General features: G+C 68.3%; 46 protein-coding genes and 2 tRNA genes. 21 read left to right on the top strand and 27 right to left on the bottom strand.

What is annotated here, in order from left to right:
- From DTS01S_RS24905 to DTS01S_RS24900, 3 genes are all read right to left on the bottom strand, one after another.
- Positions 1-1,325, bottom strand: a 1,325-nt coding sequence (locus DTS01S_RS24905) for a PAS domain-containing protein (protein ID WP_156493788.1), incomplete at its 3' end; no start/stop codon positions are given.
- A 15-nt stretch (positions 1,326-1,340) separates the two neighbouring features.
- A complete protein-coding gene (locus tag DTS01S_RS30960; RefSeq protein WP_016454269.1) occupies positions 1,341-1,511 on the bottom strand; it encodes a hypothetical protein in 171 nt (56 codons plus the stop codon).
- Positions 1,511-1,882 carry a response regulator transcription factor gene (locus DTS01S_RS24900; RefSeq protein ID WP_017407052.1) on the bottom strand — a complete coding sequence of 124 codons (372 nt, stop codon included), beginning with the start codon at positions 1,880-1,882 and terminating at the stop codon, positions 1,511-1,513. Before DTS01S_RS24900 ends, DTS01S_RS30960 begins: the two co-directional genes overlap by 1 nt.
- Before the next feature lie 113 nt (positions 1,883-1,995).
- Here DTS01S_RS24900 and DTS01S_RS24895 point away from each other — a divergent pair, with 113 nt between their 5' ends.
- Both DTS01S_RS24895 and DTS01S_RS24890 read left to right on the top strand, forming a co-directional pair.
- Positions 1,996-2,646: a response regulator gene (locus tag DTS01S_RS24895; RefSeq protein ID WP_016450119.1), complete on the top strand. Its 651-nt coding sequence runs from the start codon at positions 1,996-1,998 to the stop codon at positions 2,644-2,646.
- A complete protein-coding gene (locus DTS01S_RS24890; RefSeq protein WP_061289387.1) occupies positions 2,643-3,455 on the top strand; it encodes an Hpt domain-containing response regulator in 813 nt (270 codons plus the stop codon). The genes DTS01S_RS24895 and DTS01S_RS24890 overlap by 4 nt, the downstream gene beginning before the upstream one ends.
- A gap of 24 nt (positions 3,456-3,479) precedes the next feature.
- Here DTS01S_RS24890 and DTS01S_RS24885 read toward each other — a convergent pair whose 3' ends face one another.
- The 5 genes from DTS01S_RS24885 to DTS01S_RS24865 form a co-directional block, all read right to left on the bottom strand.
- Positions 3,480-3,677 carry a hypothetical protein gene (locus DTS01S_RS24885; protein WP_016450117.1) on the bottom strand — a complete coding sequence of 66 codons (198 nt, stop codon included), beginning with the start codon at positions 3,675-3,677 and terminating at the stop codon, positions 3,480-3,482.
- Complete coding sequence (locus DTS01S_RS24880) at positions 3,674-4,816, bottom strand: PepSY-associated TM helix domain-containing protein (protein WP_017407054.1); 1,143 nt, start codon at positions 4,814-4,816, stop codon at positions 3,674-3,676. The genes DTS01S_RS24885 and DTS01S_RS24880 overlap by 4 nt, the downstream gene beginning before the upstream one ends.
- 99 nt (positions 4,817-4,915) lie before the next feature.
- Positions 4,916-7,084, bottom strand: a complete 2,169-nt coding sequence (locus DTS01S_RS24875) for a TonB-dependent receptor (protein WP_017407055.1) — start codon at positions 7,082-7,084, stop codon at positions 4,916-4,918.
- 62 nt (positions 7,085-7,146) lie between these two features.
- Positions 7,147-9,657, bottom strand: coding sequence for a TonB-dependent siderophore receptor (locus DTS01S_RS24870; RefSeq protein ID WP_026062806.1), 2,511 nt, complete (start codon positions 9,655-9,657; stop codon positions 7,147-7,149).
- Between the two features lie 171 nt (positions 9,658-9,828).
- On the bottom strand, positions 9,829-11,025 hold the full coding sequence (locus DTS01S_RS24865; protein WP_061289384.1) for an MFS transporter: 1,197 nt from the start codon (positions 11,023-11,025) through the stop codon (positions 9,829-9,831).
- A gap of 95 nt (positions 11,026-11,120) precedes the next feature.
- Between DTS01S_RS24865 and DTS01S_RS24860 the strand changes: the two genes are divergently transcribed.
- On the top strand, positions 11,121-11,708 hold the full coding sequence (locus DTS01S_RS24860) for a TetR/AcrR family transcriptional regulator (RefSeq protein WP_017407539.1): 588 nt from the start codon (positions 11,121-11,123) through the stop codon (positions 11,706-11,708).
- On the opposite strand, the gene DTS01S_RS24855 is transcribed toward DTS01S_RS24860, so the two are convergent.
- On the bottom strand, positions 11,705-13,084 hold the full coding sequence (locus DTS01S_RS24855; protein ID WP_017407538.1) for an aminotransferase-like domain-containing protein: 1,380 nt from the start codon (positions 13,082-13,084) through the stop codon (positions 11,705-11,707). The genes DTS01S_RS24860 and DTS01S_RS24855 overlap by 4 nt on opposite strands.
- 123 nt (positions 13,085-13,207) lie before the next feature.
- Between DTS01S_RS24855 and DTS01S_RS24850 the strand changes: the two genes are divergently transcribed.
- Positions 13,208-14,071, top strand: a complete 864-nt coding sequence (locus DTS01S_RS24850; protein ID WP_012203816.1) for a DMT family transporter — start codon at positions 13,208-13,210, stop codon at positions 14,069-14,071.
- A 64-nt stretch (positions 14,072-14,135) separates the two neighbouring features.
- On the opposite strand, the gene DTS01S_RS24845 is transcribed toward DTS01S_RS24850, so the two are convergent.
- Together DTS01S_RS24845 and DTS01S_RS24840 are read right to left on the bottom strand one after the other, a co-directional pair.
- Positions 14,136-15,065 (bottom strand): tripartite tricarboxylate transporter substrate binding protein, encoded by a 930-nt coding sequence (locus DTS01S_RS24845; RefSeq protein ID WP_061289381.1) that lies wholly within the window; start codon positions 15,063-15,065, stop codon positions 14,136-14,138.
- A gap of 3 nt (positions 15,066-15,068) precedes the next feature.
- Positions 15,069-15,998, bottom strand: coding sequence for a LysR family transcriptional regulator (locus DTS01S_RS24840; protein ID WP_012203818.1), 930 nt, complete (start codon positions 15,996-15,998; stop codon positions 15,069-15,071).
- A gap of 145 nt (positions 15,999-16,143) precedes the next feature.
- Here DTS01S_RS24840 and DTS01S_RS24835 point away from each other — a divergent pair, with 145 nt between their 5' ends.
- A complete protein-coding gene (locus tag DTS01S_RS24835; RefSeq protein ID WP_061289379.1) occupies positions 16,144-17,532 on the top strand; it encodes a hypothetical protein in 1,389 nt (462 codons plus the stop codon).
- Positions 17,533-17,890: 358 nt separating this feature from the next.
- Here the strand turns inward: DTS01S_RS24835 and DTS01S_RS24830 are convergent, their stop codons facing one another.
- Together DTS01S_RS24830 and DTS01S_RS24825 are read right to left on the bottom strand one after the other, a co-directional pair.
- Positions 17,891-18,781, bottom strand: coding sequence for a LysR substrate-binding domain-containing protein (locus tag DTS01S_RS24830; protein ID WP_016450106.1), 891 nt, complete (start codon positions 18,779-18,781; stop codon positions 17,891-17,893).
- Positions 18,782-18,845: 64 nt separating this feature from the next.
- A complete protein-coding gene (locus tag DTS01S_RS24825; RefSeq protein ID WP_061289376.1) occupies positions 18,846-19,244 on the bottom strand; it encodes a hypothetical protein in 399 nt (132 codons plus the stop codon).
- Positions 19,245-19,977: 733 nt separating this feature from the next.
- Between DTS01S_RS24825 and DTS01S_RS24820 the strand changes: the two genes are divergently transcribed.
- Positions 19,978-22,056: a bifunctional 2',3'-cyclic-nucleotide 2'-phosphodiesterase/3'-nucleotidase gene (locus DTS01S_RS24820; RefSeq protein ID WP_061289373.1), complete on the top strand. Its 2,079-nt coding sequence runs from the start codon at positions 19,978-19,980 to the stop codon at positions 22,054-22,056.
- A gap of 72 nt (positions 22,057-22,128) precedes the next feature.
- On the opposite strand, the gene DTS01S_RS24815 is transcribed toward DTS01S_RS24820, so the two are convergent.
- Positions 22,129-22,737, bottom strand: a complete 609-nt coding sequence (locus DTS01S_RS24815) for a PaaI family thioesterase (protein WP_016450103.1) — start codon at positions 22,735-22,737, stop codon at positions 22,129-22,131.
- 105 nt (positions 22,738-22,842) lie between these two features.
- On the opposite strand from DTS01S_RS24815, the gene DTS01S_RS24810 reads away from it, so the two are divergent.
- A complete protein-coding gene (locus DTS01S_RS24810) occupies positions 22,843-23,316 on the top strand; it encodes a MarR family winged helix-turn-helix transcriptional regulator (RefSeq protein ID WP_061289369.1) in 474 nt (157 codons plus the stop codon).
- A 35-nt stretch (positions 23,317-23,351) separates the two neighbouring features.
- Positions 23,352-24,635, top strand: a complete 1,284-nt coding sequence (locus DTS01S_RS24805) for an MFS transporter (RefSeq protein WP_034367777.1) — start codon at positions 23,352-23,354, stop codon at positions 24,633-24,635.
- Positions 24,636-24,665: 30 nt separating this feature from the next.
- Here DTS01S_RS24805 and DTS01S_RS24800 read toward each other — a convergent pair whose 3' ends face one another.
- Both DTS01S_RS24800 and radC read right to left on the bottom strand, forming a co-directional pair.
- Positions 24,666-25,325, bottom strand: coding sequence for a Smr/MutS family protein (locus DTS01S_RS24800; RefSeq protein ID WP_012203828.1), 660 nt, complete (start codon positions 25,323-25,325; stop codon positions 24,666-24,668).
- A gap of 62 nt (positions 25,326-25,387) precedes the next feature.
- Complete coding sequence (gene radC / locus DTS01S_RS24795; RefSeq protein ID WP_061289366.1) at positions 25,388-26,068, bottom strand: RadC family protein; 681 nt, start codon at positions 26,066-26,068, stop codon at positions 25,388-25,390.
- A 97-nt stretch (positions 26,069-26,165) separates the two neighbouring features.
- On the opposite strand from radC, the gene DTS01S_RS24790 reads away from it, so the two are divergent.
- Positions 26,166-26,636 carry an FKBP-type peptidyl-prolyl cis-trans isomerase gene (locus tag DTS01S_RS24790; protein WP_016450099.1) on the top strand — a complete coding sequence of 157 codons (471 nt, stop codon included), beginning with the start codon at positions 26,166-26,168 and terminating at the stop codon, positions 26,634-26,636.
- Between the two features lies 1 nt (position 26,637).
- On the top strand, positions 26,638-27,636 hold the full coding sequence (ispH, locus tag DTS01S_RS24785) for a 4-hydroxy-3-methylbut-2-enyl diphosphate reductase (RefSeq protein ID WP_016454293.1): 999 nt from the start codon (positions 26,638-26,640) through the stop codon (positions 27,634-27,636).
- A 76-nt stretch (positions 27,637-27,712) separates the two neighbouring features.
- Here ispH and DTS01S_RS24780 read toward each other — a convergent pair whose 3' ends face one another.
- A complete protein-coding gene (locus tag DTS01S_RS24780) occupies positions 27,713-28,411 on the bottom strand; it encodes a CBS domain-containing protein (protein ID WP_017406743.1) in 699 nt (232 codons plus the stop codon).
- A 137-nt stretch (positions 28,412-28,548) separates the two neighbouring features.
- Between DTS01S_RS24780 and serS the strand changes: the two genes are divergently transcribed.
- A complete protein-coding gene (serS, locus tag DTS01S_RS24775; protein WP_016450096.1) occupies positions 28,549-29,865 on the top strand; it encodes a serine--tRNA ligase in 1,317 nt (438 codons plus the stop codon).
- 33 nt (positions 29,866-29,898) lie between these two features.
- Positions 29,899-29,988, top strand: a tRNA-Ser gene (locus DTS01S_RS24770).
- Between the two features lie 118 nt (positions 29,989-30,106).
- Here DTS01S_RS24770 and DTS01S_RS24765 read toward each other — a convergent pair.
- The 4 genes from DTS01S_RS24765 to DTS01S_RS24750 all read right to left on the bottom strand — a co-directional run bounded on the left by DTS01S_RS24765 (position 30,107) and on the right by DTS01S_RS24750 (position 31,867).
- A complete protein-coding gene (locus tag DTS01S_RS24765; RefSeq protein ID WP_016450095.1) occupies positions 30,107-30,388 on the bottom strand; it encodes an H-NS histone family protein in 282 nt (93 codons plus the stop codon).
- Between the two features lie 140 nt (positions 30,389-30,528).
- Positions 30,529-30,888: a hypothetical protein gene (locus DTS01S_RS24760; protein WP_061289363.1), complete on the bottom strand. Its 360-nt coding sequence runs from the start codon at positions 30,886-30,888 to the stop codon at positions 30,529-30,531.
- A gap of 152 nt (positions 30,889-31,040) precedes the next feature.
- Positions 31,041-31,391 carry a four-helix bundle copper-binding protein gene (locus DTS01S_RS24755; RefSeq protein ID WP_016450093.1) on the bottom strand — a complete coding sequence of 117 codons (351 nt, stop codon included), beginning with the start codon at positions 31,389-31,391 and terminating at the stop codon, positions 31,041-31,043.
- Positions 31,392-31,510: 119 nt separating this feature from the next.
- On the bottom strand, positions 31,511-31,867 hold the full coding sequence (locus tag DTS01S_RS24750; protein ID WP_016450092.1) for a PRC-barrel domain-containing protein: 357 nt from the start codon (positions 31,865-31,867) through the stop codon (positions 31,511-31,513).
- A 402-nt stretch (positions 31,868-32,269) separates the two neighbouring features.
- Between DTS01S_RS24750 and DTS01S_RS24745 the strand changes: the two genes are divergently transcribed.
- Complete coding sequence (locus DTS01S_RS24745; protein ID WP_016450091.1) at positions 32,270-32,650, top strand: hypothetical protein; 381 nt, start codon at positions 32,270-32,272, stop codon at positions 32,648-32,650.
- A gap of 99 nt (positions 32,651-32,749) precedes the next feature.
- Positions 32,750-33,100: a DUF1304 domain-containing protein gene (locus tag DTS01S_RS24740; protein ID WP_017407778.1), complete on the top strand. Its 351-nt coding sequence runs from the start codon at positions 32,750-32,752 to the stop codon at positions 33,098-33,100.
- 97 nt (positions 33,101-33,197) lie between these two features.
- Here the strand turns inward: DTS01S_RS24740 and pdxA are convergent, their stop codons facing one another.
- Complete coding sequence (gene pdxA / locus DTS01S_RS24735; RefSeq protein ID WP_061289360.1) at positions 33,198-34,931, bottom strand: 4-hydroxythreonine-4-phosphate dehydrogenase PdxA; 1,734 nt, start codon at positions 34,929-34,931, stop codon at positions 33,198-33,200.
- A 138-nt stretch (positions 34,932-35,069) separates the two neighbouring features.
- Here pdxA and DTS01S_RS24730 point away from each other — a divergent pair, with 138 nt between their 5' ends.
- A complete protein-coding gene (locus DTS01S_RS24730) occupies positions 35,070-35,972 on the top strand; it encodes a LysR family transcriptional regulator (RefSeq protein WP_061289357.1) in 903 nt (300 codons plus the stop codon).
- Positions 35,973-35,989: 17 nt separating this feature from the next.
- Here DTS01S_RS24730 and DTS01S_RS24725 read toward each other — a convergent pair whose 3' ends face one another.
- On the bottom strand, positions 35,990-36,901 hold the full coding sequence (locus tag DTS01S_RS24725) for a LysR family transcriptional regulator (protein WP_047325983.1): 912 nt from the start codon (positions 36,899-36,901) through the stop codon (positions 35,990-35,992).
- Between the two features lie 142 nt (positions 36,902-37,043).
- Here DTS01S_RS24725 and DTS01S_RS24720 point away from each other — a divergent pair, with 142 nt between their 5' ends.
- The 5 genes from DTS01S_RS24720 (at position 37,044) to DTS01S_RS24700 (ending at position 41,456) form a co-directional block, all read left to right on the top strand.
- The gene (locus DTS01S_RS24720) at positions 37,044-37,250 is read left to right on the top strand and encodes a DUF3311 domain-containing protein (protein WP_046240982.1); all 207 of its coding nucleotides are present in this window, start codon (positions 37,044-37,046) and stop codon (positions 37,248-37,250) included.
- 13 nt (positions 37,251-37,263) lie between these two features.
- Positions 37,264-38,646, top strand: a complete 1,383-nt coding sequence (locus DTS01S_RS24715) for a sodium:solute symporter family protein (protein ID WP_047325982.1) — start codon at positions 37,264-37,266, stop codon at positions 38,644-38,646.
- Positions 38,647-38,660: 14 nt separating this feature from the next.
- The gene (locus DTS01S_RS24710; RefSeq protein ID WP_061289354.1) at positions 38,661-40,325 is read left to right on the top strand and encodes an amidohydrolase; all 1,665 of its coding nucleotides are present in this window, start codon (positions 38,661-38,663) and stop codon (positions 40,323-40,325) included.
- Positions 40,322-41,302: a CobW family GTP-binding protein gene (locus tag DTS01S_RS24705; protein WP_061289351.1), complete on the top strand. Its 981-nt coding sequence runs from the start codon at positions 40,322-40,324 to the stop codon at positions 41,300-41,302. The genes DTS01S_RS24710 and DTS01S_RS24705 overlap by 4 nt, the downstream gene beginning before the upstream one ends.
- Positions 41,303-41,379: 77 nt before the next feature.
- A tRNA-Gln gene (locus DTS01S_RS24700) sits at positions 41,380-41,456 on the top strand.
- A 64-nt stretch (positions 41,457-41,520) separates the two neighbouring features.
- Here the strand turns inward: DTS01S_RS24700 and DTS01S_RS24695 are convergent.
- On the bottom strand, positions 41,521-42,489 hold the full coding sequence (locus DTS01S_RS24695; RefSeq protein ID WP_061289348.1) for an NAD-dependent epimerase/dehydratase family protein: 969 nt from the start codon (positions 42,487-42,489) through the stop codon (positions 41,521-41,523).
- Between the two features lie 101 nt (positions 42,490-42,590).
- Here DTS01S_RS24695 and DTS01S_RS24690 point away from each other — a divergent pair, with 101 nt between their 5' ends.
- The gene (locus tag DTS01S_RS24690; protein ID WP_016450081.1) at positions 42,591-43,484 is read left to right on the top strand and encodes a LysR family transcriptional regulator; all 894 of its coding nucleotides are present in this window, start codon (positions 42,591-42,593) and stop codon (positions 43,482-43,484) included.
- Positions 43,485-43,511: 27 nt separating this feature from the next.
- On the opposite strand, the gene DTS01S_RS24685 is transcribed toward DTS01S_RS24690, so the two are convergent.
- From DTS01S_RS24685 to DTS01S_RS24675, 3 genes are all read right to left on the bottom strand, one after another.
- Positions 43,512-43,817, bottom strand: a complete 306-nt coding sequence (locus DTS01S_RS24685) for a hypothetical protein (protein ID WP_061289345.1) — start codon at positions 43,815-43,817, stop codon at positions 43,512-43,514.
- 137 nt (positions 43,818-43,954) lie between these two features.
- Positions 43,955-45,001 carry a YeiH family protein gene (locus DTS01S_RS24680; RefSeq protein WP_016450079.1) on the bottom strand — a complete coding sequence of 349 codons (1,047 nt, stop codon included), beginning with the start codon at positions 44,999-45,001 and terminating at the stop codon, positions 43,955-43,957.
- On the bottom strand, positions 44,998-45,972 hold the full coding sequence (locus tag DTS01S_RS24675) for a bifunctional enoyl-CoA hydratase/phosphate acetyltransferase (protein ID WP_061289343.1): 975 nt from the start codon (positions 45,970-45,972) through the stop codon (positions 44,998-45,000). Before DTS01S_RS24675 ends, DTS01S_RS24680 begins: the two co-directional genes overlap by 4 nt.
- Positions 45,973-46,102 lie beyond the last annotated feature (130 nt).

Genomic DNA, 46,102 nt, shown 5'->3' with positions numbered 1-46,102 from the left:
AAGGGGACGACGGCGATGTCGCAGAGTATTTCCCGGTGGCCCGGCAGCTGGAACATGGCCTGGCAGTTGCGCGGCGCCAGCCGGGCCAGGGGATCGAGCAGGGCCTGGATCTGCGCGCGGTACGGGCCGTCCACGATGTTCTCCAGCGGCTGCCCTACGGCCTCGGAGCTGGGCTGGCCGGTCAGCTGTTCCCAGCGTGCGTTCACGAAGGTCAGCAGACCCTCGCTGTCGGTGCGAAAGATCAGCTCCTGCACGCTGCGCATGAGCACGGCCATCTCATGCTCGCTGCGCGCCAGGCGTGCCTGGGCCTGCTCCATGGCCTGCTGTGCCGTCTTCTGCTCCCTGCGCGTCTTGAGCACCGACCAGCTCAGGCCCAGCACCAGGGCCAGCAGGGCCACGCCGGCCACGAAGAAGGCGAAGGCGTCATCCCTCCAGCGCGCCACCAGGGCTGCGTAGGGCTCCTCCACCACCAGCAGCAGGGGCCAGTTGCGCACGGTGCGAAACGACACGATCTCATGGGAGCCGAGCATGCCCGCGCCGATGTAGGAGCCGAATTCGCTGTGCGGCAGCCATTGCCGGAACAGCGGTGTCTGCAGCACGGCGGTCGCCTGCACGCCGGTGCCCGCATTCGTGCTGGCCAGCGGCCGGCCGTCGTAGGTCAGCAGCACGGCCTCGTAGCTGAGGATCTCCAGCGTGGCCTGGTAGAAGTTGGCCACGGCGTCGGGGTTGATCAGGGCCACCAGCACGGCGGGCATCCCGTTGTCCTGGTGAAAGCCCAGCAGCTGCGGCAGAAACGACACGCCGCGCGGCGACGGGTGCGCGCGGGGCGCCAGGGCCGACAGGCCACGGCCGGGCACCAGCCGGCCCAGCAGGGGCTTGCCGGGCACGACGACGGCGCTCTTGTCGTGCAGCAGCTCCTGCATGTCGATCTGCTGGCCGGCCTCGCCCGCCTGGGTGCTGGCCAGTATGAGTCCCTTGTCGTCGAGCAGGGCCATGCTGCGCAGGTAGGGCAGCTGGGCGATCAGCTGGGCCATGGCGGCCTCGCGCGTGCTGCGCGTGTTGCCGGCGGCCAGGATGGCGGGGTGGTGCGCCAGGCTGGACAGGGCCATTTCTGTGTTCTCGAAGGTCTTGGCCGTCTGGTCCTCCAGCACGCGCGCCAGCAGTGCGGCCTGGGACTTGCTCTGGTCGGCCTCGGCGTGCAGCTGGCTCCAGACGAAGAGCACCAGCCCGGCAAGCACGCACAGGGCAAAGGTCAGCACCAGTGCCTTGATGTGGGCGCTGCGTCCGGCACCCAGGAAATGATGCGCGGTAGCTCGATCAGACATGATGAAGATGCTCCATCAGAAATTCCGGGGCGCGACGATGGCGGTCAACCCGTCGTGCGGCACAGGAACGGGCCGGGCCGGCGCGAACGCCTGCGTCCAGTGCCAGCCGCCCGCCAGCCTGCGGCTGGACGGGCCGTCTGCCATGGATAGGTCCACGCGGCCGGTCTCCCGTGCGCGCATCATCATCAGTCGCTCCTTTCAAGGCTGGCCAGGATCTGCAGCAGCCGGGTCGGGCTGAAGGGCTTGACCAGGTATTCGTCGGCGCCCGCATTGAAGCCCGCCTCGCGGTCCTCTGCGCTGTCCCGGGCGGTGAGCAGCACCACCAGGGTATGCCGCAGATCGTAGGAGGTCTTGATGCGACAGCACACCTCCAGGCCGTCCAGCGTGCCGGGCATCATCATGTCCAGCAGCACGATATCGGGCTTGTTGCGCTGGGCCACGGCCCAGGCTTCGTCGGCGGTGGGCACCTCCATGACCTCGTAGGCGCCGGACTCCAGCGTCATGCGCAGCAGTTTGCGGATGTCGGCCTGGTCTTCGACGATCAGTATCTTCTTCATGGCGGACCTTTCACAACGCAGTTGAAGGGGGCTGCGCGAGGTTAAATCATAAATATCAAATTCATCAAATTTATATTGAATTTTTCAATCGTATTTGATGCAAAATTGCTGCCATGTCCGAGAACAGCACCCCATCAGGCCAAATTCCGCACTACACGACTGCCGAGGTGGCAAAGCTGCTGGGCATGGCCGTGCGATCGGTCCAGCTCATGGTCGATCGCGGCGAGCTGGAGGCCTGGAAGACGCCCGGAGGCCATCGCCGCATTACGCGCGCTTCCGTGGAGCGCTGGCGCAGCAGGCAGGGCGAGCGCGCAGCGCCCGGGGTGCCCGGCGCACCAGCGGTGGCACAGGCGCCGGCCCCTGCCCAGGCGGGATCGGGCACCGGGCAGCGGGTGCTGCTGATCGAGGACTCCGTGCACTTCCAGAATCTGGTGCGCATGCTGGTGCAGCGTCACTTTCCCGACGTCCAGCTGCATGTGGCGAACGACGGGATCACGGGCATGGCGCTGTACGGCCAGATCCAGCCCGATGTGCTGCTGGTGGACATCCTGCTGCCCGACATCGACGGCGCCGCCCTGATCACCACCTTGCGCACCCATGAGCAGTTCGCGCGCTGCAAGCTGCTGGTGGTCACCTCGCTGGAGGCGTCAGAGCGCGAGGCCTATGCCTTCGCATTGGGCGGCGTGCGCGTGATCCACAAGCCCCAGCTGGTGCAGGAACTGCCCGAAGCGCTGGGCGGGCTGCTGGGCGGGCCGGCGGCGTGAACGCGCCCCTTCCTGCGGTCCTGCTGGTCGAGGACGATGCCTCGATTGCGCGGTTCGTTGCGCTGGCGCTGGAGGGCCTGCCCCTCACGCTGGTGTCCTGCACGAGTGCGGAGCAGGCCCAGCAACTGCTGCAAACCCAGTCCTTTGCCCTGCTGATCACCGATCTGATGCTGCCCGGCGCCTCCGGCGTGGAGCTGATCGAGTGGCTGCGCCGCTCGCCGCAGGCGGGCTGCTGCGCCGTGGTCTTCAGTGCGGGCGTGCGGGCCGATGTTGCGCTGCAGCTGGAGCAGTTGAAGGTGTGGCGCGTGCTGCTCAAGCCGGTGTCGGTGGCGCAACTGGTGGACTGCGTGGAGTCGGTGCTCCAGCAGCATGCGCCGCCTCCCCCTCCCAGGCAGGAGGCCGGGACGGGCGAGGGCGCCGATGCGCAGCCGGATGTGCGACCGGATGTGCAACCGGATGTGCAACCGGAGGCGCCGTCGGACGCGCTCGCCATCGCCAATTTCTTTGGTGGCGACGCAGGCCTGTTCCACAGCTACCGTGACATCTGCCTTGCACACTTGCCCGACGATATCGCCCGGATGGAGGTCCTTATCGCGGAGCAGAACGCCATGGCCCTGCGCAGGCAGGCGCACAGCCTGCAGAGCGTGTTGCGCCTGCTGGGACAGGAGCGGGCCAGCGGACTGACCAGGAGCCTGGAGCAGGCCTGCCTGGCCGGCGACTGGGCCGGTGTCACCGATGTCTGGCGGCCACTGGGCGCAGCCTTGCAGCAGCTGCTGGAAAGCGCAGGCCAGCGCGACCCGCGCGACTGAGCGCCGTGCCGGCCTGCCCCGGCTTCAGCCCGGCGGCCTGCGCCGCAGCCATCCATGCCAGATCCCTGCCGCCGTGGGAACGGCCAGGCAGACGCCGGCCAGCATGTCGCCAAGGCCGCCGTCGCTGAACAGGGCCGAGACCAGGCCGATGGCCGTCAGCACGCCCAGCGCGATGGGCCAGCCCCAGAGTGCGAGAAAGCCCCGGTGTCGCGCGCCGCTCATGCCGAGACCTCCTTGCCGCGCGGCGCGGGCTGCGGGGCCGGCACGCTCTTGCCCTTGTTGACCCACAAGTACAGGCCGGTGCCCAGCACGATGATGCTGGCGATGTCCAGCAGCGCCCAGAGGATCTGCATGGCCCGCCCGCCGTAGTCGCCGAAGTGCAGCGGCTGGGACACCAGCAGCGCCGTCAGATACCAGGGCAGGGCGGGCGCGGCCGTGACCTGGGCGGTCCTGGCGTCCACCAGCACGGGCAGGAACAGGCGCGAGGTCAGGGGCTCGTTGCCGCGCAGGAAGAAGGTGTGGTGGTGGGGGCTGGAGAACGTGGTGCCGGGGAAGGCGATGAAGTACAGCCTGGTGCCCGGCACCTGCTGCTGGGCGGCCTGCAGCGATTGCTGCAGCGAGGCGCGCTCCGCCACCGGCACCGTGTCCTGGCCCTGGTAGGGCGCCAGCACGCTGCTGAGCTGGTCATGCTGCCAGTACTTGATCAGCAGGTCGGCCCAGGTATTGATCATGCCGGTGGCGCCCACCACGAACAGCCATACCAGGGTGACGATGCCCAGCAGGTTGTGCAGGTCCAGCCACTTCAGGCGCGGCTGGCGCGTGCGGCGCACGGTGCCGAAATCGAGCTTGCGCATGAAGGGCGCGTACAGCACCACGCCGCTGACGATGGCGATCAGCAGCAGCAGCCCCATGAAGCCCAGGAACAGCTTGCCCGGCAGCCCCGCGAACAGGTCCACGTGCAGCTTGAACATGACCCACATGAAGCCCTGGTCGAAGCGCGGCTGGGCCAGCAGCTCGGCCGTGCGCGCATCGATGACCACGGAGCGGAAATCGTCCGTGGGCGCCGGCGTGGGCGTCATGGTGACGAACCAGAGGTCGGCGGTGTCGTCGGACTTGGAGACGAACTGCACCACGCGGTCCGGGTGCTGGGCGCGGGCCACCTCCAGCACCTTGTCCAGGCTGGCATGGGGCGTGCCCTGGGGCATGGGCGGGGCCTCCACCTCGGTGCCCAGCAGGTGGCCGATTTCGTGGTGGAAGATCAGCGGAAGGCCGGTCAGGCACAGCAGCAGCATGAAGACGGTGCAGACCAGGCTGCTCCATTTGTGCAACCAGGCCCAGGTCTTGATCGTGTGGCTTTGCATGGGGTGTTCTTTTCTCTGACAGAAGGGGGCCTGGGGCCCCCGCCATCACCGCGCCCCGGCGCCATGCCGGGGGCGGGGCGGTTGCCGGTGGCCGGTGGCTTAGAAGTCCACTTGTGCCGACAGCATCAGCGTGCGCGGCGCGCCCGTGGTGGTGTAGCCGGCGGCAGTCACCCAGTAGCTCTTGTTGCTGACGTTCTCCAGGCTGGCGCGCAGCACCACCGGCTTGCCGGCCACGTGGGTGCGCAGGCGTGCGCCCAGGTCCAGGCGTGTCCAGCCGGGCATGCGCAGGATGTTGGCCGCGTCGTAGTACATGGACGAGGTGTGGATCACGCGGCCGTTCAGGCTCAGGCCCTCCACCCAGGGGGTATCCCAGTCCAGGCCCAGGTTGAAGGTGCGATCGGGCACGCCGTTGGCATCGTTGCCCTGGTTCACGCCGCCTGCCGTGCGCGAGAGCCTGGCGTTGTTGAAGGCCGCGCTGGCCAGCAGGCGCAGGCCCTTGTGGATCTCGCCGTAGGCGGTCAGCTCCAGGCCGCGGTTGCGCGTCTCGCCGCCGAAGCTGTAGACATTGGTCACCGGGTCCGTCATGGAGCCCGGGCGCTGGATCTGGTAGAGCGCGGCCTGCGTGGTCATGCGGCCCCAGTCCACCTTCACGCCGACCTCGTACTGCTTGGATTTCTGCGGCGCGAACACCTGGCCGGCATTGGCCGTGTTGGGCCCGGCCGTGCCGCCTGCCGACAGGCCTGCCGTGTAGTTGGCGTAGACCGCGACATGGTTCTGCGGCTTGAACACCACGCCGGCCAGCGGCGTCACGGCGCTGGCCTTGTACAGCGTGGTGCCGCTGGCGTTCTTCTGGTCGATGGTCTGGTCGCGCAGGCCCACGGTCACCAGCAGGCGGTCGCTGAACAGCGCCATGGTGTCGGCCAGCGCCAGGCTGTGCTGCGTCAGCTCGGCGTTCTTGGTGGGCGCGCCGCGCACGAAGTCGATGGCAGGCAGGGGCGACGGGTTGTAGATGTTGGAGGGGACGGCTTTGGTGGTCAGCTGGTAGAAGTAGCCGCTCTCGCGGTCCATGTAGTTGGCCGCTGCCACCACGGTGTGGCCGATGGCGCCGGTCTTGAAGCGTGTGCGCAGGCCCACGTCGGCCGAGGTGGTCTTGTTGAACTCGTCGTAGAAGCCGTTGCGCACGGTGAAGTTGCCCAGCGAGTCGATGCGCTGCACGGCCGTGGGGAAGCTCTGGTCGCTGGACACATCGCTGTAGCCCACGCCGCCGTAGACGGAGGTGTTGGCGTTGATGTCGTATTCCACGCGCGAGATCACGGTCTTGGCCTTGTCCAGCAGTTCCGTGCCCGGGTTGAAGTTGGTGCGGCTGTCGGGCACGGCGGGCACCTGGGTGATGCCGGCCAGGAAGGCGCTTTGCGGGCGGAACTCCGTGGTCTTGCCGCTGGTGGTCAGCGCGTCCAGCGACCAGCGCAGGCCCTGGCCTTCGTAGTCCAGCCCCACCGAGGCCAGGCCCAGGCGCTGGCGGCCGCCGTCGATGTTGCCTTCGCCGTTGCGCCACACGCCGTTCACCCGCACGCCCCACTGGTTGTCTTCGCCAAAGCGGCGGCCCACGTCCAGGTGGGTGCCGAACTGGGCCTTGCCCATGTAGGTGGCGGTCAGGCGGTTCAACGGCACGTCGCCCGCGCGCTTGGTCACCACGTTGATGCTGCCGCCGATGCTGCCGCTGGGACCCACGCCATTGGTCAGCGAGCCGGGGCCCTTGAGCACTTCCACGCGCTCGATCACCTCCAGCGGCAGTCGCGTGGAGGGCGACAGGCCGTACAGGCCGTTCACCGACACATCGCGCATGGACAGGGAAAAGCCCCGCACCTGGAAGTCATCGCCATAGCCGCCGCGCGCCTGCAGCGTGCGCACCGAGGCGTCGTTCATCACCACGTCGGCGATGGTCAGCGCCTGCTGGTTCTCGATCAGCTCCGAGGTGTAGTTGGTCGTGCTGAAGGGCACGTTCATCTGGTCGGTCTTGCCCAGGATGCCCAGGTCGCCGCCGCGCGCGATCTGGCCGCCGGCATAGGTCTTTTGCAGTCCGCCAATGGCCTCGGCCTGGTCGCTCACCGTCACCTCCTTGAGGGCCGGGCCCTCGGCCGTCTGGGCCGCCACGCCCACGGCGGCCAGGGCCAGGCCGGCGCCCAGGCATTGGCGGATCAGGCGCGTGAGGGGATGGGGAGCGAAGCGGAAGTCCGCAGGAGTGCTGGGGTGCGTCATGGCAGTCATGTGCAAAGGTTGGAAAAACCGTGAAGAAAAAGCCGGGAAAGGAGGGCGGGCCGGCCGTGGCCCTAGAAGCGCGCGCGCAGCGACACCGTCACGTTGCGCGGATCGCCGTAGTAGTTGTTGAAGTAGGTGCTGTTGGGCGAGAACTTGGCGTAGTAGCGCTTGTCCAGCAGGTTGCTCACGTTCAGCTGCAGCGAGTAGGTGTCGTCCAGGCGGTAGGCCAGCAGCGCGTCAAAAAGCGCGTAGCCACCCTGGCGGGTGGTGACATCGCCCACGCTGGCGTAGGCATCGCTTTGCAGCCGCACGCCGGCGCCTGCGGTCCATCCCTGCAAGGGCCCCTTGAAGCGGTGGCTGGCAAACAGGCGCAGCGCATGGCGCGGGTCCACGGGCCGCAGCGGCTGGCCCACGTTGGCCTCGGAAGCGTCGCGCAGGTACCTGGCCTGGGTGTAGGTGTAGCCGGCCAGCACCTGCCAGCCTGGCGCGGGCTCGCCGGACAGCTCCAGCTCCCAGCCCTGGCTGCGGCTCTTGCCGCCGGCCATGAAGCAGTGGCTGGTCGGGTAGTACGGCAGGCATGGCATGGCCGATGCCGTGTCCTGCATGGCGCTGCCCACGCGCTGGATGCGGAACAACGACACGCTGGCCTGCAGCCGGCCGTCCATGAAACTGCCCTTGAGCCCGGCCTCCAGGTCCTCGCCCCGGGCGGGCGCCAGGATGCTGCCGTCGGCGGCCTTCTTGTCCTGGGGGCTGAAGATCTCGCTGTAGCTGGCATAGGCGTCGAGCGTGTCCGACAGCGCATGCACCAGGCCCGCATAGGGCGTCAGCTCGCGGCGCACGCTGTAGCCGCTTTGGGCATTGCCGGGTTCGAGATAGCTCCACCAGCTCAGGCGCGCACCGGCAATGGCGGTGAGCGAGTCGGTCAGCGACAGCCGGGCCCGCGCGAATCCGCCGTACTGGTGGATGTGGGACACGGGCGATGAATAGGCGTTGCCGTTGCCCTCGCTGTAGAAGGGCTCGGGGTAGCTGGTGTACGGATTCCAGCCGCGGATGTCCACATTGCGCAGCGGGCTCACGCCCCAGTAGCCCGTGGCGCCCGTGCTGCGGATGCGCTGCAGGTCGGCGCCCAGCGACAGCTCGTGCCTGCGGCCCAGGGCCTCGAAGGGGCCGCTGGCCAGCAGGCTCAGCGCGTTCTGCGTGCTGCCGTCGCCGCCATAGATGGAGGTGCTCACGTCGAACAGGTAGGGATTGCTGTCGCTGGCCCTGGAAAACGAGGTCTGCTTGAACCCGTCCGACCGAAAGCGCGTGTGCGCCGCCTGGGCCTTCAGTTGCCAGCCGCTGTCCATCCGGTGCTCCAGCTCGGCAAAGGCCTGCTGGTTGTGGCGGTCCCAGGTATTCCAGGGCGTGCCCAGGTAGGTGCTGCGCGGCAGTCCGAGCTGGCTGCCGTCGGCGGCGGCGGGCAGGCCGCCCCAGGAGCCCGTGGCCTGCAGGTCCGTGTGCTGCAGGCCGGCCGTGAGCGTGGTGCGGGGCCCCAGGTCCGCCTCCAGCACGCCGTACAGGCCCAGGCGCTTTTCCTTGCGCGCGGTCTGGAACGATGCCTTGTCGTCCGCCAGCGCCACCAGCCGGCCGCGCAGCGTGCCGGCTGCGTTCAGAGGGCCGGACAGGTCGGCCTCCATGCGCTGGCGGTCCCAGGAACCCAGCGTCAGCGCGGCCGAGCCCTGCCATTGCGCCGTGGGCCGCTTGCGCACCATGTTCACCATGGCCGAGGGCGAGCCCGCGCCACGCAGCAGGCCCGTGGCGCCGCGCAGCACCTCCACGCGGTCCAGCATGGCCATGTCGGGCTGGATGAAGGTGGAGGCCGAGGCCACCTGGTTCACATTGAGCCCGTCCACCTGCAGCGAATCGATCTGGTAGCCGCGCGAGTAATAGGCGATGCGCTCGCTGTCGATGTACTCCACCGTCACGCCCGGCGTGTGCTGCAGCACGGCATGCAGGTCGGGCAGGGCCTGCTCGTCCAGCCACTGGCGCGTGAGCACGGTCACGGGCTGCGGGATGTCGCGCACCGACTGAAGCCCCTTGTAGCCCGTGACCAGGCTGGCGGCATAGCTGTCCGAGGTTTCGGTCGTTGCACTTGCCGGCGCCGTGGCCCGGACGTTGACGGTGCCCAGCATCTGGCCGCCCGTGCCCGAGGCGGCCGCTGGCAGGGGCCGCAGCGTATAGACGCCGCCGGACTCGCGCACGGCCTGCAGCGCCGTGCCCTGCAGCAGCCTCGCAAAACCATCGTCCACGGCATAGCTGCCCTGCAGGCCCGGCGACTGCCGCCGACCCAGTTGGGCCGCATCGAACGACAGCGCCACACCGGCCTGGTTGGCGTACTGGGCGATCACATGCGCGAGAGGTCCGGCCGCAACGGAAAAGCTGCGCTGCGCCGCCTGGGCTGACGACGCCGCCCGGGAGGGTGCCGGCGCCGCAGCGGCCAGCAGCAGCGCGATTGCCAGCAGCACGGCGCTGCCCCTGGACGCACGCCACTCCGGGGCGGCGGGGCAGCCGTGCTGGGGCTGTCGGGAGTGCGGGCGTGGCATGGTGGCTGGGAAAAGTGGCGTGACTCCCCGTATGCCGAACAAGCCATGCCCATCCTGCAAGTTCGGCTGGACTTTTTTTGCGCTGCTGCTGAGATTTTCTCCCTTATTTCCCGCTGATCACCAGGTGGAGTAAGGCTGGATTGCTATGGTTTTATTTTTCCAGCCAACGCATTAGGACACCACCACCGGCCTGGGCTGGCGCGTTCCCGCCAGCGCCAGGCCAGCGAACAGCATCAGCATCAGGCCGTAGGCATAGGTGACCGGCAACAGGCCGAAGCGCGCGGCGGCCATGCCCGCCGCGATGGCCGGCATGCTGAACGCCAGGTAGCTGGCGATGTAGATGGCCGAGATCAGGGCGCCGCGCTCGTGCGGCTCGGCCAGCGGGATCACGCTGCGCAGCGCGCCCTGGAAGCCCACGCCGAAGCCCGCGCCCGCCACCACTGATGCCCCCAGCACCAGGGGCAGGCTTTGCAGATGGGCGCCGACCAGCAACAGGGCCACCCCGGCCAGCAGGCCGCTGCCGCCGAACTGCAGCATGGCGCGCGGCGCGCGGCTGCGCAGCGTCCAGATGGCGGCGGCGGCGCTCAGCGTGTTGATGCACACGGCAAAGCTGGCGGCGATTTCCGAGCCCGTGACCGAGCGGATCATCGACGGGCCCAGCGACAGGTAAAAGCCCCCCAGCGCCCACACCGTGATGCTCATGGGCAGCACGCGCATGAAGTCGGCCCGGGCCTGGCCCGGAATACGCACGCGGGGGCGCATGGCGGCCAGTGCGCCGGGGCGGCGCGCGCCCGTCTCGGACAGCACGGCCATGGCGGCGGCCACGGCCACGAAGATCAGCGCCATGAGCCAGAACACCAGGCCCAGCTGCTGGCGCCACAGCTGCGCGAACTCGCCCGCCACGACAATGCCCGCCGCCATGCCGACCATGGGCGCCATGGTGCTCACCAGCGTGCCGCGCTCGCGGTGCAGGTCCAGCAGCGCCGCGCCCATGGCCGCACTGGCCATGCCGGTGGCAAAGCCCTGCAGCACGCGCGCCAGCACCAGGGCCTGCACGTCGCCCGCGCGGGCGAACACCGCCAGCGAGACGATCTCCAGCAGCAGCGCCGCCAGGATCACGGGCTTGCGGCCCAGGTGGTCCGACAGCGCGCCCGTGGTGAGCAGGGCCAGCAGCAGGCTCAGCGCATAGACCGCGAAGACCAGGGTCAGCATGCCCGAGGAAAAGCCCCAGTCCTGCTGGTAGAGCCGGTACAGCGGCGTGGGCGCGCTGGAGGCCGCGAAGAAGCTGCCCAGGCCGAAGGCCAGGACGGCCAGGCTGAGGCCGGGCCGGGCAGCGGGAGTGGAGTTGGATGGTTGCAGTACCGACATGGTTAAGAGCCCTGCTGCACAATTAATGCAAAGTTTTTGCGTTAGCGAATTCTGCGCTTGTGCGCTGCTAACGCAAATTTTTAGCTTTAATAACCATGAGCACGCAAGTCCCATCCCTTTCCAAAACAGGCGGTCCCGCCCGTCCCGGCGGACGCAGCGCGCGCATCCAGGCCACGGTCTACCAGACCGTCAAGGGCCTGCTGGAAACCATGCCGCGCGAGGAATTGAGCTTTCCGCTCATCGCCGCCCAGGCGGGCGTGACGCCGTCCACCCTCTACCGGCGCTGGGGCGACATACAGCAGCTGCTGGCCGATGTGGCCGTGGAAATCATCCGGCCCACGGCGCCGCCGCTGGACACGGGCACGCTGGAGGGCGACCTGCTGGCCTGGGCCGAGCAGTTCCTGGAGGAATCGGCCTCGCCGCTGGGCCGCACCATGCTGCGCGACATGGCCGCCGCAGCGGGCAACGAGCACACGCCCTGCGCCTGCGTGGAAATCCTGCGCGGGCAACTGGCGCACATCGGCGAGCGCGCAGCGCGGCGTGGCGAGGCGATGCCCGCTGCGGACACCCTGATAGACGCGCTGGCCGCGCCCATCGTCTACCGCGTGCTGTTCGACCTGCCGCCGTCCCTGGAACACGTGCAGGCGCGGGTGCGCGGCCTGCTGCAGGCTGAAACGGCCTAGCCCGTCAGCGCCCGCGCCAGCACCTCGAAGATCCGCGCATCCGAGCACTGCGCCACATTGAAGCGCAGGAAGTCGCCCGCGCTCTGCGACTGGCTGAAGGCATTGCCGGGCGCCAGCACCACGCCATCCTCCAGGCAGGTGCGCGCAAGCGCCGTGGCATCCATGCCCCCGGGCAACTGGCACCACAGGAACATGCCGGCCTGCGGCACCAGCCAGGGCTTCATGCCCAGGGCCTGCAGCCGCGCGGCCGTGCGTTCCATCTCCTGCGCCAGCCGCAGCCGCACGGACTCCATGTGCCTGCGGTAGCCGCTGTCGGTCAGCGTGCGCAGCACGATGTCGGCGGCCATGCGCCCGCCGCCGAAGTTGGTGGCGATCTTCAGGTCCGCCAGGTCCTGCGTCCAGTCGGGCCGCGCCGCGATGAAGCCGCAGCGCAGCGAGGCCGACACCGTCTTGGAGAAGCTGCCGATCTGGATCACGCGCGACAGGCCGTCGAAGGCCGCCAGCCGGGGCGCCGCATGGGTCTCCAGGTCGCAGAAGATGTCGTCCTCCACGATCACCAGGTCCGAGCTGTCGGCCAGCTTCAGGATGCGGTGCGCCACCAGTGGCGACAGCGTGGCGCCCGTCGGGTTGTGGATGGCCGAATTGGTGATGTACAGGCGTGGCGAATGCGCCTGCAGCGCGTCGGCGAACCGGGCCACGTCGGGCCCCTGCGGCGTGTAGGGCACGCTCACGGCCTGCACGCGGTGCGCCTTGAGCAGCGCATGGAAATTGAAATAGCAGGGGTCGTCGATCAGCACCGTATCGCCGGGCTCCAGCAGGAAACGGCAGACCAGGTCGATGGAGTGCGTGCCCGACTCCGTCAGCAGGATCTGCTCTGGCGAGGTCTCCAGCCCCATGGCGGCCATGCGCCGCGCCAGCAGGCGGCGCAGTGCCGGGTGGCCCAGCGGCGTTGCGTACTCCGTCAGCTCCAGCGTGCCCGAGCGCGCCAGGGAGCGCAGCGCGCGGCGCACGCCTTCCTCGTACAGCCATGAAGGCGGCAGCCAGCCGCAGCCCGGCTTGAGCGCGTGGGCATCTGCCTGCAGCGACTGGCGGGCCAGCCACAGGGGGTCGACCTCCCTGTCCACGCGCGGCCCGATACCGCCCAGCGCCAGCGGCGCCACCGGCCCCGCCACATAAAAGCCCGAGCCCGGGCGCGAGGCGATCACCCCCTCGGCCGCCAGCCGCTCATAGGCCTCCACCACCGTGGACACCGACACCTGCATGGCCTGCGCCTGCGCGCGCACCGAGGGCAGGCGCGTGCCGGGCAGGTAGGTGCGCGCGGCAATGCGCGACTGGATGTCCTCCATCACCGCCTGGATGCGTGTGCCGCTGCGCATGGCTGCTCTCTCTTCTGTAGTGGATTTGTGTGCATAACAGTTCTTTTGAATTGTATTGGACTGTCTATGGAAGATCCGGCCGTGCGATGGCCCACTGCCTGCTGCAAACCAAGGAGCTTTTTGATGGACAAGACAAGCAGCGGGTGGATCAACGGATTCATCGGCGTGGCGATCTTTGCGGGATCGCTGCCGGCCACCCGCGTGGCGGTCGCCGACCTGGACCCCACCTTCCTGACCTGTGCGCGCGCCAGCATCGCGGCATTGCTGGCCCTGGCCATGCTGCTGGCGCTGCGCCAGCCCCGGCCCGCGCGTGCCGACATGCCTTCGCTGGCGCTGAGTGCGCTGGGCGGCGTGGTGGGCTTTCCGCTGCTGACCGCGCTGGCGCTGCAGTACGTCACCTCGGCGCATTCCATCGTCTTCGTGGGCCTGCTGCCCCTGTCCACGGCCGTGTTCGCGGTGCTGCGCGGCGGCGAGCGCCCGCGCCCGGCGTTCTGGCTGTTCTCGCTGGCGGGCGCGGCCTTCGTGGCCGGCTATGCGGCCGTGGGCGGGGCCGGGGGCTCGCTGCGCGGCGACCTGCTGATGCTGGCTGCCATCATCGTCTGCGGCCTGGGCTATGCCGAGGGCGCGCGCCTGTCGCGCACGCTGGGCGGCTGGCAGGTCATCAGCTGGTCGCTGGTGCTGGCCCTGCCCGTCATGCTGCCCGCCGCCCTGCTCAGCATGCCGGCATCGCTGGCCGATGTGGGCCGGCCCGCATGGCTGGGCCTGGCCTATGTCTCGCTGTTCAGCATGCTCATCGGCTTCGTGTTCTGGTACCGGGGCCTGGCCCAGGGCGGCATTGCGGCCGTGGGCCAGATCCAGCTGCTGCAGCCCTTCATGGGCCTGGGCCTGGCGGCCCTGCTGCTGCATGAACAGGTGAGCTGGGGCATGGTTCTGGTCACCATGGCCGCCGTGGTCTGCGTGGCCGGGGCCAAGAAGTACGCGCGCTGAGCCCGTCCGGCGTGGTGCAGGGCGTGGTGCGGGAGCGTGGTGCGGGGGGAGCGATGCAGGGCGGTCAGCGCCCGGCCTCGCGCATCACCTGCTGCGCGAACTCTGCGGCCGAACCCTCGAACGGCTGGTTGCTGGCCGCCTCCAGCCGGCTGCGGATGGCCGGCGCGCGCAGCGCCTGGGCCACCGCGGCATTGATGCGCTGGGCCAGCGCTGGCGCCATCTGCGGCGGCGCGAACAGGCCGAACAGCGAATCCAGATTGGCCTGCGCATGGCCCAGCTGCGCCAGCGTGGGCACATCGGGCAGGGCTGCCAGCCGCTGCGGCGCGCCCACGGCCAGGGCCTTGAGGCGGCCCGCGCGCAGCGCCTGCAGCTGCAGCGGCGCCACATTGGTGGACAGCAGCTCGAAATGCCCGGCCAGCGCATCGTTGAGCTGCTGGCCCCCGCCCTTGTAGGGCACATGCACGATGGGAATGCGCGTGGCCTGCTCTATGCGCTGCAGCACGGCGTGGCCCGTCGTGCCCTCGCCCGTGGTGGCCCAGCGTATGCCGCCGGGCATGCCGCGCGCCTCGGCCAGCATGCCCTCGAAATCTGCGGCCTTCAGCGCCGGCGTGCCCACCAGCAGCATGGGCGTGCGCATCGCGCCGGCCACGGGCGTCACGGAGGCTGCGGCCAGGCCCACGGCGGTGGCGGCGGCAAAGACCAGGGTGCGGCCGTCGGGCGCGCTGCGCGCCAGCAGCTCCAGCGCCACGGTGCCGCTGGCGCCGGGGCGGTTGTCCACGATCACGGCCGTGCCCCATTGCTGCGCCAGTTGCTCGGCCAGGGCGCGGGCCACCATGTCGCTGACACCGCCTGCGGGGTAGGCCACCACGATCCGCACGCTGGCGCCCGGCCAGGCGGGCCGGGCCGGCAATGCCTGGGCGGGCCAGGCCAGCGCGCAGGCAGCCGCCGCCAGCAGGGCGCGCCGGCCGGTATCGGTGCCTTGCGGTGCCCGCATGCCTCAGCCGCCCGGCGCCTGGTGGCGCTGCGCCAGCTCGCGCGCCAGGGCGATGAAGGTGGCCGCGGGTCCTGCGCCGCCGGTTTCCGTGCCGGCCTCGCGGTGCACCAGGGTGAGCGGGGCGCTCAGCCGCACGGCGGGCTCGAAGGCGCGGTAGACCACGGCCTCGGGATGGGCGCCGCGCACCGAGGCCGGCACGATGGACAGGCCCACGCCCGCCGCCACCAGGTTCACATTGGTCATCATGCGTTCCACCTCGGCGGCCACCTCCACCTGTACCTTGTGCCGGGCGCACAGCGCCAGCAGGTTCGCGTACAGCCCCGGCGCGCCCGTGCGCCGCACAAGGATCAGGCGCTCGCCATCGAGCTGCCTGAGCGCCACGGGCCGCGATGCATCGCGCGCCAGCCGGTGGTCCACGGGAATGGCCAGCAGCGCGGGCTCCTGCAGCAGCGTCTCGAACACCAGGCCTTCGGGCCGGGCCACCGGCACGCGCAGAAAGCCGCAGTGCATGCGCCCGGCCTGCACGGCCTCGGTGATCTCGGCGGCATTGTTCTCGCTCACATCCAGCGCAATGTCGGGATGGCGGCCACGGCACAGGCGCAGCACCTCGGGCGTGAAGGCATGGGCCGCCGCCGAGCTGGTGAAGCCCACATGGATGCGCCCGCGCTCGCCGCGCGCAAAGGCCTGCATGCGGTCGCGCATGGCGGTGAAGTCGGCCAGCAGCCGCGTGGCCTCGCCCTGCAGCTCCAGGCCCGCGTCGGTCAGGTCCACGCCCTTGGGGTGGCGCCGGAACAGGGCAATGCCCAGCTCCTCCTCCAGCGCGCGGATCTGCTGCGACAGCGGCGGCTGCTGCATGCCCAGCAGCTCGGCCGCGCGCGTGATGTGGCCGGTATCGGCAACGGCCAGGAAGTAACGGAGATGGCGCAGTTCCATATATGTGAAAAGTATCCAGCCGATATCCTAAAAATCTTTGAAATATTGGACAAGCCTCTACAGAATCCCATCCAGTCACCGATGAGACCGCTTGCCGCGGCGCGGCAGGTGACTTCCAACAAGAAGCCAAGACAGGAGACAAGGCATGCAAGCATCCGCGTATTTCCCCCTGCGTCCCGCCAGCGCCTCGCTGCTGGCCGCGCTCGCCCTGGCCGGCTGCGGCGGCGGCTCGGCCGTGCTGCACGGGCCGGTCACCTCCATCGAGACCGCGCCCAAGAGCACGGCCTGCCCTGCCGAGATTCCTGCGGGTGTCAGCTGCTGGGCCGGGCAGGACTCCAAGGGCGCCTACTACCTGATCGCCAAGCCCGCGCAGTGGAACGGCACCCTGGTGCTGCACGCCCACGGCGGCCCGGACCTGGCCGCGCCCACCGCCGCCCGTGCGGCCGAAGACCTGGTGCGCTGGTCCATCATGGTGCGCGCAGGCTACGCCTGGGCAGGCTCCACCTACCGCCAGGGCGGCGTGGAAGTGCGGGCCGCCGCAGAGGACACGGAGCGCCTGCGCGGCATCTTCCGCCAGCATGTGGCCAAGCCGCAGCGCACCATCCTGCACGGCCAGTCCTGGGGGGCGGGCGTGGCCGCCAAGGGCGCGGAAATGTTCAACGAGCAGACCGTGGGCGAGCGCCCCTACGACGGCGTGCTGCTCACCAGCGGCGTGCTGGGCGGCGGCACCCATGCCTATGACTTCCGCACCGACCTGCGCGTGGTCTACCAGTACCTGTGCGCCAACCACCCGCGCCCCAATGAGCCGCAGTACGCGCTCAACCTGGGCCTGCCCGCAGACGCCAAGATGCGCCAGGCCGACGTGGCCCTGCGCGTGAACGAATGCCTGGCGCTGGACAAGCCCGCCGCCCAGCGCACGGCCGCGCAGCAGGCGAAGATCGACACCATCACCAAGGTCATCAAGATCCCCGAAAGCGCCATCCAGTCGCACATGAACTGGGGCACCATGCACTTCCAGGACATCTCGGCCAAGCGCACGGGCGGCGCCAGCCCCTTCGGCAACGAGGGTGCGGTCTATGCCGGCTCGGCCGACGATGCCGCACTCAATGCCGGCGTGCTGCGCTACCGCGCCGACCCTGCGGCCTACCGCAAGTTCGCCGATGACACCGACCCCGTGGGCAGGATTGGCGTGCCGGTCCTCTCGGCCAAGTGGATCAGCGACCCCACGGCCTTCGTGGAGCTGGATGCGCGGTTTCGTGCGGTGATGCAGCAGGGCGGCAGTGGGGACCGGCTGGTGCAGACCTTTACGCGGCAGGGGACGCACAGCTATATCAGCGATGCGACCTATCCCACCTTGATGACTGCGTTGATGCAGTGGGTGGAGGCGGGGGTGAAGCCGACTGCGGCGGGGATTGCTGCTGCTTGTGTAGGGAATGAGGCCAAGTTTGGGGTGGGGTGTAGTTTTGATGCGGCTTATGTGCCGGCTGCGTTGGGGGCTCGGGTGCCTGAGAGGCAGCGGCCTTCTTTGCAGTGAGCGGGTTTTTGACCCTGCCGGGTGGTGTTTTTTCGAGGCCGGGTCTCGGCCCGGCAGCCGACCTCCTTTTCTTTGATTCGTCACCGGTACGCCGGCCGAAGAAAAGGATGCAAAAGAAAGACGACCCGGATGTCCGCGACCCCTTCGCTGCGCTGCGGGGCAACCTGCGTCGGGCCGCCTGCGGGGTTCGCCGCAGAACTCACTGCGCGCTGCGCGCTCCGTTCAGACAACTGCGGCGAGTCAGTTGACGAAGCAGTCCTGTCCTTCGGCAGGACTGCAACCCCGCAGGCGGCCCGACGCAGGCGCTGACATACGGGGAGTTTGCTCGGGCCTTTGCTTCGCTCGGCCTGGTGTTTTTTTAGCGGGGCATGTTGGTTCTTGTGGCGGGGGCCAGTTGCGCCGCGAACTCGCGCGCGGCCGCACTGTAGCTGGCGCCTCGGCGCCACAGCAGGCCTGCCGTGCGGATGAGCTGGGGGGCGACCAGGTGGATGGCCACCATGTCCGTGGCCTGCTGGGCGGCGCGTTCGGGGACGATGGTGGCCATGTCGCCCCAGCGGCACAGCGCGATCAGCGATTCCACCGATCCCATTTCCGCGCGCAGCAAGGGCGTGACGCCTGCGGTGCGCAGCCCGTCCTCGATCAGGCTGCGCGTGTAGAACGTGCGCGGCAGCAGGGCCAGGGGCACGCCGGCCAGCGACTTGACGGACAGCGTGCGGCGCCCGGCCAGCGGATGCGATGGGTTGACCAGCAGCATCATGCGTTCGTCGAACAGCGGCAGCGCGTCCAGCTCGGCGCGCTGGGGCGGGTGAAAGCTCACGCCCAGGTCCAGGCTGCCGTCCAGCAATCCCTGCTCCACGGGCGGGGCCAGCAGCTCGATCACCACCACGTTGACCTTGGGATAGGCGCGCATGAAAGCCGCCACGGCCGGGGCGACCAGGGTGTTGAGGAAGGTGGGAATCACGCCGATGGTCAGCGTGCCGGTCTGCAGCTCGCTGAGGTCGGCCAGCGCCATGCGCCCGGCCTCCACCTCATGCAGCGCACGCTCCGCATAGTTGCGGAACACCACGCCGGCCTGCGACAGCTTCAGCCCCCGGCCAATGCGCTCGAACAGCGCCATGCCCAACTCCTCCTCCAACTGCCGCAGCCCATGCGAGAGCGTGGACTGCGTGACATAGAGGTTCCTGGCCGATGTCGTCAGGTGCTCGGTCTTGGCGATATCGACAAAGTAGCGCAGCTGGCGCAGTTCCATGGGTGAAGGCAAGGGGGTGTTCGGCGGGCCAGTTTCTCACAGAGATACGGGCGCGCCGCACAGTTCACTCGCCGTCGTCCTGGTCCACGAACTCCACCAGCTCCGGCAGCATCTCCAGCTGCTGGATGGCGTCCTTGAGCCGCAGGCCGAAGCGTGACTGAGGCCGCCCGAAAGCGCCCTGCGCCAGCCGCAGCGCCGCCGTTGCCTTGATCCACTCCACCTCGAAGGCATGGCGGTCCGCGTGCTGCTGGAAACTCATGCGCTTGATGTGCTCCAGCGCCAGCTCCACGGCGCAGTCCACATCGACTTCGCTGTCGTCCCTGTCGGGATCGTCGACCATCAGTTCGATCAACTGCTGCAGCGTGCTCTGCACCAGGCCCAGCGAGGCGTGCATGGCCTGCCGCCAGGTGGGAAGAAAAGGTGGTTGGGGAGGGGCCGCCTGAGCGGCGATGAGGGGGTGCATATCTTGGTTCCTGCGTGAATCAAGAGAACCACTCGCTACCCTACGACAGGCGACGGGTGGACGGGATGTTCGTAACACGCACGCAGACGTGCGGCCATCCTTGCGGGTAGGCCCATCCCGTCCAAAACCGATCGAAGCGAATGCGTGCTGACGCACCCGCCCCAGGTATCTGGACATGACAAAGCCCCCTTTAAGGTGGGGGCTGCACCTCTACGTGTTTGGTGTTACGACACACCAAGCCTTTCGGCTCGCCGCAAGTTTAACGGCTGCGTATCAAGAAACCAGGCCGAGCGCAGCGAAGGCCCGAGCAAGCTCCCCGTATGTCAGCGCCTGCGTCGTGGCGGTTGTGGGGTTGCAAGCCTGCCGAAGGACAGGACTGCTTCGTGATCTGACTCGCTGCGGTTGTCTGAGCGGAGTTCACGCAGTGAACGCAGCGAGTTCCGCAGCGAACCCCGCAGGTGGCCCGACGCAGGTTGCCCCGCAGCGAAGCGAAGGGGTCGCGGACATTCGGGTCGCCTTTGCTTTGCCTACTTTCCTTCGGCCGGCGTACCGGTGGCGAAACAAAGGAAAGTAGGTCGGCTGCCGGGCCGAGACCCGGCCTCGAAAAGAAACCCCCCGGCAGGGACAAAAAACAGCACCAGACCAAGACCAGACCAAGACCCCCCTCACCTGTCACACCCCTGTAAACCCCCACCAACAAACTCCCCCCCTTCACCACCCCCACAAAAACCACATGCCGCTGAGCAACCTCCCCACATTGCAATCCCTGCTCCTGTCCCGCCGCCTGGCGCTGAGCGTCCTGGCCAGCGCCGCGCTGGTGGCCGCCTGCGGTGGCAGCGACAGCAACGACAGCACGACGCCCCCGGTGGCCAGCCAGCCCGCGACGGCCACGCTGGCCGTGCTGGAGACCACGGATCTGCACTTCAATGTGCGCAGCTATGACTATTTCAAGCTGGCCGAGGATGCCTCCTACGGCTTCGAGCGCACGGCCACGCTGGTGCGCGCGGCGCGCAAGGAGTTTGCCAATACGCTGCTGGTGGACAACGGCGACACCATCCAGGGCACGGCCCTGGCCGATTACGAGGCCGAGGTGGCCAAGATCCCCTGCACGCAGCAGCTGTCCATGTACAAGGCCATGGGCGCGCTGGGCTTCGATGCGGGCACGCTGGGCAACCATGAGTTCAACTACGGCCTGCCCTTCCTGAACCAGGTGCTGGGCGGCGGCCTGGACGTGGACGGCGTGGACAAGTCGGTCAAGTGCGCGGGCAATGGCTTTCCCATGGCGCTGTCGAATGTCTACAGCAGCAAGACCAAGCAGCCGCTGGTGCAGCCCTACGTGATTCTGGAGCGCAAGATCGCGGCCAAGGACAAGGATGGCAAGGCGGTGGAACTGCCCATCAAGATCGGCGTGATCGGCTTCACCACGCCGGGCATCATGAACTGGGACAAGCGCTATCTGGAGGGCAAGCTCTACACCGAAGGTGCCGTGGAGTCCGCCCAGAAGTACCTGCCCGAGATGCGCGCCAAGGGCGCCGACGTGGTGGTGGCCATGCTGCACGGCGGCCTGGACGGCGCGGCCTACTCGCCGACGATGGAGAACCCCGGCCTGCACCTGAGCAAGGTGGCCGGCATCGACGCCATGGTCATGGGCCACCAGCACGGCGTGTTCCCCGATACGGCGGCCACGCCGGCGTTCACGCAGGCGGGCGTGGACAACAAGGCGGGCACCATCAACGGCGTGCAGTCGGTGATGGCCAGTTCCTGGGGCAAGGCGCTGGGCGTGATCCAACTGGCGCTCAAGTGGGACGGCAAGCAGTGGAGCGTGGACAAGAGCGCGGGCAAGAGCGAGCTGCGCAATATCCAGACCGGCAAGGATGCCGCAGGCAAGGCCACCTACGTGGCCGTGGACCCGACGGTGGCGCCGCTGATCGAGAGCCAGCACCAGGCCGCCATCCAGTACGTGAAGACGCCCATCGGCAGCACGGATTTCCGCATGAGCACGCTGTTCGCCGATGTGGGCGACCCGGGCGCCATCCAGATCGTCAACCAGGCGCAGCGCGACTATGTGGCCGACTATGTGAAGGCCAGCCTGCCGCAGTACGCGCAGCTGCCCGTGCTGTCGGTGAGCGCGCCGTTCAAGTCGGGCTTCCAGGGCGGCGCCGACTACACCGACGTGGCCGTGGGCCCGCTGGCCATCTACAACGCGGCCGACCTGTACCTGTACCCCAACACCGTGTATGCGGTGAAGGTGAATGGCGCCGACATCAAGGACTGGCTGGAGGCCGCTGCCAAGCGCTTCAACCAGATCGATCCGGCCAAGACGGGTGAGCAGCAGCTGATCAGCACCTTCCCGGGCTACAACTTCGACATGTTCACCACGGCCGATGTGCAGTACGAGATCGACGTGACCCAGCCCGTGGGCAGCCGCATCAGGAACCTGCAGTACCTGGGCAAGGCCATCGACCCGGCGCAGGAGTTCGTGATCGCCACGAACAACTACCGCGCCACCAGCGGCAAGAGCTTCATCGCCAAGCTCGACGGCTCCAGCGCCATCTGGGCCTCGCCGGACGCCAACCGCGACGTGGTGATCGGCTACGTGCGCAAGAAGGGCAGCATCACGCGCGCCGCCAATGGCGCGGCCAAGAGCTGGCGCTTCACCAAGGTGGCCACCTCGGCCAACGTGGTGTTCAGCTCCGGCGCCAACGCGCTGCCGGTGGCGCAGGCGGCGGGCCTGGCCAACATCTCGCTGGTGGCGGCCGATGACGGCTCGGGCAAGGGCACGTCCAAGTACCGCCTGGATCTGTCGAAGTAAGTTCTGGCAGGCAAGCAACAAAAAAGCCCCGTGCATCTGGCACGGGGCTTTTTTGCTTGTGCCGAACGGGCTTCAGCGCGCAGGCGGCATCTCGAACACCAGGCAGGTGGTCGTGGCATGGGCGTAGAGCGTGCCATCGGGGCCGACCAGGCGCGCCTCGGCCGTGGCCAGCTGGCGGCCGCAGTGCAGCACGCGGCCTTCGGCGCGCACGCGCGGCACGCGCGGGGTCAGGGCCTTGACCAGGTTCACCCCCAGCTCGGCCGTGGTGTAGCCCCGGCCCGGCGGCATGCAGGTGTGGACGGCGCAGCCCAGCGCCGAGTCCAGCAGGGTGGCGAACCAGCCGCCGTGCACCGTGCCCATGGGGTTGAGATGGTTGGCGCCGGGGCGGCCCTGGAAGACGGCGCTGCCTTCGCCCACGGAAATCAGCATGAAGTCCAGCGTGCGTGCAATGGGCGGGTAGGGCAGTTCGCCGCGCAGCATGGCCTGCATCAGCTCCAGCCCGCTGCGGCCTGCGACCTGGTCGGGGCGCGACACGCCTGCGCCGGGGCCGGCGTCCAGCCGGAGGGTGACCGCCTGTTCCTCGTCCAGCCAGGCTTGCAGGGCAGGGGAGATGGCACCGGTGGTGGCGCTGGAGGTGAGGCTGTGGGCGGCCTGCTCCGGGGAGTGGGTGCGGGTGTCCATGGAATGTCTCTCTTTCATTGGGAAAAGTGCGGGCGCCAGGCTGTCTGGGATGGCGGCGTGGATATTATTGTATCTACAACAGTTGTATATGCAATAATCTGCGCCATGCCAGTGAATCCAGACATCCTCGCCGTGCCCCAGGGCTGCACCAACCACCGCGTGCGCCAGCTCATGCGCAGCGTGGGCCAGGTGTACGACGCCCATCTGAACGAGACGGGGCTGCGCATCACCCAGTACTCGCTGCTCAGCCATGTGCTGGCCGCCAGTCCGGTGCGGCCCTCGGACCTGGCGCGGCGCATGCGCATGGACGCCTCGACGCTGACGCGCAACCTCAAGCCGCTGATCGACGCCGGCTGGGTGCGCATGGGCCAGGGCGAGGACCAGCGCAGCCGCCTGGTGCACATCACCGACGCGGGCCAGGCCAAGCGCGAAGAGGCCAAGCAAAGCTGGAAGACCGCACAGAACGAGCTCAACGCCCGCCTGGGCCTTGAGCGCGTGGCGGCCCTGCATGCGCTGATCGACGAATGCCTGGTGCTGCTCGATGGCGATGGCCACGCTGCAGACGGCCCGCAGGCATAGGCCCTACCGAATTCCCAACCCCCGAAGAGACTCCCATGCTCTCCAACTCCACGGCGCGCTGGCTGCAGCGGCGCGGCATCCACTACGGCTGGCTGGTCGCGGCCATCACTTTCCTCACCATGCTGACCATGTCGGCGGCGCTGGGCCTGCCGGGCGCCATGCTGCAGCCGCTGTCGCGCGAGTTCGGCTGGAGTACGGAGCAGATATCGAGCAGCCTGGCGCTGCGCTTTGCGCTGTTCGGCTTGCTGGGGCCGTTTGCGGCGGTGATGATGGAGCGCTTCGGCCTGCGTGCCGTGATGTGCATGGGCCTGGCCCTGGTGGGCGGCGCCATGGCGATGGTGACGCAGGCCACGCAGCTGTGGCATCTGTTTTTGCTGTGGAGCCTGCTGCTGGGCATGGGCACGGGCCTGACGGCGCTGGTGCTGGGCGCCGTGGTGGCCAACCGCTGGTTTGCGGCGCGGCGGGGCCTGGTCATCGGCGTGCTCACGGCCAGTGCGGCCACGGGGCAGCTGGCCTTCCTGCCGCTGGCCGCCTGGATGATCGAGCACTGGGGCTGGCGCTCGGCCACGGTGCCGGTGTTCGTGGCCAGCGCCTTGATTGCCGTGCTGGCCCTGCTGTTCGTGAGGGACCGGCCTTCGGACCTGGGCCTGGTGCCCTTTGGCGGCGATGCCTCGGCCCCGCCGCCGCCGGCCATGGCCATGAACTTCGGCACGCCCTTCAAGGTGCTGGCCGAGGCCGCGCGCAACCGCACCTTCTGGCTGCTGGCGGGCACCTTCTTCATCTGCGGCCTGTCCACCAACGGCCTGGTGCAGACGCACTTCATCTCGCTGTGCGGCGACAACGGCATGGGCGCGGTGCCCGCCGCGTCGGTGCTGGCCATGATGGGGGCCTTCGACTTCGTGGGCACCGTGCTGTCGGGCTGGCTGTCGGACCGCTACGACAACCGCAAGCTGCTGTTCTGGTACTACGGGCTGCGCGGCCTGTCGCTGTTCTGGCTGCCGCATTCGGAGTTCACCTTCTACGGCCTGGGCCTGTTCGCCATGTTCTACGGGCTGGACTGGATCGCCACGGTGCCGCCCACGGTCAAGCTCACGGCCCAGCATTTCGGGCCGCAGAAGGTGGGGCTGGTGTTCGGCTGGATCTTCGCGGCCCACCAGCTGGGCGCGGCCGCCGCTGCCTGGGGCGCAGGCCTGACGCGCACTTTGCTGCTGACCTATACGCCCGCGCTGTATGCGGCCGGCCTGGCCTGCCTGGTGGCGGCGGTGATGGCGCTGGTGATAGGGCGGGCGCGCAAGGCGGCGGCGGTGGCCGCGGCCTGAGCCCCATCACCGCTCACGCCATCCACGCCCTCAGTACAGCTGGCGCCTGCCCGGCTGCAGCAGGACGACCAGGGCGCCCGCGCCACCTTCGGCCGGGCGGGCCTGCACAAAGGCCAGCACTTCCTTTTTCTGCACCAGCCAGCGCAGCACGCGGCCCTTGAGCACGGGGGTCTTGCCCGGCGAGCCCAGGCCCTTGCCGTGCACCACGCGCACGCAGCGTATGCCGGTGCGGTGCGACAGGCGGATGAACTGACCCAGCGCCTCGCGCGCCTCGTCCACGCGCAGGCCGTGCAGGTCCAGCTGGCGCTGGATGCTCCACTGCCCGGCGCGCAGCTTGTGCGTCACGTCCAGGCCGATGCCGGGGCGCCGGAAGCTGAGCTGGTCGTCGGTGTCCAGCAGGGTGCTGACGTCGAACTCGTCGCTCATGGCCTCCTGCAGCACGCGCTGCTCGTCCAGCTCCAGCTGCAGGGGCAGCGGCTCGGGGGGCTCGGGGGCATGGAGGTGGCGGGCGTGCGCGGACTTGAGCGCATGCACCGGGCCCACGGTGTTTTCGAACAGCTTTTGCTCGGCCAGGAGGCGGCGCGCCGCCTCGGCGCGCTGCTGCTGGAGCAGGGCCTCTTGGGCGGCGGCTTCGGCCAGTGCGCGGCGCACTGGCGCGAGGTCCTGCAGGCTGGTGGCTTTCAAAGTCATGGTGACGCCGGTTGTACCGCAATTTCAGCACCCCGGCGGCCATGGCGGGCCCAGCCGGGGTCCTACAGCATCCCCTGGCCCGCCATGGACAGCGCGGCGCCCGGCGCGACGATCACATGGTCCAGCACCTGGATGTCCATCAGGCCCAGGGCAGCCTGCAGGCTCTGCGTGACGGCCCTGTCCGCAGCGCTGGCCTGGACATGGCCGCTGGGGTGGTTGTGGGCCAGGATGACGGCACCCGCGTGGTGGTGCAGGGCGCGCAGCACCACTTCCCGGGGGTAGACGCTGGTGCGCGTGAGCGTGCCGCGGAACATCTCCTCCAGCGCGATCAGCCGGTGCTGGCTGTCCAGGAACAGCACGGCGAACACCTCGTGCTGGCGTGCCGCCAGGTGCAGCTGCAGGTAGCGCGCCACGGCCTCGGGCGAGGCCAGGGCAGGGCGCTCGCGCAGTTGCTCGGCCGTGGCGCGGCGCGCCAGTTCGAGCACGGCCAGGAGTTGTGCGCTCTTGGAAGGCCCCAGCCCCTTGATGGCCTTCAGGTCGGCATGCCGGGCCTGCAGCAGCCCGGACAGGCCGGGCCGGCCGGGCAGCTGCAGCAGTTCCTGGGCCAGCTGCAGCACGCCCTTGCCGGCCATGCCGGTGCGCAGCACGATGGCCAGCAGTTCGATGTCGGAAAGCGCCGAGGGGCCGTGTGCCGCGAGCCTTTCGCGCGGCTGGGCCTGGGCGGGCAGGTCTTTGAGAGCCATGGTTCAGCCAGGTGAGGGGCGCCGCAGGGGCACCGTTGCACGGGGCGTGGGGACATGGATGTTTTTCTACAATACGGGCCAGTTTATCGGGACTTCCATGACCTCTAGCGCTTCTTCCCCGGCCCACCCCACGGTCCAGGCCGGCTCGTTCCTCACGCTGCACTACCGCCTGTCCGGGCCTGCAGGCGATGTGATCAACACCTTCAACGACAAGCCCGCCACGCTGTCCCTGGGCGCGGGCGAGCTGTCGCCCGCCGTCGAGCAGCGCCTGCTGGGCCTGGCCGAAGGCACGCGCACCACGTTCGAGATGCCGGCCGGCGAAGCCTTCGGCGAGCGCAACGGCGACATGATGCAGTGGGTGGCGCGCAAGCTGATGAACGAGCTGGGCGACCCGCACGAGCAGTACGCGCCCGGCGACGTGGTGCAGTTCCCCACGCCCGACGGCCTGGGCAGCTACGCGGGCGCCGTGGTGCAGGTGCGCGAGGACGGCGCCGTGCTGTTCGACTTCAACCACCCGCTGGCCGGCCAGCCGGTGACCTTCGAAGTGCAGATCATCGGGGTGCTCTGAGGTGCCGGATACGACCTCGCCCCAGGAAATCCTGCTGGCCGAGCCCCGGGGCTTCTGTGCCGGCGTGGACCGCGCCATCGAGATCGTGGAGCGTGCGCTGGCCAAGTTCGGCGCGCCCATCTACGTGCGCCACGAGATCGTGCACAACACCTTCGTGGTCAACGATCTCAAGGCCAAGGGAGCGATCTTCATCGAGGAGCTGGACGACGTGCCGCCCGGCGCCACCCTGGTGTTCAGCGCCCACGGCGTGAGCCGGGCAGTGCAGGAAGAGGCGCGGCGGCGCGGTTTCTCCATCTTCGACGCCACCTGCCCGCTGGTGACCAAGGTGCATGTGGAAGTGGCCAAGCTGGCCAAGGAAGGCTACGAGTTCCTGATGATCGGCCACAAGGGGCATCCCGAGGTCGAGGGCACCATGGGCCAGCTGTCCGAGGGCATCCACCTGGTCGAGGACGAGGCCGATGTGGCCCGTGTCACCCCCCGCCAGACTGAGAAGCTGGCCGTGGTCACGCAGACCACGCTGTCGGTGGACGACGCCGCAGGCATCACGGCGGCCATCCGCGCGCGCTTTCCGCAGGTGCGCGAGCCCAAGCAGCAGGACATCTGCTACGCCACGCAAAACCGCCAGGACGCCGTCAAGGTGCTGGCGCCGCAGGTGGATGTGCTCATCGTCGTGGGCAGTCCCACCAGTTCCAACAGCAACCGCCTGCGCGAGCTGGCCGCGCGCCTGGGAACGCCCGCCTACATGGTGGACAACGCGGGCGAGCTGTGCGAGGAATGGTTTGCCAATGCCGGGCGCGTGGGCCTGACGGCCGGCGCCTCCGCCCCCGAGGTGCTGGTGGACGAGGTCATCCAGCGCCTGCGCCAGCTGGGCGCGCTGTCGGTGCGCAAGATGGATGGCATCGAAGAAACCGTGAAGTTCCCGCTGCCCAAGGGCCTGAAGATCGACGCGGCCACGGGGCTGGAGATCTCCGTGGGCAAGCAGCCCGAGACGGGCGGCTGAGCCGCAGGCGCAGCGGGCATTGGCCAAAAAGCAAACGGGCGCCTGGCGCCCGTTTTGCATGGTGGGGCCGAAAGCCTCAGCTCCACAGATCCAGCGGCGGATCGGAGGCCACGGCGCGCAGGATGTCGGTGCGGCTGATGAAGCCGGCCAGCAGGCCCTGCTCATCGGTCACGGGCAGGCCCGGCAGGCCGGTCTCCAGCAGCACGCCGGCCACGCGGCGCAGGTCGGTGGTGGTGGCCACCGTGGGTATGGGGGAGATCATGACCTCGTTCACGGGCCGGCGCGCCAGGGCAATGGCGTCCTTGATCGCACCGGGCTCGGGCAGCAGGTCCAGCGGCGCCATGTCGGCACGCAGCAGCAGCCCGACCACGCGGCCACCGGCATCCAGCACGGGCGCCTGGGCCACGCCGTGCTCGGCCAGCACGCGCCAGGCGTCGTTGACACCGGCCTCGGGCGACACCGTCACGGCCTCGTGGCTCATCACGTCGGCCACGGTCTGCAGGGGCTGGCGTGGCTGGCTGGGGCCTTTTTCCGTGGAAAGGTAGGCATCGACCGCGCCACGGCTGCGCGGGGCGGGCTCCGGCGCGCCGGCAGGCTGGCCCGCGAGGTCGGCCAGGATGGCGGGGAACGAGGCGGCTGCATCGTCGGCCATCACATCGGCCGAGCGCGTGCGCAGGGCCTGCGGGCGTTGTACGCGGCGCACGGGCGCCACCTGGCCCAGCCGCTCGGCGGGACCGCGAAACATCTGTCCGTTGGGACCGAAGACAAAAAACATGGGTGCTCCCGGGTGCGCAAACCGCTGTGGGCGGCATATTGGAAGTATCGGCGCCGGCGCGGGATTTCTGTAGCGGCAAGACCCCCAACGCCCAGGGGCGGGCGCTGCCATGGCGATACCGCCTAAAATTGCCGGCTATGCTCGATATCCTTCTTCTTCGCAAAGACCTTGACTCGGCCGTCGCACGGCTGGAGACCCGCAAAAAGCCCCAGGCCTTCCTGAACGTGGAGGCCTTCCAGTCCCTGGAAGCAGAGCGCAAGTCCCTGCAGACACGGACCGAGGAGCTGCAGTCCAAGCGCAACCAGCTGTCCAAGCAGATCGGCATGCTGATGGGCAAGGGCGAGAAGGACGCTGCCGAGGCCGCCAAGGCCGAAGTCGGCAGCCTCAAGACCGAGCTGGACCAGTCGGCCACGCGCCTGGAGCAGATCCAGGGCGAGCTGCACGCCATGCTGCTGGCCGTGCCCAACCTTCCGCACGAAAGCGTGCCCGTCGGTGCGGACGAAAGCGGCAATGTGGAGGCGCGCCGCTGGGGCACGCCCAAGACCTTTGATTTCGAGGTCAAGGACCATGTGGACGTGGGCCAGCCGCTGGGCCTGGATTTCGACATGGGCGTCAAGCTGTCGGGCTCGCGCTTCACCGTGATGAAGGGCCCCATCGCCCGCCTGCACCGCGCCCTGGCGCAGTTCATGATCGACCTGCAGACCGACTCGCATGGCTACACCGAGTGCTATGTGCCCTACGCCGTCAATGCCGACTCGCTCAAGGGCACGGGCCAGTTGCCCAAGTTCGAGGGCGACCTGTTCGCCGCCAAGAAGGGCGGCCAGGACGGCGAGCCCGTGCCCGACAACGCGGCGCTCTACCTGATTCCCACGGCCGAGGTGCCGCTGACCAACTTCGTGCGTGACGTGGTCGTGGCCGAGGACCAGCTGCCCATCAAGCTCACGGCCCACAGCCCCTGCTTCCGTTCCGAGGCCGGCAGCTACGGCCGCGACACGCGCGGCATGATCCGCCAGCACCAGTTCGACAAGGTCGAGATGGTGCAGATCGTGCATCCGGAAAAGAGCTACGAGGCGCTGGAAGAGATGACCGGCCACGCCGAGGCCGTGCTGCAGAAGCTGGGCCTGCCCTACCGCGTGATGAGCCTGTGCACGGGCGACATGGGCTTTGGCTCGGCCAAGACCTATGACCTGGAAGTCTGGCTGCCTGCGCAGAACACTTACCGCGAGATCAGCTCGGTCTCCAACTGCGAGGCCTTCCAGGCGCGCCGCCTGCAGGCACGCTTCAAGAATGCCCAGGGTAAGAACGAGCTGGTGCACACGCTCAACGGTTCCGGCCTGGCCGTGGGCCGCACGCTGGTGGCGGTGCTGGAGAACTACCAGAACGCCGACGGCTCGGTGACCATTCCCGAAGCACTGCGCCCTTACATGGGCGGACAGACTTTGCTGAAGGCCTGAATTTTTAGGCTATAATTTCAGCTTCGACGCTGCGGAGAGGTGGCAGAGTGGTCGATTGTACCTGACTCGAAATCAGGCGTACGTGCGAACGTACCGAGGGTTCGAATCCCTCCCTCTCCGCCAGAAAAATGAAACCCAGTGCTATGTGAATAGCACTGGGTTTTTCTGTTTCTGGCATTGCCTGGCGAGAGTCCGGGCGATTGGGGTCGCCATAAAAAATGCCCGCGTTGGCGGGCCATGCTCAGATCTCGAGGGCCTTGCGGTCCTTGCCTTCGATCCAGCGCGGCGGCTTGCCCCGTCCCGTCCAGGTGGCTCCGGTGGCGGGGTCCCGGTATTTCGGCACGCCAATGTTGGCGGACTTGGATTTGCGGGCGCTGAAGATGTCGTCGTGGGTCAATCCGAACTCATGGACGAGTTCTCGGACCTTGGCGATGACTCCGCCTTTCTCCGCCTTCAGCGTTTCGGCAATCCGTGCCTCAAGCTCGCTCTTTTGCTTGAGCAGGGTTTTGTAATCTGCTGTCATATGTTCCTCATGGATAGTGTGCTACACAATGACGCATTTTATGGAGACAGGGTCGATGTCGCATGTGGGACATCGTCGGTGTTTGCACCTAGGTTTTTCAATATTCCGCCATTGTTCGGGATTGAGCGCGAGGCCTTTGTCTACGCCTCGACAAACTCCCGGTGGCTGCTGAAGTGCAGGATTTCGGAATCCTGCGCTCCGCCCTGTCTTTGAATGACGATGGTGCCATTGGCATGCAGATAGATTCGGATGCCCGGCGTGGTCTCCGAATCCCAGTAGCAGGGGCTTTTGTCGAGGTTTTTCCAGCCGTGCTCTGCGCACAGCGTGCGCTGGCGCATGCTGTTGAGCAATTGCCTGCGCGCGCCTGCGCCTTCGCAGATGCGCATCCACAGCAGCAGGAGCATGTCGTGCGCTTCCTGGCGGGATGAGCAGGGAGGCATGTGCTTCAACTGGCCCAGGAGGGCAAGGAACCGCTGTTCTATGCTGATGTTCAGTGCCATGCCCATCTCCTTTGTGCGTGGATATGCATCAAAGTGTAGGCAGCGTCGAAGGCTGCCGATATAGGGCGGATGACGACAGCGCCGGTGGCTTTTTTTCCTGCCGGTTTGCAGGATGGGTGCTTGGCCGGCTGTCGTGACAAAGGCCAGCGGCGTCAGTGCGATTGCATGCCCATGAGATTGCAGGACATGGCGCATTGCTGGCAGGCTGCCGCGCAGGTCTGGCAATGGTCGTGGGAATGCTTGCCGCATTCGTCGGCGCAGGCCTGGCAGATCCGGGCGCACAGGCGGCAGATGTCTGAGACATGCGGACTTTGGCGCGCCATTGAGGCCACGGCCAGTTCGCAGACCTGCGCGCATTCAAGATCCTGGGCAATGCAGGCGGCCATCATCTGGACGTCTGTTTCCTTCAGGCAGGCGGCGGCACAGGTATTGCAGGCAATGATGCAGGCCTGGCAGGCATCCATGCAGGCCTTGTAGTCGATGGCCGGTGGGGTGGTATTCATGGGAGTTCTCCTGGAATGAGGGAGTGAAGTCGCGCAAGGCGTTCTTCCTTGGCCAGCTATCCGCACCAAAGAAAACGCCCCGCGAACGGGGCTGTGTCAAAGACCGCAAGGGTCGGGATTTACAGGTAGGGCACGCCGTAGTAATCGTTCACGCGGCGTCCATATTCATCGGTGTAGGCCGGTGCCGTGTCGCGCTCATAGCGGGGCGCGTTGTCCAGCTGCTCGCGCGTGAGCGACACCACGTAGCCGTTCATGTCGGGCTCGTACTTGAGGGATTCCCAGGGCAGCGGATAGCGGTCCGTGCCGATGCCCAGAAAGCCGCCGAATTCCATGACGGCGTAGCGCACCTTGCCGGACAGCTTGTCGATCATCAGCGTGTCTATGCTGCCCAGCTTGTCGCCCGCGGGGTTGTAGACATTGGTGCCGCTGACGGTTTCGGAAGAAATGACGCTCGATACGGTGTTGGGTGTGACCATGAGGCTCTCCATTGAGTGGGTTGGTGCTGGCACGCCGACGCTGTGCATCTGGCGGCTGGGCGATGCGGCATGGGAAAAGGCGCGGGGAGGCGGCCCCTTCAAAGCCCGTGCATCGCCTGGCGAAGTCGAAGCCTGTGTGCTTCTGGGTTCCAGCTTAGGACCGCAATGAAGTGCTCCGGGTAGTCGGTGCGCCGCGACCGGCGTAGGAGGGTCCTTGGACGCCGGAGGCCAGGTCCTACGAGCCCTTGTAGTCAAGTTCTGCGCAGCTGCGGCCCTTTGCTGACGCGGCAGCGCAGCCTGGGCCGGCGTCGGCCTGGCGGGCACAGGCGTACAACGAAAACTGCAAGAGGGATGCAGCGGATGCAGTCCCGCGTCCACGGTCCATCCCCGAAGGAGATTCCCATGAATGCAAGTAACAAGCCATCCATCCCGCCGGTGTCTGCAGATGCGGTGGAGGACGAAGACCTGGCCGAACAGGCACGACCGGGCCACGGCGTACCTTCCCAGGACCCCGAGGCAGCTGCCCAGTACCAGCTGTCGCCGCAGGATGCGCAGCGCGAGTCACGCTCGGTGTTCATCGGCGGCGGCGTACTGGCCGGAGCCGCTGCCGGCGCTGCCGCCGGTGCGGTCATTGCAGGCCCGGTGGGCGTGGTGGTGGGCGGCACGGTAGGCAGCGTGGCCGGTGCGCTGGGCGGCGCGGCCGCAGGTGCCGTGGCGCCGGCAGAGAGTGCGCAAAAGCCAGTGGAAAAGCCCGTGCCACCCGGCAGCAAGTCTTCCGGGTGACACGGGCAGGCCGTTGCAGGCCATGTGTGGCGCGGCGGGCATGGACGGCGGCGGATGCATCCCGTATACAGGGGCCTGTCCACTTTCCTATCCACCCAGATGGCTAACGTTCTCATAGGCATCGTCGCCGCAATCCATGTCTACATCCTCGTGCTGGAGATGTTTCTCTGGGACCGGCCGGCTGGCAGGAAGGCCTTTGGGCTGACGCCGGAATTTGCGCAGCAGACCAGGACGCTGGCCGCCAACCAGGGGCTTTACAACGGCTTTCTCGCCGCCGGGCTGATCTGGGGGCTGGCGCAGGGCGCCGACGGCCTGGCGTTCAAGTACTTTTTTCTCCTGTGCGTGCTGGTGGCAGGCCTGTATGGCGCCGCCACGGCCAGCCGCAAGATCCTCTGGGTGCAGGCCGTGCCGGCCGCCGTTTCGCTGCTGGCCCTGTACCTGGGGCTGTGAGAACGCCCGGGCACCGGTGGGCGAAACCGCTGCAGCTGCTGCTGGACCGTGACCCCGGCGTGCGAGGCGCGGGCCGGCATAGCCGACATGGCCGGCGTCAGTCCACCAGCGCCTGTATGGCCTGCAATTGCGCCGCCAGCCCGGGCCGCGCGGCCGGGAAAGTCTCCTCGAAGGCGGCAGTGCCTATCGTGAAGCCCGCTGCGCCGCCGGCCAGCACGGCCGCGATGCGTTCACTGCGATCAATGGAGCCGGCCACGACCACGGGTTTGTCCACCGCATCGCAGACGGCCTTGATCAGGGCCGGCACATCGCCGTGGAAGCGGTAGGCCAGCAGGTCCAGGCCATGCACGCCGTCCAGCCCCGCCATGCGGCGGGCGCTGGCCACGATGTCCTGTACCGGGCCTGAAAGCACGCTCGGATGCCCGCTCACCTGGCCGGGAAACGGGTAGTACGCAATGCCGCTGCCGCGCAGCACGGGCAGCACCGCCTCGGGCCGTGTGCCACCCATGAGCACGTCCACCCCGATGTCGACCGCCGCGCGGGCCGAGGCCACTTCGCTGGCCTCGTCCAGGCTGACAACCTCCAGATAGACCCTGGCGCCGCCCGCCCGGATGTCCCGGGCCAGGGCATGCAGCTCGGGCAGGGGCAGGCCGATGTCCTTGAAGCCCACATGGCGAACGCCCTGGGCCAGCACCTCGCGCAGCCGCTCGCGCGCATCGGCAATGGTCCTGTCCTGCTGCGTGAGCATGAAGATGAAGTCCGGGCGCTGCGTTCGTGCGCTGGTACCGGTACGGGTGGCCTGCACCATGGCTGCCGCCTGGCGCAGCGCGCAGGCCAGGCTGGCGTGGTCGGCGCGGCCCGTGCCCGCGATGTCGAAGGCCGTGCCATGGTCCACCGAGGTGCGCACAAAGGGCAGGCCCACGGTGATGTTCACGCCTTGCTCCACACCCAGGTATTTCACGGGAATCAGCCCCTGGTCATGGAACTGGGCGACCACCACGTCGAACTCGCCCCGGCGCGCCCGCATGAAGACCGTGTCGCCGGGCCAGGGGCCGCTGGCGTCGATGCCTTCGGCGCGCGCGGCGGCAATGGCGGGGATGATCACCGAGCGGTCCTCGTCCCCGAACAGACCGTTTTCACCGGCATGCGGATTGAGCCCTGCCACGGCCACCCGGGGCCGGGTGATGCCGAACGCGCGGCAGGCCTGGTGCGCGAGGCGAATGGCGCGCAGCTCGTTGTCCATGGTCACGGAGGCGATGGCCTGCTGCAGCGGCACATGGATGGAGACCAGCAGCACCCGCAGCTCATCATTGGCGAGCATCATGGCGAAGTCGCGTGTGCCGGAACGCTCGGCCAGCATCTCGGTATGGCCCGGATGCGGGCAGCCTGCCGCGCGCAGCGCTTCCTTGTGGATGGGGGCGGTCACCAGGCCCGAGACGTCGCCAGCCAGGGCCAGGTCGATGCCGCGCTGGATATAGGCATGGCAGGCCGCGCCGGCGCGTGCATCGACGCAGCCCCAGGGCAGGTCCGGCGGCAGGTCCTCGCCGGCCTGCAGCACGAAGAGCGTGGCGGGCGGCACCAGGGCAGGGACCTGGGCCGGTGTCTCGATGGCCCGGATCTGCGGATGGACGCCCAGCCCATCGGCCGCCCGCTGCAGCCGGGCGATGTCGCCGATGACGAGAAACGGCGTGCAGGGCCGCGCAGGGTCCATTGCCAGCTTGACGATGATCTCGGGCCCGATGCCCAATGGATCGCCCATGGTGATGGCCAGGGGCGCGCTGGCCGGGGTGCTGGCCGAGGGGTTGGCGGAGTTGGGGCTGGAGTGCTTCATGGTTCTTGCTGAAACCTCAATCGATGGGCTTACTTTGCATGAAGATGCTCCAGTAATAAATCGATATAGACTCATCATTCAATTGAGCAATGTTCAACTGAAAGTCCGCTGTTCCACCTGTCTAGAGCCGCCATTGCCATGCCCGCACCCGTCCACATGCCGCCGCTGTCTGCCCTGCGCGCCTTCGAGGCCACGGTGCGCCATGGCAGTGTCTCCAAGGCCGCGCGCGAGCTGCACCTGACCGATGGCGCCGTGAGCCGTGCCGTGCGCGACATGGAGGAGGCGCTGGGCTTTGCGCTGTTCCAGCGCAGCAACCGCAGCATCATTGCCACGCCCACGGCCCGCGTGCTGGCCGAGGAGGTGGCCCTGGCGCTGGAGCGCCTGCGCGGTGCGCTGGGCCGCGCGCGGCAGGCGGCAGGGCCGGACCGTCCGCTGGTGCTGTCGTGCGAGCCCACGTTTTTGATGCGCTGGCTGATTCCGCGTCTGGGTGGTTTGCAGGAAGCGATCGGCACGCAGCGCGAGCTGCGCCTGGTATCGGCCGGCGGCTCCGTGCCCTTTGCGCGCGAGGGCATTGATCTGGCCATACGCCGCGCGGATTTCGACATGGGCGCCGATGTGGTGGCCGAGCCCTTTCTGCAAGAGCGCGTGGGGCCCGTCTGCAAGCCCGCGCTTGCCAAGGCGCTGGCACGCTCAGGGCCGCTGGGCGGGGTGCTGCTGCATACGCAGTCGCGGCCGGACGCATGGCGGCATTGGAGCGAACTGACCGGCGTGCCGCTGCGGGCCGGTCGCGAGGTGCGCTTCGAGCATTTCTACCTGAGCCTGCAGGCCGCCGTGGCCGGGGCCGGCGTCGCCATCGGCCCGCTGGCACTGGTGGCCGATGACCTGGCCAGCGGCACGCTGTGCGCGCCGCGCGGCTTCGTGGCCGATGGCTCGCACTACGTGCTCATGTCACCCAGGCCGGTGCATGACGAGGCCCGCTTCGCCCTGGTGCTGGAGTGGCTGCGCACGCAGACATTGCCGCTGGCGCGGGCCGATGCATGACTTGCGCCTGCCCGGCTTCACTGGTCGTGCTCGGACAGCTCCCGCCAGTGCGTGCGGGTGAATGCATAGACGGTTTCCAGCGCCGGTGACAGGCTGCGCGCGGCCATGCGCGCCATGCCGTAGCGGCCGCATCGGCGGGGATCGGCGGGCAGGGGCACTTCGGCCATGGCGCCGCTGGCGCGCTCCTTGCGGGTGATGGACAGCACGCCGAACAGCAAGGTGTCCGTGGCCAGGGTCACGCCGCGCAGCAGGTCCAGGTCGTTGCAGTGCAGGGTGAACAGCTTGTCGGGCTCGGCGCCTTCGCCCCACAGCTCGGCCAGCTGCCGCGCCATGGCCGTGCTCAACGTGGTGGTGGCCAGCGGGTAGCGGCGGATCTCGTCCATGCCGGGGTTTTGCAGCACGGGGTGGCCCGCGCGGCAGACCAGGCCGGCCGGCAGCTCGCCCAGCAGTTCCATCTCCACGTCATCGGCGGCGCGCAGCACGTAGGCGTCGCCGACGATGGCATCGATGGATTCGTTGCGCAGCAGCTGCAGCAATGCGCTGGTGGCACCCATTTCGGCGCGCACCTTCACGCGCGGATGCGCCTGCGCCATGTGGATCAGAAAGGGCTTGAGCAGCAGCGCCGCGGGCGCGGGCGCCACGCCAATGGCGAGCGCGCCTTCCTGGCCGCCGCGCAGCAGCTCCAGGTCACGCCGCAACTGGGTTTCCTCCAGCCGCATGCGGCGTGCACGCTCGGCCACGAGCTCGCCAAACACTGTCAGCCGGGCGCGCCGCGCGCCCCGGTCGAACAACTGCGCCCTGAGTTCATCTTCCAGCGCGCGGATGCTGCGGCTGAGCGCCGGCTGGGTGAGATGCACGGCGCGCGCTGCGTCGGAAAAGGTGCCGTGCTCGACGATGGCCAGCAGGTGCCGCAGCTTCTGTGTATCCATGCGGAGTCCTCATGGTTTGTTGGCAAATTTTTCATTTGAATTATAGGTAGGCGCTTCCTAAGATCGCATCCAGGGACATTGAAATGTTCTATAGAGCGGCCACAACCGCCAACTCTTTCATCGGAGCAAAAGGAGACAAACCATGCTCAAGCTGTTCATCGGCATAGGCATCCCGTACATCGCGGTGATCGGCCTGCTTCCCTGGGTCGCGTCCGTCGATCGCTTCGTGTTGGGCGTGCCCTTCATCTACCTGTGGATCTTCATGTGGTTCGTGCTGACGTCGCTGTGCATGCTCGTGTGCTGGCTGATGTTCGACCGCCACGAAGCCGACGACGCGCAGTCCGCCTGAAGGGAGCACCGCCATGACCACCGCAGTCTTTCTGGGCTTCATCGCGCTGTCCCTGTACCTGGCCATCCGCTCGCGCACGGGCAAGGGTGCGCAGAGCGTGCATGACTTCTTCGTCGCCTCCCGCCAGTTCGGCGCCTACCTGGTGTTCTTCCTGGCCGCCGGCGAGATCTACAGCATCGGCACCATGGTCGGCTTTCCGGGCGGCATCTACGCCAAGGGGCCGACCTATGGCGTCTGGTTCCTGGGCTACATCCTGCTGGCCTATCCGCTGGGCTACTTCCTCGGCCCCATGATCTGGAAGGCGGGGCTGCGGCACAACGCCATCACGCTGCCGGACCTGTTCAAGGGCCACTTCGGCAGCCGTGCGCTGGAGCTGATCGTGGCCGGCTCGGCCATCCTGTTCCTGCTGCCCTGGGGCCAGCTGCAGTTCACGGGGCTGGTGGCCGCGCTCAAGGGCCTGGGATGGAATTTCCAGCCGCTGCACCTGCTGCTGATCTCTGCGGGCCTGGCCTTCACCTACATCGCCATCTCGGGGGTGCGCGCCTCGGCCTATATCGCCATCCTCAAGGACATCCTGATGGTGGTGGCCATCATCGCCACGGGCGTGGCCGTGGGCTGGCATGCGGGTGTGGGCGATGTGTTCACCGCCGCCAGCGCCAAGGTCAGCAACCACATGACCGATACGCAGCTGCGCTTTTCCATGAGCACCATGCTGTTCCAGGCGCTGGGCTTCTACATGATGCCGTTCGCGGTTCAGAACTTCTTCACGGCCAAGAGTTCGCACACCATCCGCCGCACGCAGATCGCCATGCCGCTGTACATGCTGATGTACCCCTTCCTGGTGCTGGCCTCGTACTACGCCATCAGCCAGAACCTGCAGCTGGCATCGCCCAACGAGGCCTTCTTCGCGGCTGCCGTGCGACTGCTGCCCGACTGGCTGCTGGGCCTGGTGGCCGCAGGCGCCGCGCTGTCGGGCTTGCTGGTGCTGGCGGGCATCTGCCTGGCCATCGGCCCCATCGTGGCCCGCAACCTGTTGCCCGGCCTGCCCGAGGCCAAGCAAAAGCAGGGCGCCAAGGTGGTGATCGTCATCTACCTGGTGCTGTCCATCGTGATGACGCTGCTCACGCCCAATCTGATGCTGACGCTGATCAACACCACCTACTACGGCGTGACGCAGTTCTTCCCCGGAATGATGGCCATCCTCTTCGGCTGGCGCATCCGGCCCATGGCCGTTGCCCTGGGCATCGTCTGCGGGCAGGCGCTGGCCATCGTGCTGTACCTGCAGCAACCGGACTTCGGCGGCATCAACCTGGGCTTCATCAGCCTGGCGCTGAACCTGCTGGTCACGGCCATCGTCCACTATCTGCCGGGTGCCGCGCGCGTCAAGGCCGCCTGAAAAAGACCACCACCATGAACCACGACGAGAACGCGCGCACGCAGGTCTTTGTGGCGCGCACCATCCTCACCATGAACCCGGCCCAGCCGCAGGCCACCCATGTGGCCGTGCAGGGCGGCCGCATCTTGGCCGTTGGCCAGGAGGCCGACATGGCTGCCTGGCCCGAGGCCGAACGCATCGACCACCTGCGCGGCAAGGTGCTCATGCCCGGCCTGATCGAGGCGCACAGCCACCTGATGGAAGGCGCCATGTGGGAGGCCGTGTACCTGGGCTACTTCGATCGGCGCGATCCCGAGGGCCGCCTGTGGCCCGGCCTGCGCACGCTGGACGCCGTGCTGGCGCGCCTGGCCGAGGCCGAGCGTGCCCTGCCCGATGCGCAGGCCACGCTGCTGGCCTGGGGCTTCGATCCCATCCTCTTCGGCAGCAGCCGGCTGTCGGTGCGCGAGCTGGACCGTGTCTCCGCCACGCGGCCCATCGTCATCCTGCACGCCAGCGTGCACCTGATGAATGTGAACTCGGCCATGCTGGCGCTGGCCGGCATCGACGAGGACACCGACATCGACGGCATCCACAAGGACGCCGAGGGCCAGCCCACCGGCGAGCTGCAGGAATTCGCTGCCATGTATCCGGTGCAGAAGGTGATCGGCAGCGCGCTGTCGCTGGCCGCTGCCGAGCAGCGCGAGGCGATCTGGAAGTTCGGCCGCGTGGCCCAGCTCGCGGGCGTGACCACGGCCACCGACCTGGTCAGCGATCTCTCGCCCCAGGGCCTGGCCGCGCTGCGCGAAGTCACGGGCGACGCGGCCTATCCGCTGCGCATCGTCCCGGCCTTCGCGCCGCAGCGCAACCCGGAAGGCGGTGCCGCGCGCGTGCATGCTGCAGCGGCGTCCTCGGCCAGCGACAAGCTGCAGTTCGGCCCCGTCAAGTTCATCGTGGACGGCTCCATCCAGGGCTTCACCGCGCGCCTGCGCGCTCCCGGCTACGCGGGCGGGCAGCCCAACGGCCTGTGGCTGATTCCCCCGTCGCAGCTGCCCGCGCTGTTCGAGCCCTTCCACCTGGCCGGTCTGCAACTGCACATCCACACCAACGGAGACGAGGCCACCGAGGTGGTGCTGGATGTGATCGAGGACCTGCTGGCCAGGCACCCGCGCGCCGACCATCGCCACACCCTGCAGCACTGCCAGCTGGCCAGCATCGCCCAGCTGCAGCGCGCCGCGCGCCTGGGAATGTGTGTCAACTTCTTCTCCAACCACCTCTATTACTGGGGCGATGCGCACGCCGGGCAGACCGTGGGCATGGAGTGGGCGTCACGCATGAATGCGGCGGGCACGGCACGGCGCCTGGGCATGGACTTTTCCATGCACTCCGATGCGCCCATCACCCCCATCAACCCCTTGTTCACCGCCTGGTGCGCCGTGCAGCGCAAAACCGCTTCAGGCCGCGTGCTGGGCGAGGCCGAGCGCCTGTCGGTGGACGATGCCCTGCACGCCATCACCATGGGCGCGGCCCGTACCCTGAAACTGGAGCAGCGCGTGGGCAGCATCGAGCCCGGCAAGCTGGCGGACTTCGCCGTGCTGGAGGACGATCCCCGCGCGGTGGCGCCAGCGGCCCTCAAGGACGTGAAGGTCTGGGGCACCGTGCTGGGCGGCCGCATCTTCCCCGCGCCCGGGTCAGCGCCATGAGCACGCCGGCCGCCGCGGCGCAGCGGGCGCCCGTTCCCATGGTCGTCGTGGGCGGCTACCTGGGCGCGGGCAAGACCACCTTGCTCAACCGGCTGCTGGAGCGTGCCGATGGCCTGCGCGTGGCCGTGCTGGTCAACGACTTCGGCGAGATCAACATCGACGCCGCCCTGATCCGCACACGCAGCAGCGACGTGCTGCAGCTGGAAAACGGCTGCATCTGCTGCTCCATCGGCGGGCGGCTGGCCGAGGCCCTGGCTGCCGTGGGCGCGCGGCCCGACCGCCCGGACCTGCTGGTCATCGAGGCCAGCGGCGTCTCCGACCCCGTGCGCATCGCCCAGGTCGGCATGCTCGACCCCGCGCTGCAGCTCAACGCCATCCTGGTGGCGGTGGATGTCCAGGACGTCGATGAGCAACTGTGCGACCCGCTGGTCGGCGACATGGTCCGCCGCCAGATCTCGGGCGCGACGGCGCTGGTGCTGACCAAGGCCGATCTGGCCGGCGCATGTGCCACCGAAAAGGTGGCCGCGCGCGTGGCCGGCATGGCGCCCGGTGCCGTGGTGCTGGCGGCCCGACATGGCGAGATACCGCTGGCCGTGTTCATTGATGCGGCTGCCTCGCCACGCCGCCCGCAAGGCCTGCTGCAAGCGGGCGGCTCCTGGAAAAGCCAGGCCGGGAACATGGCCGGCATGGCCGAAGTGGGCAGCTTTTCCTACGCAACGCGCCGCTGCTTTGACCGGCAGCGGTTGCGGCAGGCGCTGCGTACGCTGCCTGTCCCCCTGTTGCGGGCCAAGGGCATCGTGCGGCTGGGCGGGCAGGACAGCGTCCAGGAAGTCCACGTGGTGGGTGGGCGCTTGCGCATTGCCAGCCTGCATGGGGCCAGGGTCTCGGAGTCCGTGTTTGTCTTCATTGGCTGTTTCACGGCGATGGGGCGGGAGGCGATACTCCGCTGTCTTGAGGGAGCCCTGGCCGCGCCATGAAGACAACTTTGGCGGTGTCGAAATTTTTGGAATTTTGGATTTCGGGCCAAAAAAACGTATTAGAATTTAGGTCTTCTAGGGGAGTCGCCAAGTTGGTAAAGGCACCGGATTTTGATTCCGGCATGCGAGGGTTCGAGTCCTTCCTCCCCTGCCAGATAGACAAAGGCCCTGACAGTTTTGCTGTCAGGGCTTTTTTGTTTTCGGGCTGCAGGCCAGGCTCAGGCCGCGGCCAAGTGTGAGTCGGCACTTGCCATGGCGGCGTTGAGCGTTGCGCGTATGCCCTGCGCATAGGGCGTCTTGGCGATGGGGCCCAGCAGGGCGTGCAGCGCGGAGTCCTCCATGATCAGCGGATCGGTCAGCAGGTAGTGCATCTCGGCCAGCTCGCGCATGAAGGGGTTGAACAGGCCGGTCAGGCGCAGCGCGGTCTTGCCTGCAACGCGCAGTTTCAACGGCCTGCCGCTCAGGCGTTCGATCTCGGAGACGACGTCGCGCTGCGTGATCGCCCCCGCGCCGGCGAGGTGCCAGACCTTGCCGAAAGCCTGCGGCGTGCCGATCAGGCGCGCCACGACGGGGCCCACATCGGGCACATAGACAAACTCATGCGGCCGGTCCAGCGGGCCGACCATGTCGGCCCGGCCGCCACGGGCCGCCGCCTCGAAGGCTCCGTGCAGCAGGCTGTTGTGCACGCCCGGGCCGTAGAAGTCGGGCAGGCGCAGTACGGCGGCCTCGATGCGGCCCTGTGCGTGGGCCTGCAGCAGCAGGTCTTCCTGCGCCTTGCGCATGCGGCCCTTGAAGGTATGCGGGTTGCGTGGATGGTCTTCCTTCACGGCATGGGCCTGCGCCTTTCCATAGGGATAGACGGTGCCGATCAGTACGATGCGGCGCACGCCGGCGGCAATGGCGCCGTCCAGCGTCCTGCGCATGAGCTCGGGATGCAATGCGAACTGCCAGTAGTTCACGCCCACCAGGTAGACCAGCGTGTCCACGCCGTGGGCGGCAGCCTCGACGGAGCCGGTGCTGTCCGGGTTCCAGGGGACGATCTCGGCCAGCGGGTCGGCGCCGAAGGTCTGGCGCAGGCTGGCTTCGCTGCGGCCGACCACGCGGTAGGCGCGGCCCTGTTGTCTGAGCGCGGCGGCCAGGCTCTGGCCGATGGCGCCTGCGGCGCCGAAGAGTGCAATGGATGGCATGGGCTGGGTCCTGTGGTGACAGCCTCAGTGTCAGCAACCCGCTGCAAAAAGAAAATTGCCTAGAATTCTCTGGTGTCCATGCATAAATGAATGGATGAGTGATGTCGGAACCCCACTGGGAGTGGTATCGCAGTTTTTTGCAGGTGCTGGAGTCCGGGTCGCTGTCAGCGGCGGGCCGGGCCATGGGTGTGGCGCAGCCGACCGTGGGCCGGCACATCGACGGGCTGGAGTCGGCGCTGGGCCTGCAACTGTTCACCCGCTCATCCGATGGCTTCGCGCCCACGGAGGCGGCCTACGAGCTTCAGCCCTATGCAGCCAGCATGGCCGCGACGGCGGCCGCGCTGCGCCGCGTGGCGGCCAGCCATGGCTCGGGCGTGCGCGGCACGGTGCGGCTGACGGCCAGCGAGGTGGTGGGCGTGGAGGTGCTGCCGCCTGTGCTTGCGCAATTGCGCGCGGCACACCCTGAACTGGGCATCGAGCTGGTGCTGTCCAACGCGGTGGACGACCTGTTGCGCCGCGAGGCCGACGTGGCCGTGCGCATGTTCCGGCCGCAGCAGGAGGCGCTGGTGGCACGCCATATCGGCGCCATCGAGCTGGGGCTGCATGCCCATGAAAGCTATCTGTCCGCACGCGGCGTGCCGGAATCGCTGGAGGACCTGGCCGGGCATTCGCTCATCGGCTTCGACCATGAAAGCGCCCTGATCCGAAAGATGCAGCAGCAGTTTCCCATGCTCACGCGCGAAGGCATGGCGCTGCGCTCGGACAGCGACCTGGCCCAGTTGGGCGCCATCCGCGCGGGCTTTGGCATTGGCGTGTGCCAGTCGGCATTGGCGGCCCGGGAGCCGGGCCTGGTGCGGGTGCTGCCCCAGGCGTTTTCATGGAAGCTCGATACCTGGGTGGCCATGCACGAGGACCTGCGCAAGAGCGAGCGCTGCGCCGTGGTCTTCAAGGCCGTGGCCCAGGCGCTGACGGCCTATGCCAGAGGCGGTGCCTGACGCCCGGCACCCAGGGGCACTTGTGCTTCAGCCGGCGTGCAGCAGGCAGGAGCGCGCGAGATGGCGCAGCGTGGACTTTCTGCGCTGGGTGGCGACAAAGGACTGGCAGTTGTGGGCGATGTAGGCGGCCATGACCACGGTCAGGCTGGCGATGGCCCACAGCGGAATGGGCAGCAGGGAATCGAGCAGCACCGCGCACACGGCCAGCATCGACAGGCAGGGCAGCAGCCGCAGCAGGGCGGCTTGCCGGGGTTGCTGATTGCGCAGCAGGGTGAGGATTTGGGTGGCGGTCAGCCTGCGGAATCTGCCGGCTTGCTTGCGAAAAACGTTCACGGCGCGGAAGGGCGTTGATGTGGATCAAAAATTTGTGTGCAAATGTATCATCTTGGTGCATGCCCATCAAGCGATGTGTGGCGCCATGACAAAGGCCCGCGCAGGGCGGGCCTCTTGCGGCAATGCCTGTGCAGGCGTCAGCGCATCTCGATCTCGATGGCGATCAGCACGAAGGCTGCCATCCACAGCGTCTCCACCACCAGCAGTGCAAAAGGCCGCCAGCCGGCCTGGGCCAGTTGCTGGAACGAGGTCTTCAGGCCCAGGGCCGCAATGGCCAGCACCAGGCAGTTGCGCGACAGGTCGCTCAACTGGTGCTGCAGACCCGGCGGTACCCAGCCCAGCGAGTTGATGGCCACCAGCGCGACGAACACCCACAGGAACCAGGGCACCAGGCCCGGCTTCTTGCCGTGGTGCTGCTCGGCCGCTGCCTCGCGCTGGCGCTTGAACAGGGCCGAGACCATGACCACCACCACGGCCAGCATGGACACGCGGAACAGCTTGACGATGGTGGCGTAGTCCCCCGTGGCCTGGTCGATGGTGTAGCCCGCGCCCACCACCTGGGCCACATCGTGGATGGTGCCGCCGATGAACAGGCCGGCCAGCTCGGGCGGCAGATGCAGGGCGCGCGCCACCAGCGGGTACAGCACCATGGCGGCCGTGGACAGCACGGTGACCGTGACCACCACGGTGAGCGTGAAGCGGTCGCTGTCCTTGTCGCGCGGCAGCACCGACGAGATGGCCAGCGCCGCCGAGGCGCCGCAGATGGCCACCGCGCCGCCCGACAGCACGCCCTGCGGGCGCGTCAGGCCCAGGCGCCGGCCCAGCAGCGTGCCGCACAGCAGCGTGGTGACCACGGCGGCGATAACGATCAGCGCCGTGGTCCAGCCCAGGCCCGCGATCTGCGTGGCCGTGATGCGCGCACCCAGCAGGCCCACGCCCAGGCGCAGCACGCCGCGCGCGCAGAACTCGATGCCCGGCTTGGCGCGCGCGTCCTGGCTCAGGAAGTGGAAGGCCACGCCGAAGAACAGCGCGAACAGCAGCTGCGGCCCGCCATGCAGCGTGGAGACGAAGGTCGCCGCCAGCGCGATCACGCCCGACAGGCCCGTGCCGGGCAGGAGCCTGAGCCACTGCAGCATGCGCGGCACGGGCGCCTGCGCAGCCACCTGTGCTTGGACCTGGCTCATGGCTGCTCCTTGCCGCCCGCCGCGCTGGCCAGCACGGCCAGCGCGCAGGACGCGATGCGGCTGGCCACGGAGTCCGAACGGCTGGTCAGCACGATGGGCACGCGCATGCCCAGCACCAGGCCCGCGCATTCGGCGTCGGCCATGTAGACCAGCTGCTTGTAGATCATGTTGCCGGCCTCCAGGCTGGGCACCAGCAGCACGTCGGGCTGTCCCGCCACGTCGGAGACGATGCCCTTGTGGTGCGCCGAGCGCAGCGAGATGGCGTTGTCGTAGGCCAGCGGCCCGTCAAGGATGGCGCCGCTGATCTGCCCCCGGTCGGCCATCTTGCACAGCGCGGCCGCGTCGATGGTGCCGGGAATGGCGGGGTTGACCGTCTCCACCGCCGAGAGCACGGCCACGCGCGGCCGGGCAATGCCGATGGCACGGGCCAGGTCGATGGCGTTCTGCGCAATGTCGCGCTTGTCCATCAGCGTGGGGAAGATGTTGACCACGCAATCGGTCATCAGCAGCGGGCGCTCGAAGCCCGGCAGGTCCATCACGAACACATGGCTGGCGCGGCGGCTGCCGCGCAGGCCGGCCTCGCGCGCCACGGCAGCGCCCAGCAACTCGTCGCTGTGCAGGCTGCCCTTCATCAGCGCGCGCGCCTGGCCGCTGCCGCACAGCGCCGCCGCCTGGGCAGCCGCCGCGCGTGGATCGTCGGCGGTGGAGTGGATGGACGCGCCCGCCAGGTCCAGCCCGGCCGCCTGGGCCGCCGCCCGGATGCGTGCCTCGGGGCCGACCAGCAGCGGCGTGATCAGGCCCGCCTGCGCGGCTTGCATGGCGGCCTGCAGCGAGCCTGCATCGCAGGGATAGGCCACGGCCACAGGAATGGGGCCTTGCGCCTTGGCCTGGTCGAGCAAGTGCTGGAGATGGGGACGGGGCGTGGCGGGCGCATCATCGGCGGCCACGGCAAGTGAAAGTGGGGGGACCATGAAAGCTCCTGCGGGAAAGTACAGGGCCCGGCGCGAGCAACGCAGGGAATCTGGGAATCGGCTTTCGAGGGCCTTGCGCTTCACCCAGGCGCATGAAACCGGCGCGGCCCATCCCAGGGACACCGAGGAA

The sequence above is a fragment of the Delftia tsuruhatensis NBRC 16741 genome (assembly GCF_001571325.1).
Classification (GTDB): Bacteria; Pseudomonadota; Gammaproteobacteria; order Burkholderiales; family Burkholderiaceae_C; genus Comamonas; species Comamonas tsuruhatensis.
Note: the sequence above shows the minus strand (reverse complement) of the source record. Positions and strands in the feature narration are given on the sequence as shown.

Excerpts from the sequence above, each read along its gene's own strand:
- DTS01S_RS24900 (WP_017407052.1), bottom strand. The coding sequence starts at position 1,882 with ATGAAGAAGATACTGATCGTCGAAGACCAGGCCGACATCCGCAAACTG.
- DTS01S_RS24765 (WP_016450095.1), bottom strand. The coding sequence starts at position 30,388 with ATGACAGCAGATTACAAAACCCTGCTCAAGCAAAAGAGCGAGCTTGAG.
- DTS01S_RS24860 (WP_017407539.1), top strand. The coding sequence starts at position 11,121 with ATGAGCACGCAAGTCCCATCCCTTTCCAAAACAGGCGGTCCCGCCCGT.
- DTS01S_RS24690 (WP_016450081.1), top strand. The coding sequence starts at position 42,591 with ATGTCGGAACCCCACTGGGAGTGGTATCGCAGTTTTTTGCAGGTGCTG.
- DTS01S_RS24760 (WP_061289363.1), bottom strand. The coding sequence starts at position 30,888 with ATGGCACTGAACATCAGCATAGAACAGCGGTTCCTTGCCCTCCTGGGC.
- DTS01S_RS24815 (WP_016450103.1), bottom strand. The coding sequence starts at position 22,737 with ATGGACACCCGCACCCACTCCCCGGAGCAGGCCGCCCACAGCCTCACC.
- DTS01S_RS24740 (WP_017407778.1), top strand. The coding sequence starts at position 32,750 with ATGGCTAACGTTCTCATAGGCATCGTCGCCGCAATCCATGTCTACATC.
- DTS01S_RS24835 (WP_061289379.1), top strand. The coding sequence starts at position 16,144 with ATGCAAGCATCCGCGTATTTCCCCCTGCGTCCCGCCAGCGCCTCGCTG.
- DTS01S_RS24790 (WP_016450099.1), top strand. The coding sequence starts at position 26,166 with ATGACCTCTAGCGCTTCTTCCCCGGCCCACCCCACGGTCCAGGCCGGC.
- DTS01S_RS24865 (WP_061289384.1), bottom strand. The coding sequence starts at position 11,025 with ATGTCGGTACTGCAACCATCCAACTCCACTCCCGCTGCCCGGCCCGGC.
- DTS01S_RS24820 (WP_061289373.1), top strand. The coding sequence starts at position 19,978 with ATGCCGCTGAGCAACCTCCCCACATTGCAATCCCTGCTCCTGTCCCGC.
- DTS01S_RS24715 (WP_047325982.1), top strand. The coding sequence starts at position 37,264 with ATGACCACCGCAGTCTTTCTGGGCTTCATCGCGCTGTCCCTGTACCTG.
- DTS01S_RS24720 (WP_046240982.1), top strand. The coding sequence starts at position 37,044 with ATGCTCAAGCTGTTCATCGGCATAGGCATCCCGTACATCGCGGTGATC.
- serS (WP_016450096.1), top strand. The coding sequence starts at position 28,549 with ATGCTCGATATCCTTCTTCTTCGCAAAGACCTTGACTCGGCCGTCGCA.
- DTS01S_RS24705 (WP_061289351.1), top strand. The coding sequence starts at position 40,322 with ATGAGCACGCCGGCCGCCGCGGCGCAGCGGGCGCCCGTTCCCATGGTC.
- radC (WP_061289366.1), bottom strand. The coding sequence starts at position 26,068 with ATGGCTCTCAAAGACCTGCCCGCCCAGGCCCAGCCGCGCGAAAGGCTC.
- DTS01S_RS24895 (WP_016450119.1), top strand. The coding sequence starts at position 1,996 with ATGTCCGAGAACAGCACCCCATCAGGCCAAATTCCGCACTACACGACT.
- DTS01S_RS24730 (WP_061289357.1), top strand. The coding sequence starts at position 35,070 with ATGCCCGCACCCGTCCACATGCCGCCGCTGTCTGCCCTGCGCGCCTTC.
- DTS01S_RS24710 (WP_061289354.1), top strand. The coding sequence starts at position 38,661 with ATGAACCACGACGAGAACGCGCGCACGCAGGTCTTTGTGGCGCGCACC.
- DTS01S_RS24830 (WP_016450106.1), bottom strand. The coding sequence starts at position 18,781 with ATGGAACTGCGCCAGCTGCGCTACTTTGTCGATATCGCCAAGACCGAG.
- DTS01S_RS24875 (WP_017407055.1), bottom strand. The coding sequence starts at position 7,084 with ATGACTGCCATGACGCACCCCAGCACTCCTGCGGACTTCCGCTTCGCT.
- DTS01S_RS24850 (WP_012203816.1), top strand. The coding sequence starts at position 13,208 with ATGGACAAGACAAGCAGCGGGTGGATCAACGGATTCATCGGCGTGGCG.
- DTS01S_RS24755 (WP_016450093.1), bottom strand. The coding sequence starts at position 31,391 with ATGAATACCACCCCACCGGCCATCGACTACAAGGCCTGCATGGATGCC.
- DTS01S_RS24780 (WP_017406743.1), bottom strand. The coding sequence starts at position 28,411 with ATGTTTTTTGTCTTCGGTCCCAACGGACAGATGTTTCGCGGTCCCGCC.
- DTS01S_RS30960 (WP_016454269.1), bottom strand. The coding sequence starts at position 1,511 with ATGATGATGCGCGCACGGGAGACCGGCCGCGTGGACCTATCCATGGCA.
- DTS01S_RS24855 (WP_017407538.1), bottom strand. The coding sequence starts at position 13,084 with ATGCGCAGCGGCACACGCATCCAGGCGGTGATGGAGGACATCCAGTCG.
- DTS01S_RS24750 (WP_016450092.1), bottom strand. The coding sequence starts at position 31,867 with ATGGTCACACCCAACACCGTATCGAGCGTCATTTCTTCCGAAACCGTC.
- DTS01S_RS24805 (WP_034367777.1), top strand. The coding sequence starts at position 23,352 with ATGCTCTCCAACTCCACGGCGCGCTGGCTGCAGCGGCGCGGCATCCAC.
- DTS01S_RS24885 (WP_016450117.1), bottom strand. The coding sequence starts at position 3,677 with ATGAGCGGCGCGCGACACCGGGGCTTTCTCGCACTCTGGGGCTGGCCC.
- DTS01S_RS24725 (WP_047325983.1), bottom strand. The coding sequence starts at position 36,901 with ATGGATACACAGAAGCTGCGGCACCTGCTGGCCATCGTCGAGCACGGC.
- DTS01S_RS24840 (WP_012203818.1), bottom strand. The coding sequence starts at position 15,998 with ATGGAACTGCGCCATCTCCGTTACTTCCTGGCCGTTGCCGATACCGGC.
- DTS01S_RS24800 (WP_012203828.1), bottom strand. The coding sequence starts at position 25,325 with ATGACTTTGAAAGCCACCAGCCTGCAGGACCTCGCGCCAGTGCGCCGC.
- DTS01S_RS24870 (WP_026062806.1), bottom strand. The coding sequence starts at position 9,657 with ATGCCACGCCCGCACTCCCGACAGCCCCAGCACGGCTGCCCCGCCGCC.
- DTS01S_RS24745 (WP_016450091.1), top strand. The coding sequence starts at position 32,270 with ATGAATGCAAGTAACAAGCCATCCATCCCGCCGGTGTCTGCAGATGCG.
- DTS01S_RS24675 (WP_061289343.1), bottom strand. The coding sequence starts at position 45,972 with ATGGTCCCCCCACTTTCACTTGCCGTGGCCGCCGATGATGCGCCCGCC.
- DTS01S_RS24680 (WP_016450079.1), bottom strand. The coding sequence starts at position 45,001 with ATGAGCCAGGTCCAAGCACAGGTGGCTGCGCAGGCGCCCGTGCCGCGC.
- DTS01S_RS24880 (WP_017407054.1), bottom strand. The coding sequence starts at position 4,816 with ATGCAAAGCCACACGATCAAGACCTGGGCCTGGTTGCACAAATGGAGC.
- DTS01S_RS24825 (WP_061289376.1), bottom strand. The coding sequence starts at position 19,244 with ATGCACCCCCTCATCGCCGCTCAGGCGGCCCCTCCCCAACCACCTTTT.
- DTS01S_RS24695 (WP_061289348.1), bottom strand. The coding sequence starts at position 42,489 with ATGCCATCCATTGCACTCTTCGGCGCCGCAGGCGCCATCGGCCAGAGC.
- pdxA (WP_061289360.1), bottom strand. The coding sequence starts at position 34,931 with ATGAAGCACTCCAGCCCCAACTCCGCCAACCCCTCGGCCAGCACCCCG.
- DTS01S_RS24810 (WP_061289369.1), top strand. The coding sequence starts at position 22,843 with ATGCCAGTGAATCCAGACATCCTCGCCGTGCCCCAGGGCTGCACCAAC.
- DTS01S_RS24845 (WP_061289381.1), bottom strand. The coding sequence starts at position 15,065 with ATGCGGGCACCGCAAGGCACCGATACCGGCCGGCGCGCCCTGCTGGCG.